Source organism: Streptomyces sp. NPDC096012 (genome assembly GCF_040426375.1).
Classification (GTDB): Bacteria; Actinomycetota; Actinomycetes; order Streptomycetales; family Streptomycetaceae; genus Streptomyces.
Genome location: NZ_JBEOTD010000011.1, coordinates 79,460 through 137,130, shown reverse-complemented (window position 1 = coordinate 137,130; position 57,671 = coordinate 79,460). Strand labels below are relative to the sequence as shown.

Annotated in this window: 40 protein-coding genes and 4 pseudogenes (2 of these 44 running past the window's edge); 18 read left to right on the top strand and 26 right to left on the bottom strand. The window is 71.0% G+C overall.

Annotated elements, in window-relative coordinates; genetic code table 11:
- The 5 genes from dxr to ABVB68_RS14265 all read right to left on the bottom strand — a co-directional run.
- Positions 1-557, bottom strand: the 5' end (the start) of a protein-coding gene (dxr, locus tag ABVB68_RS14285) for a 1-deoxy-D-xylulose-5-phosphate reductoisomerase (protein WP_353601346.1). Its footprint begins 715 nt before the window's first position; 557 of the gene's 1,272 nt are visible here — the first part of the coding sequence; the start codon lies at positions 555-557; its stop codon lies beyond the left edge, outside the window.
- A 508-nt stretch (positions 558-1,065) separates the two neighbouring features.
- Entirely contained in the window at positions 1,066-3,003 is a 1,938-nt protein-coding gene (locus tag ABVB68_RS14280) for an acyl-CoA dehydrogenase family protein (protein WP_353601345.1), read from the bottom strand.
- Positions 3,004-3,205: 202 nt separating this feature from the next.
- Complete coding sequence (locus tag ABVB68_RS14275; RefSeq protein WP_353601344.1) at positions 3,206-4,651, bottom strand: aldehyde dehydrogenase family protein; 1,446 nt, start codon at positions 4,649-4,651, stop codon at positions 3,206-3,208.
- 148 nt (positions 4,652-4,799) lie between these two features.
- Positions 4,800-6,644: a PucR family transcriptional regulator ligand-binding domain-containing protein gene (locus ABVB68_RS14270; protein ID WP_353601343.1), complete on the bottom strand. Its 1,845-nt coding sequence runs from the start codon at positions 6,642-6,644 to the stop codon at positions 4,800-4,802.
- Between the two features lie 465 nt (positions 6,645-7,109).
- Entirely contained in the window at positions 7,110-9,575 is a 2,466-nt protein-coding gene (locus ABVB68_RS14265) for an ATP/GTP-binding protein (RefSeq protein WP_353601342.1), read from the bottom strand.
- A 324-nt stretch (positions 9,576-9,899) separates the two neighbouring features.
- On the opposite strand from ABVB68_RS14265, the gene gabT reads away from it, so the two are divergent.
- Together gabT and ABVB68_RS14255 are read left to right on the top strand one after the other, a co-directional pair.
- Complete coding sequence (gene gabT, locus ABVB68_RS14260) at positions 9,900-11,234, top strand: 4-aminobutyrate--2-oxoglutarate transaminase (RefSeq protein WP_353601341.1); 1,335 nt, start codon at positions 9,900-9,902, stop codon at positions 11,232-11,234.
- Between the two features lie 654 nt (positions 11,235-11,888).
- Positions 11,889-12,140 (top strand): annotated as a pseudogene (locus tag ABVB68_RS14255) (phosphatase PAP2 family protein); the annotation flags it as partial.
- Positions 12,141-12,222: 82 nt separating this feature from the next.
- Here the strand turns inward: ABVB68_RS14255 and ABVB68_RS14250 are convergent.
- From ABVB68_RS14250 to ABVB68_RS14215, 8 genes are all read right to left on the bottom strand, one after another.
- A complete protein-coding gene (locus ABVB68_RS14250) occupies positions 12,223-14,049 on the bottom strand; it encodes a chitinase (RefSeq protein WP_353601340.1) in 1,827 nt (608 codons plus the stop codon).
- 86 nt (positions 14,050-14,135) lie between these two features.
- On the bottom strand, positions 14,136-14,594 hold the full coding sequence (locus ABVB68_RS14245; protein ID WP_353601339.1) for a bifunctional DNA primase/polymerase: 459 nt from the start codon (positions 14,592-14,594) through the stop codon (positions 14,136-14,138).
- Positions 14,595-15,034: 440 nt separating this feature from the next.
- Positions 15,035-16,465, bottom strand: coding sequence for an NAD(P)/FAD-dependent oxidoreductase (locus tag ABVB68_RS14240; RefSeq protein ID WP_353601338.1), 1,431 nt, complete (start codon positions 16,463-16,465; stop codon positions 15,035-15,037).
- A 22-nt stretch (positions 16,466-16,487) separates the two neighbouring features.
- Positions 16,488-17,288: an ABC transporter permease gene (locus tag ABVB68_RS14235; protein WP_353601337.1), complete on the bottom strand. Its 801-nt coding sequence runs from the start codon at positions 17,286-17,288 to the stop codon at positions 16,488-16,490.
- Positions 17,289-18,218 (bottom strand): ABC transporter permease, encoded by a 930-nt coding sequence (locus tag ABVB68_RS14230; RefSeq protein WP_353601336.1) that lies wholly within the window; start codon positions 18,216-18,218, stop codon positions 17,289-17,291.
- Entirely contained in the window at positions 18,218-19,390 is a 1,173-nt protein-coding gene (locus ABVB68_RS14225; protein ID WP_353601335.1) for an ABC transporter ATP-binding protein, read from the bottom strand. Before ABVB68_RS14225 ends, ABVB68_RS14230 begins: the two co-directional genes overlap by 1 nt.
- Positions 19,391-19,395: 5 nt before the next feature.
- On the bottom strand, positions 19,396-20,643 hold the full coding sequence (locus tag ABVB68_RS14220; protein ID WP_353601334.1) for an ABC transporter substrate-binding protein: 1,248 nt from the start codon (positions 20,641-20,643) through the stop codon (positions 19,396-19,398).
- Between the two features lie 52 nt (positions 20,644-20,695).
- Complete coding sequence (locus ABVB68_RS14215) at positions 20,696-22,231, bottom strand: gamma-aminobutyraldehyde dehydrogenase (RefSeq protein ID WP_353601333.1); 1,536 nt, start codon at positions 22,229-22,231, stop codon at positions 20,696-20,698.
- Positions 22,232-22,438: 207 nt separating this feature from the next.
- On the opposite strand from ABVB68_RS14215, the gene ybiA reads away from it, so the two are divergent.
- Positions 22,439-23,002, top strand: a complete 564-nt coding sequence (gene ybiA, locus ABVB68_RS14210; protein ID WP_353601332.1) for a riboflavin biosynthesis intermediates N-glycosidase — start codon at positions 22,439-22,441, stop codon at positions 23,000-23,002.
- Positions 23,003-23,347: 345 nt separating this feature from the next.
- Here ybiA and ABVB68_RS14205 read toward each other — a convergent pair whose 3' ends face one another.
- Together ABVB68_RS14205 and ABVB68_RS14200 are read right to left on the bottom strand one after the other, a co-directional pair.
- A complete protein-coding gene (locus ABVB68_RS14205) occupies positions 23,348-27,832 on the bottom strand; it encodes a peptidoglycan-binding domain-containing protein (RefSeq protein WP_353601331.1) in 4,485 nt (1,494 codons plus the stop codon).
- Between the two features lie 5 nt (positions 27,833-27,837).
- Positions 27,838-31,038, bottom strand: coding sequence for a hypothetical protein (locus tag ABVB68_RS14200; protein ID WP_353601330.1), 3,201 nt, complete (start codon positions 31,036-31,038; stop codon positions 27,838-27,840).
- 23 nt (positions 31,039-31,061) lie between these two features.
- Between ABVB68_RS14200 and ABVB68_RS14195 the strand changes: the two genes are divergently transcribed.
- Complete coding sequence (locus ABVB68_RS14195) at positions 31,062-31,253, top strand: hypothetical protein (RefSeq protein ID WP_353601329.1); 192 nt, start codon at positions 31,062-31,064, stop codon at positions 31,251-31,253.
- Between the two features lie 179 nt (positions 31,254-31,432).
- Here ABVB68_RS14195 and ABVB68_RS14190 read toward each other — a convergent pair whose 3' ends face one another.
- From ABVB68_RS14190 to ABVB68_RS14180, 3 genes and pseudogenes are all read right to left on the bottom strand, one after another.
- Entirely contained in the window at positions 31,433-32,185 is a 753-nt protein-coding gene (locus ABVB68_RS14190) for a hypothetical protein (RefSeq protein ID WP_353601328.1), read from the bottom strand.
- Positions 32,186-32,659: 474 nt separating this feature from the next.
- Positions 32,660-33,251: pseudogene (locus ABVB68_RS14185) on the bottom strand (sigma-70 family RNA polymerase sigma factor).
- 273 nt (positions 33,252-33,524) lie between these two features.
- Positions 33,525-33,938: a DUF4190 domain-containing protein gene (locus ABVB68_RS14180; RefSeq protein ID WP_353601327.1), complete on the bottom strand. Its 414-nt coding sequence runs from the start codon at positions 33,936-33,938 to the stop codon at positions 33,525-33,527.
- Between the two features lie 759 nt (positions 33,939-34,697).
- On the opposite strand from ABVB68_RS14180, the gene ABVB68_RS14175 reads away from it, so the two are divergent.
- From ABVB68_RS14175 to ABVB68_RS14165, 3 genes are all read left to right on the top strand, one after another.
- Positions 34,698-35,768, top strand: coding sequence for an adenosine deaminase (locus tag ABVB68_RS14175; protein ID WP_503006107.1), 1,071 nt, complete (start codon positions 34,698-34,700; stop codon positions 35,766-35,768).
- Positions 35,769-35,844: 76 nt separating this feature from the next.
- A complete protein-coding gene (locus tag ABVB68_RS14170; protein ID WP_353601326.1) occupies positions 35,845-36,573 on the top strand; it encodes a glycerophosphodiester phosphodiesterase in 729 nt (242 codons plus the stop codon).
- A 163-nt stretch (positions 36,574-36,736) separates the two neighbouring features.
- Positions 36,737-37,786 (top strand): PucR family transcriptional regulator, encoded by a 1,050-nt coding sequence (locus tag ABVB68_RS14165; RefSeq protein WP_353601325.1) that lies wholly within the window; start codon positions 36,737-36,739, stop codon positions 37,784-37,786.
- A gap of 62 nt (positions 37,787-37,848) precedes the next feature.
- Here the strand turns inward: ABVB68_RS14165 and ABVB68_RS14160 are convergent, their stop codons facing one another.
- Positions 37,849-39,042 (bottom strand): extracellular solute-binding protein, encoded by a 1,194-nt coding sequence (locus ABVB68_RS14160; protein ID WP_353601324.1) that lies wholly within the window; start codon positions 39,040-39,042, stop codon positions 37,849-37,851.
- A gap of 201 nt (positions 39,043-39,243) precedes the next feature.
- Positions 39,244-40,683: a gamma-aminobutyraldehyde dehydrogenase gene (locus tag ABVB68_RS14155; protein ID WP_353601323.1), complete on the bottom strand. Its 1,440-nt coding sequence runs from the start codon at positions 40,681-40,683 to the stop codon at positions 39,244-39,246.
- Positions 40,684-40,889: 206 nt separating this feature from the next.
- On the opposite strand from ABVB68_RS14155, the gene ABVB68_RS14150 reads away from it, so the two are divergent.
- The 7 genes and pseudogenes from ABVB68_RS14150 (at position 40,890) to ABVB68_RS14120 (ending at position 47,071) form a co-directional block, all read left to right on the top strand.
- Positions 40,890-41,408 (top strand): Lrp/AsnC family transcriptional regulator, encoded by a 519-nt coding sequence (locus ABVB68_RS14150; RefSeq protein ID WP_353601322.1) that lies wholly within the window; start codon positions 40,890-40,892, stop codon positions 41,406-41,408.
- A complete protein-coding gene (locus ABVB68_RS14145) occupies positions 41,393-42,775 on the top strand; it encodes an aspartate aminotransferase family protein (RefSeq protein WP_353601321.1) in 1,383 nt (460 codons plus the stop codon). The genes ABVB68_RS14150 and ABVB68_RS14145 overlap by 16 nt, the downstream gene beginning before the upstream one ends.
- A 190-nt stretch (positions 42,776-42,965) precedes the next feature.
- A complete protein-coding gene (locus tag ABVB68_RS14140; protein ID WP_353601320.1) occupies positions 42,966-43,706 on the top strand; it encodes an ABC transporter ATP-binding protein in 741 nt (246 codons plus the stop codon).
- Positions 43,688-45,307, top strand: coding sequence for a hypothetical protein (locus tag ABVB68_RS14135; protein ID WP_353601319.1), 1,620 nt, complete (start codon positions 43,688-43,690; stop codon positions 45,305-45,307). The genes ABVB68_RS14140 and ABVB68_RS14135 overlap by 19 nt, the downstream gene beginning before the upstream one ends.
- A gap of 110 nt (positions 45,308-45,417) precedes the next feature.
- Entirely contained in the window at positions 45,418-45,825 is a 408-nt protein-coding gene (locus tag ABVB68_RS14130; RefSeq protein ID WP_353601318.1) for a VOC family protein, read from the top strand.
- A 29-nt stretch (positions 45,826-45,854) separates the two neighbouring features.
- Positions 45,855-46,222: pseudogene (locus ABVB68_RS14125) on the top strand (hypothetical protein); the annotation flags it as partial.
- 159 nt (positions 46,223-46,381) lie between these two features.
- Positions 46,382-47,071: an LAETG motif-containing sortase-dependent surface protein gene (locus ABVB68_RS14120; protein WP_353601317.1), complete on the top strand. Its 690-nt coding sequence runs from the start codon at positions 46,382-46,384 to the stop codon at positions 47,069-47,071.
- A 236-nt stretch (positions 47,072-47,307) separates the two neighbouring features.
- Here the strand turns inward: ABVB68_RS14120 and ABVB68_RS14115 are convergent, their stop codons facing one another.
- The 5 genes from ABVB68_RS14115 to rlmN all read right to left on the bottom strand — a co-directional run bounded on the left by ABVB68_RS14115 (position 47,308) and on the right by rlmN (position 53,197).
- Complete coding sequence (locus tag ABVB68_RS14115) at positions 47,308-48,105, bottom strand: maleylpyruvate isomerase family mycothiol-dependent enzyme (protein ID WP_353601316.1); 798 nt, start codon at positions 48,103-48,105, stop codon at positions 47,308-47,310.
- 23 nt (positions 48,106-48,128) lie between these two features.
- A complete protein-coding gene (locus ABVB68_RS14110) occupies positions 48,129-49,148 on the bottom strand; it encodes an ABC transporter ATP-binding protein (protein WP_353601315.1) in 1,020 nt (339 codons plus the stop codon).
- Positions 49,148-50,749 (bottom strand): ABC transporter permease, encoded by a 1,602-nt coding sequence (locus ABVB68_RS14105; RefSeq protein WP_353601314.1) that lies wholly within the window; start codon positions 50,747-50,749, stop codon positions 49,148-49,150. Before ABVB68_RS14105 ends, ABVB68_RS14110 begins: the two co-directional genes overlap by 1 nt.
- Before the next feature lie 47 nt (positions 50,750-50,796).
- Complete coding sequence (locus ABVB68_RS14100) at positions 50,797-51,879, bottom strand: thiamine ABC transporter substrate-binding protein (RefSeq protein WP_353601313.1); 1,083 nt, start codon at positions 51,877-51,879, stop codon at positions 50,797-50,799.
- A 211-nt stretch (positions 51,880-52,090) separates the two neighbouring features.
- Positions 52,091-53,197: a dual-specificity RNA methyltransferase RlmN gene (gene rlmN, locus ABVB68_RS14095; RefSeq protein WP_353601312.1), complete on the bottom strand. Its 1,107-nt coding sequence runs from the start codon at positions 53,195-53,197 to the stop codon at positions 52,091-52,093.
- Between the two features lie 428 nt (positions 53,198-53,625).
- On the opposite strand from rlmN, the gene ABVB68_RS14090 reads away from it, so the two are divergent.
- Complete coding sequence (locus ABVB68_RS14090) at positions 53,626-54,372, top strand: hypothetical protein (RefSeq protein WP_353601311.1); 747 nt, start codon at positions 53,626-53,628, stop codon at positions 54,370-54,372.
- A gap of 606 nt (positions 54,373-54,978) precedes the next feature.
- Here ABVB68_RS14090 and ABVB68_RS14085 read toward each other — a convergent pair.
- Positions 54,979-55,587 (bottom strand): annotated as a pseudogene (locus ABVB68_RS14085) (leucine zipper domain-containing protein); the annotation flags it as partial.
- A 768-nt stretch (positions 55,588-56,355) separates the two neighbouring features.
- Here ABVB68_RS14085 and ABVB68_RS14080 point away from each other — a divergent pair.
- The 3 genes in view from ABVB68_RS14080 to ABVB68_RS14070 are tightly spaced (at most 14 nt apart) and all read left to right on the top strand, a layout consistent with a single transcriptional unit that may run on beyond the window.
- The gene (locus tag ABVB68_RS14080) at positions 56,356-56,856 is read left to right on the top strand and encodes a type II toxin-antitoxin system RelE/ParE family toxin (protein ID WP_353601387.1); all 501 of its coding nucleotides are present in this window, start codon (positions 56,356-56,358) and stop codon (positions 56,854-56,856) included.
- A gap of 14 nt (positions 56,857-56,870) precedes the next feature.
- Entirely contained in the window at positions 56,871-57,329 is a 459-nt protein-coding gene (locus tag ABVB68_RS14075; RefSeq protein WP_353601310.1) for a helix-turn-helix domain-containing protein, read from the top strand.
- Position 57,330: 1 nt separating this feature from the next.
- Positions 57,331-57,671, top strand: partial view of a protein-export chaperone SecB gene (locus ABVB68_RS14070; RefSeq protein WP_353601309.1) — the 5' portion only. Its footprint extends 148 nt past the window's final position; only the first 341 of its 489 coding nucleotides appear in the window; it begins with the start codon at positions 57,331-57,333; its stop codon lies off the right edge, out of view.

Sequence of the window (57,671 nt, the reverse complement as noted above, 5' to 3'; positions counted from 1 at the left end):
GCCTGGAAGAGGGCGGCGTGCTCGGAGTCGACCGGGATGATCTGCCCCGGCCGGGCGAGCGCCTTGACCAGCGGGCCGCCGACGATCAGCGACTCCTTGTTGGCCAGCGCGAGGGTGCGGCCGGCCCGCAGGGCGGCCAGGGTGGGCGCCAGGCCGATGGACCCGGTGATGCCGTTGAGCACGGTGTGGCAGTCCGAGGCGGCGACCTGGGCGGCCGCGTCGGGTCCGGCGAGGATCTCCGGCAGCGGCTCCCCCGCGCCGTACTCGCCGGCGAGCGCCTCGCGCAGGGCGGGTACGGCGTCCTCGCGGGCGACCGCGACGGTCCGCACCCGCAGCCGGCGCGCCTGCTCGGCGAGCAGGGCGATCCGGCCGCCGTTCGCGGACAGGGCGGTGACCCGGAAGCGGTCGGGGTTGCGCAGCACGAGGTCGATGGCCTGGGTGCCGATGGATCCGGTGGAACCGAGGATCACCACGTCCTTGGGTCCGGCCCCGGGCAGGGGGTCGTAGACGAGGTGCGGGTCGGCGAGGGGCGCCGGACGGGCGGGACTGTCGGTCATCCCCCCATTGTTGCCGCAAGCGACGGCCGCCAGGACAGCGCGTCCCCCGGGCGGGTGGATCGACCGCTCTCATCGGCGGACGCGACGGCCCGTCCGTGGTGGAAGACCGGTGGGGATCGTGAGGTTCCGGCGGATTCGTACCGGTGCCGCGCGGGGAGCCGCGGGGAGCCGCGCGTACGGGCGCCGTGGGCCCGGGAACAGCGGGGAGCCGCGCGTACGGGGGCCGCGGGTCCGGGGAGCCGCGGGGAGCCGCGCGTACGGGGGCCGCGGGTCCGGGGAGCCGCGGGGAGCCGCGCGTACGGGCACCGCGAGGAGCCGTACGTACTGACACGGCGAGGAACCACACATACGGGCACCGTGAGGAGCCGCACGTACGGAGCCGCACGTACGGGGAACAGCGGGGAGCCGCACGTACGGGCACCACGAGGAGCCGCACGTACGGGGAACAGCGCCGGCCGGGCCTCTTCGTGACCGGCCGGCCGGCGCGGGATGGGGGCGGGCCGCGTTGCTAGCCGCCGTAGGGGCGGCGGGCGTTCTCCCGGGCGGAGGGGCCGGGGGTGGCGTCGGCGATCCACACGCCGTCGCCGGACGGATCGATGACGCCCTCCTCCAGCCACTCGTACGCGCCGCCGAGGACCCCCTTGACCACCTTGCGGTCGAGGTCGTCGGTGTTGGTCCACAGGCGGCCGAAGAGTTCCTCGACGCGGATGCGGGCCTGGCGGCAGAAGGCGTCGGCGAGCTGGTAGGCCTCGCGGCCGTGCCGGCCCTCACCGCGCATCCGCTCGGCGCGGACGCAGGCCGCGCTCATGGCGAACAGTTCGGCGCCGATGTCCACGATCCGGCCGAGGAAGCCCTGCTTGGTCTCCATCCGGCCCTGCCAGCGCGACATCGCGTAGAAGGTGGACCGGGCGAGTTTGCGGGCGGTGCGCTCGACATAGCGCAGATGGCCGGAGAGGTCGACGTCGTGCTTGAACTCGCCGTACGCGGTGGGCAGCTGGCCGGGGCCCGCGACGAGTTTCGGCAGCCACTTGGCGTAGAAGACGCCCGCGCTCGCGCCGGCCCGCGCCTTGTCCGACAGGGACTTGTCGGGGTCGATGAGGTCGCCGGCGACCGACAGGTGGGCGTCGACCGCCTCGCGGGCGATGAGGAGGTGCATGATCTCCGTCGAGCCCTCGAAGATGCGGTTGATCCGCAGGTCGCGCAGGATCTGCTCGGCCGGGACCCCGCGCTCGCCCCTCGCCCGCAGCGACTCGGCGGTCTCGTAGCCGCGTCCGCCGCGGATCTGGACCAGTTCGTCGGCCATCAGCCAGGCCATCTCGGAGCCGTAGAGCTTGGCGAGGGCGGCCTCGATGCGGATGTCGTTGCGGTCCTCGTCGGCCATCTGCGAGGACAGGTCGAGGACGGCCTCCAGGGCGAAGGTGGTGGCCGCGATGAAGCTGATCTTGGAGCCGACGGCCTCGTGCAGCGCGACCGGCTTGCCCCACTGCTCCCGCTCGGCCGCCCACTCACGGGCGATCTTCAGGCACCACTTGCCGGCGCCGGCGCACATCGCGGGCAGCGAGAGCCGGCCGGTGTTGAGGGTGGTGAGCGCGATCTTCAGTCCGGCGCCCTCGGGTCCGATGCGGTTGGCGGCGGGCACCCGGACCCGGTGGAAGCGGGTGACGCCGTTCTCGATGCCGCGCAGGCCCATGAAGGCGTTGCGGTTCTCGACGGTGACGCCCTCGGCTGTGGCCTCCACCACGAACGCGGTGATGCCGCCCCTGCGGCCCTCGGACTTCGGCACCCGCGCCATGACCACGAGCAGGTCGGCGACCACGCCGTTGGTGGTCCACAGCTTCACCCCGTCGAGGATGTAGTCCTCGCCGTCGGGTACGGCCGTGGTGGCGAGGCGGGCCGGGTCGGAGCCGACGTCCGGCTCGGTGAGCAGGAAGGCGGAGATGTCGGTGCGGGCGCAGCGGGGCAGGAAGGCGTCCTTCTGCTCCTGGGTGCCGAACATCTTCAGCGGCTGCGGCACGCCGATCGACTGGTGGGCCGAGAGCAGCGCGCCGACGGCCGGGCTCACGGAGCCGACCAGGGCCAGCGCCTTGTTGTAGTAGAGCTGGGTGAGGCCGAGACCGCCGTACTTGGGGTCGATCTTCATGCCGAGGGCGCCGAGTTCCTTGAGGCCGGCGACGACCTCGTCGGGGATGCGGGCCTCGCGCTCGATGCGGGCGGAGTCGATGGCCGTCTCGCAGAAGACGCGCAGCCTGGCCAGGAACTCCTCGCCGCGCCGGACGGACTCCTCGTCGGGCAGCGGATGGGGGTGGATGAGGTCGAGCCGGAAGCGCCCGAGGAACAGCTCCTTGGCGAAGCTGGGCTTGTGCCAGTCCTGCTGCCGGGCGGCCTCCGCCACCTGACGGGCCTCGCGCTCGGTGACATTGGTGCGTGGGGTGGTGGTGGCGGACATTGAGGCTCACCTCGCCGCGAAGAGGGATGATTGCGGACCGTTCCTTACCGACCAGTGCTACTGGATCGTTGGTACCTGAAACGGGCCGACCCCACCACCCCTCGCGGTCCGATCGGGTCGAATACGGCTCCCGGAGAGCGCAACGGCCGCAGCCCCCGCACAGTGGGCTGCGGCCGTTCCGTTCCGACCTGTCGGTGGCAGGTCAGAGCGCGAGACCGGTGAGGACCAGCACGCGCTCGTAGGTGTAGTCCTCCATCGCGAACCGCACGCCCTCGCGGCCCACGCCGGACTGCTTGGCGCCGCCGTACGGCATCTGGTCGGCACGGTAGGACGGGACGTCGCCGATCACCACGCCACCGACCTCCAGGGCGCGGTGGGCACGGAAGGCGACCTGCAGGTCGTGGGTGAACACGCCTGCCTGGAGGCCGTACTTGGAGCTGTTGACCGCGGCGAACGCCTCGGCCTCGCCGTCCACCTTCTGCACGGTGAGGACGGGCCCGAAGACCTCCTCGCGGGCGAGGGTGGCGTCCGCCGGTACGCCGGTGAGGACGGTCGGCGCGTAGGAGGCGCCGTCGCGGTCACCACCGGTGAGGAGCGTCGCGCCGGCCTCGACGGCCTCCTTGACCCAGGACTCGACGCGCTTGGCGGCGTCCTCGCTGACCAGCGGGCCGACGTCGGTCTTGGCGTCGGACGGGTCACCGGTGACCTGGGCCTCGACGGCGGCGACGATGCGCGGCAGCAGGCGGTCGTGGACGGCGGCGTCGACGATCACGCGCTGCACGGAGATGCAGGACTGGCCGCCCTGGTAGTTGGAGAAGGTCGCGATGCGGGTCGCGGCCCAGTCCAGGTCCGCGTCGCTCGCGTAGTCGCCGAGCACGACGGCCGCGCCGTTGCCGCCCAGCTCCAGCGTGCAGTGCTTGCGCGGCACCGAGTCCATGATCGCGTAACCGACCGTCTCGGAACCGGTGAAGGAGATCACCGGCAGGCGCTCGTCCTGGACGAGGGCCGGCATGCGGTCGTTGGCGACCGGGAGGATCGACCAGGAGCCGGCCGGCAGCTCGGTCTCGGCGAGCAGGTCACCGATGATCAGCCCGGAGAGCGGGGTGGCCGGGGCCGGCTTCAGGATGATCGGCACACCGGCGGCTATCGCCGGGGCCACCTTGTGGGCGCACAGGTTCAGCGGGAAGTTGAACGGCGCGATGCCGAGGACGACGCCCTTCGGGAAGCGGCGGGTGAGCGCGAGCCGGCCCTGGCCGCCGCCGTCGGTGTCGAGGCGCTGCGCCTCGCCGCCGTTGAACCGGCGGGCCTCCTCGGCGGCGAACCGGAACACGGAGACGGCACGGCCGACCTCGCCCCGGGCCCACTTGATCGGCTTGCCGTTCTCGGCGGAGATCAGCTGGGCGATCTCCTCGGTGCGCTCCACCAGCCGCTTGCTGACGTGGTCGAGGGCGGCGGCGCGCACGTGCGCCGGGGTGGCGGCGAACTCGTCCAGCACGGCGTGGGCGGCGGCCACGGCCTCCTCGACCTGGGCGTCGGTCGGCACGCTGACCTTACCGACGACGCGGCCGTCCCACGGGGAGGTGACGTCGAAGGTGTCCTCGCCGGTGACCTGGCGGCCGGCGAGCCAGAAGGCGTGGGTGGAAGTCATGTCCCGGCCTTTCCGCGTTGGAGGGAGTTCTTGGCTTTCGGGGTCCACCGTAGGCCGCGGTCGACCGACGGTCGTTTGTCCGAGCCGTAGCAGTCGGGACGCGAGGTACGCCGGAATGGCGGAGTCTGCCGGTGGGTGCCGGTGGCGGTCAGTCGGGGGACGTCGCCTTGAGGGCGAGCCAGAGTTCCATCCGGACGTCCGGGTCGTCCAGCGAACGGCCCAGGATCTCCTCGACCCGCCGCATCCGGTACCGCAGCGTGTGCCGGTGCACACCGAGGTCCGCCGCGGCCGCGTCCCACTGCCCGTGCCGCGACAGCCACGCCCGCAGCGACGCGACCAGGTCCCCCCGGCCCGTCGCATCGTGCTCGTGCAGCGCCCGCAGCAGCCCGTCCGCGAACGCCTTCACCGCGTCGTCGGCCAGCAACGGCAGCACGGACCCGGCGGCCAGCTGCTCGTGCTCCACGAGCACCCGCCCCCGGCGCCGGGCCACCGACAGCGCCTGCTCGGCCTGCTTGTAGGCCGCCGCGGCGGCGATCGGGCCCGTCGGCGCGGAGAGGCCCACGACCAGCTCGTACTCGTCCCCCGGGGTCACCGCCGGCTGGTCGGAGACCGTCCGCGACGCCTCCAGCGCGCCCGCGTACCGCACGCAGGCGGCCGCCGCCGCGCCTCCGTCCGCGGCGAGCACCACCAGCCGCTCGCCCTCCGGCACGACCAGCACGGCCTCCCCGGAGCGGGCGGCGGCGGACTCGACGATCTCGGCGAGCCCGCCCAGCGGCTCACCACCGGTGCCGGCGGCGGCGGCACTCGGCCTGGAGACGGCCCCCGGCTTGGCGGCGGGGCCCGGCTTGGCGGCGTCCGCGGCCTTCTCGGGGGCGCCGGGCTTGGCGGGGGTGCCCGGCTTGGCGCCGTCCCCTGGCTTCGAGGAGGTCCCCGGCTTGGCGGCGTCCCCTGGCCTCGAGGAGGTCCCCGGCTTGGCGACAGCGCCCGGCTTGGCGGCGGCCGTGGGTACGCGCGCGTGGCCGTCGGCGTGCGCCCGGGCGGCCGGCCCGGACACCGACTCGGCGACGATCATCCGGAACGGCGCGTCCAGCAGGGCCCCGTACAGGTCCCCGGCGACGGCGCGGGCATGGTCGGGCTCCCCAGCGAGCAGCATGCGCAGCACCGCCGTACCGATCCGCTGCTCGGCGGCGTACAGGGAGCGGGAGCGTTCGGTGGTCAGGGTGAGCAGGGCGATGGCGGAGTGGACGGCGTAGCGCTCGGCGGTGCCGAGAGCGGCGGCCGTGCCCACGGCGAGCGCGGCCCGCGGCCGCCGTCCCGTGCCCAGGGAGTGCAGTTCGACCCGGTCCTCGTGCTCGGGTCCGCCGACCACCGAGGAGGCGGGAGCGGCACGATCGCGCAGGCGTTCGACGTCGGCGGTGAGCCGGGCGGCCCGCCGGCCGGCCCACTCCGGTGCGGCGGCGACGACGGCACCCGAGGCGTCGTAGAGGGCGGCCCAGCCGTCGACCTGGACGGCGAGTGCGGCGAGCAGGCCCTCGGGGCCGGAGTTCAGGGCCTGTTTGGTCAGCTCGCGCTGGGCGGCGAAGCCTGCCGTGACGGCACGGTACTGGTCGGCGGCGATCGCCGCGGAGACGGCCTTGCTGATGGCGAGGAAGGGGGTGCGGCGGGGGACCTCCAGCAGCGGCAGCCCCTCGTCCCGGGCGGCCTCGACGAGGGCCTCGGGGATCGCCTCGTAGTTGACGCCGACGGCGAAACCGAGTCCGACGACGCCCGCGCCGACCAGCCGCCGTACGTACCGGCGCATGGCTTCCGGATTCTCCGCGTCCAGCTTGAGCGCGGTGATCAGCAGCAGCTCGCCGCCCTCCATGTAGGGAACGGGGTCGGCCAGCTCGCTGACGTGCGCCCAGCGGACGGGCACGTCGAGACGGTCCTCGCCCGCGCGCACGGTCAGCTTGAGCGCGGAGTGGTGGACGAGCGAGGAGAGCGTCGGGGGCATGGGGCCTTCACGGTGAGGTGATGAGGGGGTGCGGGCGGGGCCCGGCGTGGGCGGGGCCGATCCGTGGCGAGGAGGGTTCAGGGTGGGAGGGGGTCCGGGCGGGGCCGGTCCGTGGCGGGTGGCGTCCAGGGCGGGGGGCCGGTCCGTGGCGAGGAGGGCTCAGGGTGGGAGGGGGGCCGGGCGGGGCCGGTCCATGGCGGGTGGCGTCCAGGGCGGGCGGGGGTCCGGGGCGGGGTCCGGGGCGCGCGGTGATCTTTTGGCCGTCGCGTATGAACGGCCTACGCCGATTCTGCCTCACCGTACGATCCCACGCTGGCCCCTCACCCCGGCGGCCCCGAGCAACTCCAGCAGCTCCGCCTCCGCCCAGGTCCCCCCACCCCCGCACGCCGGCCCTCACCCCGCGTCTCAGCCGTCCCTCACCCCGCGTCCCAGCCGGCCCTGGCCCTCACGGCTCCGCGCCGGCCCTCACCCCCGCAGATCCACCAGCAACGGCGGCGCGTGCTCCCCGCGCACGGTCGTCAGCGACAACACCGCATGCCCCGGCGGCACCCCATGAGCCAACTCGGAAGCCGACCACCGCTCCCGCTCCACCTGCCGCACGGTGACCGCCTCTGTCGTCACGGCTTTTCCGGTGACCAGCTTGCGCAGGGCATGGATCGCGCGTGTCATCGGCTGGTCCGCGAACACCGTGTGCCGGGCCACGTCCTGGGTCTCCACCCACTGTGTGCCCCAGGCCTCGGCGAACCGGCTGCCGTCCCACGTGGTGACCCCCGAGAACGCCATTCGGCAGCCGACAGCCGCGTACAGCGGCCCGTGCAGCGCGTCGGGGATGTCACCGACTGTGCGCAGCGCCAACATCACCCCCGCGTTGTGGGAGCGCAGACGTTGGATGCGCCGCACGGACTCGGTCGTCACCGCCCCCGTGGCGTCGTCGAGAACGAGGCATGCGAAGTGGGTCCGTCCGCTCGCCATCGCGACGGCGCCGAACTGCGCGAGGATCAGCCGGGTGACGAGTCGGGACGCCTCTTCGTGTCCGCGGTCGGGCAGATCGATGCGAACGCGAAGCGGGTGGTGGGCGACGGCCCGCAACGAGAACGGCTGGGCTCCCCGCTCCGCGCCGAAGAACTCGGCGAACGCCGGCCGGTCCAGCACGGCGAGTCGGTCGGCCAGAACCGGGCCGGGATCGCCCACGCTGCTCGCCTGCCTGGACCGCGCATCGAGTTCGCGACGCATCATGGTGTGCTCATCGGCCGCGAGCGCCACCCGAAGCGCGCCCAGGGCCGAGGGCTCCCCTTCCAGAAGCTCCCTCAGCACCGGGAGTGACGGGAAGCGTCCGTACGCCGCCCGGTAGGGACCGAGGAGCTGGGCGAGCGCCGTGACGGCCCGCTGCCCGCTCACCGTGTCCAGGTCGCCGACCAGCCCTTCCGCCAGGAAGGCGGCCGCCTCGTCCGGGTCGGCGGAGTCGGCGTACGGGTCGAGGTCGTACACGGAGGCCGGGTCCCCGAGGCGCACGACGACGTCGTAGGCGGAGTCGGAGCCGAGCGGGGTGCCGGCGGCGCAGACGGCGACTACGGCGCACTGTCCTGCGAGGGCCTGCAAGCCGAGCGACTCGGTGACGGGTCGAACCAGGTGGCGCGTCTTGCCAGAGCCCGAAGGGCCTACGGCCAGCAGCGAGGTGCCCAGGGTGTCGGGTCCGAGGGCCGCTCCCGCCCCGCCGTACGCGAGCGGGGTGCGCTCCCCCGCGGCCCACTGCCCGACGCGCACCTGCCCGGTCAGCAGATCGTGCCGGGAGGTCCGACCCGGGAGGTCGCGCATACCGGAAGGGTGGGTCCACGCAGCGGCACCCTCGCGCAGCACCGTCTCGGTGAAGGACGCCAGCCGCGCCCCCGCACGGGCCATGGTCCAGATGTGACCGACCCGGGCGCAGTCCACGTCGTTCATCCGGCCGGCGTTCACCTCGGCGACGAGCACGTCGGCGGCCTGGTGCTGACCTGCTTCCCGCAGTTCGGGCCACTGGGACGGCCGCCGGTCGACGGCCGGTTGACCGGTCTGATCGGCGTTCGCTCGTTCGCGCGCGGCGAGCGCCTCCTTCGCATACGGCCACCACCCGCCGATACGGGCGAACGGCCACAGCACGAGCACGGTGATGAGCGCGTACAACCCGTCCGTGAGCGGTTCCGACGCGAACACCGCGTAGTCGCCGGTGATCAGAACGATGAGGGAGAACAACGGATCCTGCACCGGCAGGGCGTTCCAGCCCAGGCCGAAGGCGCCCGGGAACACGAAAGCCAGCGAGATGAGCGCGCCCAGGGCGGCGATCAGGGCACGGGCGGGTTGCGTACGGCGGGTGACAACGTGCCGGATGATGTCGGACCAGCTGCCCAGACGGGCCATGGCATAGACGAGGAGAGCGAAGAACACACCGTCGGCGACCGTGATGGCCTCACCGCCCTGCGATCCCTTGGGACTCGTAGTGCCGGCCCACCACCAGTCGTCCGGAGTGAGCAGCTTCAGGACGGCCCACTGATAGGGGATGCTCCCGTGCCGCCACAGCGACCAGAGCAGGAGCCCCACCACCAGAGGGACGAAGAAGCCGATGACGGTGACCGGGGCCAGGCGCTGTCCCGGACGAGCGATCTTGGGCAGGCGATAGCCGTAACGCCAGATGCCGGGCTCGACGGCCGGGCGCGGCTCGTCGAGCCAGTCGGCGACCGGGGAGCGGGGATGTGGGGTCTGCGGGGCGTGTGAGGGGTGTGCGGGCGGGGTCACCATCACGTCGGGTGCCCGCGTCGGCCGGGGTGGCAGGGCGGAACCGTGGCGCGGCGCTGTCGGCCCGTCCGTGGAGGCCGCGGGCACGTCCGTCGGCTCCGTCGGTCGCGGTACCGGGTTCGTGTGCGTGGCTCGGGTGTCGCGTGTGCCGTCGCTGTCCATCCGCCTTGCCCCCTGACCAGCCGTTCCGTCCACCATCAGCGAGCAATCTAACGCCCCGGCAAGGGGAGTTCACCGCTTACGTGGCCGAGAGGGGCCGCCGACCCGGCGTATGGCGGTCACCCCGCCGTGTCCACGCCGGCGTACGGCGGTCACCCTGCTATGTCCACGGCGGACAATGGAAGCCGTCGACAACGCCCACATGGAGCATGCCCACCCCGGGCACCCGGACCTAGCCTGCGAAGAAAGATAGGTATGCGTCCGAAAACCCACCGCCCGGAACAGCCCCGGGACCGCCCGGTACGCAAGATCATCAGGGAGCCCCTCATGACCGCACTTCCGCAGGAGCGCCGCGTCGTCACCGCCATACCCGGCCCGAAGTCGCAGGAGCTGCAGGCCCGCCGTACCGCCGTGGTCGCCCAGGGCGTGGGCTCCGTACTGCCCGTGTTCACCACGCGCGCGGGCGGCGGCATCATCGAGGACGTCGACGGCAACCGGCTCATCGACTTCGGCTCCGGTATCGCCGTGACGAGCGTCGGCGCCTCCGCCGAGGCCGTCGTGCGCCGGGCCTCCGCCCAGCTCGCCGACTTCACCCACACCTGTTTCATGGTCACCCCGTACGAGGGCTACGTGGAGGTCGCGGAGGCGCTGGCCGAGCTGACCCCGGGCGACCACGCCAAGAAGTCCGCGCTGTTCAACTCCGGCGCCGAGGCCGTCGAGAACGCCGTCAAGATCGCGCGTGCGTACACCAAGCGGCAGGCCGTGGTCGTGTTCGACCACGGCTACCACGGGCGCACCAACCTCACCATGGCGCTGACGGCGAAGAACATGCCGTACAAGCACGGCTTCGGGCCGTTCGCCCCCGAGGTGTACCGCGTGCCGGTCGCCTACGGCTACCGCTGGCCGACCGGCGCCGAGAACGCCGGCCCCGAGGCCGCCGCGCAGGCCATCGACCAGATCACCAAGCAGGTCGGCGCGGACAACGTCGCCGCGATCATCATCGAGCCGGTCCTCGGCGAGGGCGGCTTCATCGAGCCGGCCAAGGGCTTCCTGCCGGCCATCGTGAAGTTCGCCAACGACAACGGCATCGTCTTCGTCGCCGACGAGATCCAGTCCGGGTTCTGCCGGACCGGTCAGTGGTTCGCCTGCGAGGACGAGGGCATCGTGCCCGACCTGATCACCACCGCCAAGGGCATCGCCGGCGGTCTGCCGCTGGCCGCCGTGACCGGCCGCGCCGAGATCATGGACGCCGCGCACGCCGGCGGCCTGGGCGGTACCTACGGCGGCAACCCCGTCGCCTGCGCGGGTGCGCTCGGCGCCATCGAGACGATGCGGGAGCTGGACCTCAACGCCAAGGCCAAGCGCATCGAGGAGGTCATGAAGGGCCGCCTCACCGCGATGGCCGAGAAGTTCGACGTCATCGGCGACGTCCGCGGCCGTGGCGCGATGATCGCCGTCGAGCTGGTCAAGGACCGCGCGACCAAGGAGCCGAACCCGGAGGCCACCGCCGCGGTCGCCAAGGCCTGCCACGCCGAGGGCCTGCTGGTCCTCACCTGTGGCACCTACGGCAACGTGCTGCGCTTCCTGCCCCCGCTGGTCATCGGCGAGGACCTGCTCAACGAGGGTCTGGACATCATCGAGCAGGCCTTCTCGCGCATCTGAGCGAGTGGTCCGCACCTCTGACGGGGGCCTGCGGCAGGCCGTGTGAAGAAGGTGTGCGGGGTGGATGACGGGACGCGTTTCCGTCTGCCCAAGCGCCTCGGGCTGCCGTAGGTTCTCTCCAGATGAGAGATACACCCCGCCCGCAGGGAACTGAGGGCGGTCTCAGGCCGAGGCCTCCCCAGCTTCGACCTGGTCGTGCCCTCGCGCACACAGCCGGCGCCTGACGCCGGGATCTCCTCACCGATCGGACGGTCGCCGCCCCAAACCCCCCGGGGCGCGCGACGTTCCGGTCCGGACGGCCGCCCCGGAACCACCCCCCCTGTTCCGGGGCGGCCGACCTCCTTCTCCCGGGTGTCTGCCAAGCTGGGCGTCGTGTCGCCCCCAGCCCGTCGCGCTTCGCTCATCGGCGTCCCGGCCGTCCTCTTCGCCCTGATCACCTGGCAGGTCGTCGCCCACGGTCCGCTGCTGCGCCTGGACGCCCGGCTCAGCCACTCCCTGGTCCACCCGGACCGGTTCTCCGAACTGCTCTCCGACCTGGGCAACATCACGGTCGCCGTCCCCGTGCTCGCCTCCGCCCTCGGGTACGCGGCCTGGCGGGGGCGGGGCACGGGTCTGGACCGGTGGTGGCTGCCGCCGCTCGCCGCTGCCGTGCCGATGGCGCTGGTCCCGGCGGTCGTCGTACCGCTGAAGGTGTGGACCGCGCGGCCGGGGACCCCCGTGGTGCCCCCGGCCGTCGGCTATTTTCCCTCAGGACATACGGCGACGGCGACCATCGCGTACGGTTCCGCGACCTTGCTCCTGCTGCCCTGGCTCCGCTCGCCCGTCACCCGCCGGATCCTGGTTACCGGCTGTGCGGCCCTGGTCCTCGGGGTGTCATACGGCCTGGTCCGCCGTGGCTGGCACTGGCCGCTGGACGTGGTGGCCGCCTGGTGCCTGGGCACGGTGCTGCTGACCGTCCTCGCCCTGGCGCTGGGCCGGATCGCCGCTCTCAGCCGAAGTAGGCGTCGAAGCTCTTCTGGAACTCCCAGTTCGAGTAGCGGTCCCAGTTCACCGACCAGGTCATCAGACCGCGCAGGGCGGGCCAGGTCCCGTGGGTCGCGTACGAGCCGCAGTTCGTCCTCTTCGTCAGGCAGTCCAGGGTCTTGGTGACCTCGGACGGGGAGACGTAGCCGTTGCCCGCGTTCGTCGACGCCGGCATGCCGATGGCCACCTGGTCGGGGCGCAGTGGCGGGAAGACGTTGTTCTGGTCGCCCGCGACCGGGAAGCCGGTGAGGAGCATGTCGGTCATGGCGATGTGGAAGTCGGCGCCGCCCATGGAGTGGTACTGGTTGTCCAGACCCATGACGGGGCCCGAGTTGTAGTCCTGGACGTGCAGCAGGGTGAGGTCGTCGCGCAGGGCGTGGATGACCGGGAGGTAGGCCCCGCAGCGCGGGTCCTGGCCGCCCCACTTCCCGGTGCCGTAGTACTGGTAGCCGTTCTGCACGAAGAAGGTCTCCGGCGCCATGGTGAGCACGAACGCGGAGCCGTACTTGGCCTTCAGGGTCTTCAGGGCCGAGATCAGGTTCACGACGACGGGTGTCGTGGGGTTCCTGAAGTCCGTGTCGTCGGCGTTCAGCGACAGCGAGTGGCCCTCGAAGTCGACGTCGAGGCCGTCGAGGCCGTAGGTGTCGATGATGCGCGAGACCGAGGAGACGAAGGTGTCGCGGGCCGCGGTCGTGGTGAGCTGGACCTGGCCGTTCTGGCCGCCGATGGAGATCAGCACCTTCTTGCCGGCCGCCTGCTTGGCCTTGACCGCGGCCTTGAAGTCGGCGTCGCTCTCGACGTTCGGGCACTCGGTGACGGGGCAGCGGTTGAAGCGGATGTCGCCTGAGGTGGTGGAGGTGGGTTCGCCGAAGGCGAGGTCGATGACGTCCCAGCTGTCGGGCACGTCGGCGAGACGGGTGTAGCCGGAGCCGTTGGCGAAGCTCGAGTGCAGGTAGCCGACGAGGGCGTGGGCGGGCAGGCCGGTGGAGCCGCCCCCGTTTCCGGCGCCGGTCGTCGCGGTCACGACCGCCGACCTCGCCGACTCGCCGGCGTCGTTGCTCGCGGAGACCTGGAAGCCGTACGCCGTCGAGGCCGCGAGGCCGGTGACGGTCGCCGAGGTGCCGGTCACGGTCTGGACCTTGGCCCCGTCGCGGTAGACGGCGTAACCCGTGGCGCCGGTGACCGCCGACCAGGACAGGGTCACCGAGGAGGAGGTCACGGCGGTGGTGCGCAGGCCGGCCGGCGCGGCGGGCGGCTGCCCGGCGCCGCCGTCGCCCGGGCCGACGAGGGAGATGTCGTCGGCCTGGTAGGGGCCGGTGCCGTACCAGCCGTGGGTGTGGATGGTGACCTTGGTGGTCGTGGCGCCGGTGCGGAAGGTGGTGCCGAGCTTCTGCCAGTCGGGGGCGGACTGGGTCCACGCGGAGACGTCCGTGGTGCCGGTGCCGCTCGCGCCGAGGTAGACGTAGGAGCCGCGGACGTAGCCGGACAGGGTGTACTGGGAGTCGGGCCGGACGGTCACCGTCTGGGTGCACTGGGCGTTGTCGCTGCCGGCCGGGGTCGCCTGCAGTGCGGAACCCCCGCTGTGGACAGGTGAGTTCACCGTGGTGCCGGCCGTGCAGGTCCAGCCGGAGAGGCCGGACTCGAAGCCGCCGTTGCGGATCATGTCCGCGTCGGCCGCACGGGCGGCCGACGAGAGTGCGGTGACGCCGGACACGGCCAGCAGCGCGGCCGTCAGCAGGGCGGATACGGATCTGGGGCGTCGTGCGCCGTGAGCGCGCGGGGCGCGTTCCACAAGGACCTCCGGGGACAGGGGAGTTGGAGGGGGCGGAGCGCACTCAACTTGGTCCAGACCAATCTCGTTGTCAAGGTGTCCCGGCGCTAGCCGTCCTCACCCCGGTCCACCGCCAGGCCCGCCGCCGCCTCGTGCATCGCCAGCTCCAGCAGGGCGGGATCGGTCAGGGTGCCCGAGCCGTCCGGCGGGACCAGCCAGTGCACCCCCTGGGTCGCCCGGCCCGGGTAGGGCACGACGATCCAGGTGCCGGGGCCCGCGGTACGGATGCCGGTGCCGAGCCAGCGGGCCGCGGTGCCGGGCGGCACGAAGAACCCGACCCGTTTGTCCCCGAAGTCGGCGAGCACCGGGCCGGGTCGACCGAGGACGCGGGTGAGGACGTCCAGGGTCGGGTAGCCGAGTTCTCCCGGCAGGATCAGGACGTCCCAGGCCTTGCCGGCGGGCAGCAGGGCGACCCCGAGGGGGTTGCGCTCCCATTCCCGGCGGCAGGCCTCGGGATCCGGTGTGCCGGATGCCAGCCAGTCGGCCGCCGCCTTCGCCCCAGTCATCACAGAGCCTCCCTCTCTCGCGCGACGCGCTCGCGTCGGGAGGAGAGAGGGAGGCTCCGCGGGGAGCATTACGCGGGTTCCGCGTCCCCTTTCCGGTGACCTGGATCACATACCACTGCCGGCCACTCCGCTGCCGGCGGGCGGCTCCGGTGCCGTCCGGCGGTTGCCGTGCGGGCCGGCGGTGCCGGTGCCGGTGTAATCCGGCGGTTGCCCTGCGGGCCGGCGGTCCCGGTGCCGGTGTAATCCGGCGGTTGCCCTGCGGGCCGGCGGTCCCGGTGCCGGCGCAGTCCGGCCGTTGCCGTGCCGTCCGGCGGTCCCGGTGCCGGTGTAATCCGGCGGTTGCCCTGCGGGCCGGCGGTCCCGGTTCCGGCGCAGTCCGGCCGTTGCCGTGCCGTCCGGCGGTCCCGGTGCCGCCGACCGCTCCGGTGCCGGACGGCGGCTCAGCTGTCGAAGCCCAGTCCCAGCCGGTCCATCGTCCGCAGCCACAGGTTGCGCCGGCCGCCGTGCGCGTCCGCACGGGCCAGGGACCACTTGGTGAGGGCGATGCCCGTCCAGGCGAAGGGCTCGGGCGGGAACGGCAGCGGCTTCTTGCGGACCATCTCCAACTCGGTCCGCTCGGTGCGCTCTCCGTCCAGCAGGTCCAGCATCACGTCGGCGCCGAAGCGGGTCGCCCCGACGCCGAGACCGGTGTATCCGGCCGCGTACGCCACCTTGCCCTGGTGGGCGGTGCCGAAGAACGCCGAGAAGCGGGAGCAGGTGTCGATCGCGCCGCCCCAGGCGTGGGTGAAGCGGACGCCCTCCAGCTGCGGGAAGCAGGTGAAGAAGTGGCCCGCGAGCTTGGCGTACGTCTCCGGCCGGTCGTCGTACTCGGCGCGCACCCGGCCGCCGTACGGGTAGATCGCGTCGTAGCCGCCCCACAGGATGCGGTTGTCGGCGGACAGCCGGAAGTAGTGGAACTGGTTGGCGCTGTCGCCGAGCCCCTGCCGGTTCTTCCAGCCGATCTCGGCCAGCTGCCCGGCGCTCAGCGGTTCCGTCATGAGCGCGTAGTCGTAGACCGGCACGGTGTACGAGCGCACGCGGCGCAGCAGGCTCGGGAAGACGTTGGTGCCGAGCGCGACCCTGCGGGCGCGGACGGCGCCGTACGGGGTGCGTACGGCCATGCCGGCGCCGTAGCTCTTCAGGGTCAGCGCGGGTGTGTGCTCGTACACCCGCACGCCCAGGGCGAGGCACGCCTGCTTCAGGCCCCAGGCCAGCTTCGCCGGGTGCAGCATGGCCACGCCCCGGCGGTCCCACAGGCCCGCTTCGAAGGTGGGCGAATCGACCTGCTCGCGCACGGCGTCGGTGTCCAGGAACTCGACGCCGTCGGCCAGGCCCTGCTCCGTCAGCTCCCGGTGCCAGTCGCGCAGTTCCCGGGCCTGGTAGGTCTCGGTGGCGACGTCGATCTCACCGGTGCGCTCGAAGTCGCAGTCGATGCCGTGCCGGGCGACGGCGGCCTCGATCTCGTCGAGGTTGCGCCGGCCCAGCTCCTCCAGCCTGTGGATCTCGCCGGGCCAGCGGGTCAGCCCGTTGGGCAGGCCGTGCGTGAGGGAGGCGGCGCAGAACCCGCCGTTGCGGCCCGAGGCGGCCCAGCCCACCTCACGGCCTTCCAGCAGGACCACGTCGCGCCCCGGGTCGCGCTCCTTGGCGTTGAGCGCGGTCCACAGTCCGCTGTAGCCGCCGCCGACGACCAGCAGGTCGCAGGTCTCGGTGCCGGTGAGGGCGGGCTCGGCGGGCGGCTTGCCGGGGTCTTCCAGCCAGTACGGGACCGGCCGGGCTTCGGAAAGAGCGGCGATCCAGTTGTCTTTGCCACGACTCATGGCGCTTGGGGCCATGATTTCAACTCCCTACAGAGCTTTACGCCTTTTGCTTGTTGCGGCGATTGCTGATGACCATGGAGGTCAGGACGAACAGTACGGCGACGAGGAACATGGCCGTACCGATCACGTTGATCTGCACGGGCGTGCCGCGCTGCGCCGAACCCCACACGAACATGGGGAAGGTGACGGTCGAGCCGGCGTTGAAATTGGTGATGATGAAGTCGTCGAAGGAGAGCGCGAAGGAGAGCAGCGCGCCCGCGGCGATTCCGGGTGCCGCGATCGGCAGGGTGACCCGCAGGAAGGTCTGCACGGGTCCGGCGTAGAGGTCCCGGGCGGCCTCTTCCAGGCGCGGGTCCATCGACATCACGCGCGCTTTGACGGCGGTGACGACGAAACTGAGGCAGAACATGATGTGGGCGATCAGGATCGTCCAGAAGCCCAGCTGGGCGCCCATGTTGAGGAACAGGGTGAGCAGCGAGGCGGCCATGACGACCTCGGGCATCGCCATCGGCAGGAAGATCAGCGAGTTGACGGCGCCGCGCGCGCGGAAGCGGTAGCGGACCAGCGCGAAGGAGATCATCGTGCCGAGGACGGTGGCGCCGACCGTCGCCCAGACGGCGATCTGGAGGCTGATGGACAGCGAGCCGCACATGTCGGCGACGCCGCACGGGTCCTTCCAGGCGTCCGTCGAGAAGTGCTGCCATTCGTAGTTGAAGCGCCCCTTCGGTTTGTTGAAGGAGAACACCGTGACGATGATGTTCGGCAGCAGGAGATAGGCGAGTGTGATGAGGCCCGCGATGACGACCAGACGGCGCTTGAGCCAGGTGACGAAGGGCATTTAGACGAGATCCTCCGTCCCGGACCGGCGGATGTAGATCGTGACCATGGCCAGGATGGCGGCCATGAGGATGAAGGAGAGAGCCGCCGCCGTCGGATAGTCCAGGATGCGCAGGAACTGCGTCTGGATGACGTTGCCGATCATGCGGGTGTCGGTCGAGCCGAGGAGTTCGGCGTTGACATAGTCACCGGCCGCCGGGATGAAGGTCAGCAGCGTGCCGGAGACGACGCCCGGCATCGACAGCGGGAAGGTCACCCTGCGGAAGGTGGTCCACGGCTTGGCGTACAGGTCGCCCGCCGCCTCGTGCAGCCGGCCGTCGATGCGCTCCAGCGAGGTGTAGAGCGGCAGGATCATGAACGGCAGGAAGTTGTAGGTGAGGCCGCAGACGACCGCCATGGGCGTGGCCAGCACCCGGTCGCCGGCCGTCCAGCCCATCCAGTTGGTCAGGTCCAGGACGTGCAGCGAGCTCAGGGTGTGCACGACCGGGCCGTTGTCGGCGAGGATCGTCTTCCAGGCCAGGGTGCGGATCAGGAAGCTGGTGAAGAACGGGGCGATCACCAGGATCATGATCAGGTTCTTCCAGCGGCCGGCGCGGAAGGCGATCAGGTAGGCCAACGGGTAGCCCAGCACCAGGCACAGGACGGTCGCGGCGGCGGCGTACAGGACCGAGCGCAGGAACTGCGGCCAGTACTCGGCGAGCGCGTCCCAGTAGGTGGCGAAGTGCCAGGTGACCCGGTAGCCGTCCTCCAGCGAGCCCTGCTGCACCGAGGTGGAGGCCTGGTAGAGCATCGGCAGCGCGAAGAAGACGACCAGCCACAGCAGGCCGGGCAGCAGCAGCCAGTACGGGGTGAACCGGCCGCGTTTGCGCGCGGGCTTCCTCGCGGCTTCGACGGGGGCGAGAGGCGGGGGCGCCTCGGTGAGCGTCGACATCAGGCGGCGACCTCTTCCTCGGTGCCCGCGGAGCCCACCGTTCCGGCGAGCAGCGACTGGGCCGCGTCCAGACCGAAGGTGTGGGCCGGGCTCCAGTGCAGGACGACCTCGGCGCCGGGGACGAGCCGGCCGTCCCGCTCGACGTTCTGCGCGTACACCGCGAACTCGTCGCAGACCGGGGTGTCGATCACGTACTGCGTGGAGACGCCGATGAAGCTCGCGTCGGCGATCCTGCCGGTGAGCCGGTTGCGGCCCTCGGGGACGGAGCCCGCGTCGTCGGCGTGCGTGAGGGCGATCTTCTCCGGGCGGACGCCGACCAGCACCTTGCCGCCGGCCGCCGTCGGGGCCGAACATCGCGCCTCGGGCAGCACCAGCTTGCCGCCGCCCGCCGTGAGCACGAGGTCGTCACCGTTCCTGGTGTCGACCTCGGCCTCGATGAGGTTGGAGGTGCCGAGGAAGTTCGCGACGAAGGTGGTCCGCGGGTTCTCGTACAGGTCGGTGGGCGCGCCGAGTTGTTCGACGCGGCCCGCGTTCATCACGGCGACCGTGTCGGCCATGGTCATGGCCTCCTCCTGGTCGTGCGTGACGTGGACGAAGGTGATGCCGACCTCGGTCTGGATGCGCTTGAGCTCCAGCTGCATCTGGCGGCGCAGCTTCAGGTCGAGGGCGCCGAGGGGCTCGTCGAGGAGGAGCACCTTCGGGTGGTTGATCAGGGCCCGGGCCACGGCGACCCGCTGCTGCTGGCCGCCGGAGAGCTGGTGCGGTTTCTTACGCGCCTGCTCACCGAGCTGGACGAGCTCCAGCATGTCCTCCACCTGCTTCTTCACGCTCTTGATGCCGCGCCGGCGCAGGCCGAAGGCGACGTTCTCGAAGATGTCGAGGTGCGGGAAGAGGGCGTAGGACTGGAAGACCGTGTTGACCGGCCGCCGGTACGGCGGCAGTTGGGTGACGTCCTGGTCGCCGAGGTGCACGGTGCCCGAGGAGGGGTCCTCCAGACCGGCGATCATGCGCAGGGTGGTGGTCTTGCCGCAGCCGGAGGCGCCGAGCAGGGCGAAGAAGGATCCCTGGGGCACGGTCAGGTCGAGTGGCTGTACGGCGGTGAAGCCGTTGCCGTAGGTCTTGGAGATTCCGGAGAGGCGGACGTCGCCGCTGTTGTCCGGTGTCGTCTTCATCGTCGTCACGCCCCTGTGAGCTTCGCGAACTTCTCTTCGTAGGCCGTCTCTTCCTTCTGGCTCAGGGAGCGGAAGGCATGGGACCTCGCCTGCATGGCCTTGTCGGGAACGATCAGCGGGTTGTCCGCCGCTTCCTTGTCGATCTTCGCAAGGTAGGGCTTCACGCCGTCTACCGGAGTCACGTAGTTGATGTAGGCGGCGAGCGCGGCGGCCTGTTCGGGCTCGTAGTAGAAGTCGATCAGCCGCTCGGCGTTCGTCTTGTGCCGTGCCCGGTTGGGGACGCACAGGTTGTCGGTCGACGTCATGTAGCCGCTGTCGGGGATGACGAAGTCCACGTCGGGGCTGTCCGCCTTGAGCTGGACCACGTCACCGGCCCAGGCCAAGCAGGCCGCGAAGTCGCCCTTGGTGAGGTCGGAGGTGTAGTCGTTGCCGGTGAAGCGGCGGATCTGGCCCTTGTCCACGGCCTTCTGCAGGCGGGCGATCGCCGCGTCGAAGTCGTCGCCGGTGAACTTCGCCGGGTCCTTGCCCATGTCGAGCAGCGTCATGCCCACGCTGTCGCGCATCTCCGACAGGAAACCGACGCGCCCCTTGAGCCTGGGGTTGTCGAGCAGGTCCGAGACGGACTTGACCTCGATGCCGTCCAGCGCCTTCTTGTTGTAGGCGATGACCGTCGAGATGCCCTGCCAGGGGTACGAGTAGGCGCGGCCGGGGTCCCAGTCGGGGTTGCGGAACTGGGGCGACAGATTGCTGTAGGCGTGCGGCAGGTTGGACGGGTCCAGTTTCTGGACCCACCCGAGGCGGATCAGCCGGGCGGCCAGCCAGTCGGTGAGGACGAGGATGTCGCGGCCGGTGTCCTGGCCCGCGGCGAGCTGCGGCTTGATCTTGCCGAAGAACTCGTTGTTGTCGTTGATGTCCTCGGTGTAGTCGACCCTGATGCCGGTCCGCCTGCGGAAGGTGTCGAGCGTCGGGTGGCGTTTGCCGCTGTCGTCGACGTCGATGTACTCGGTCCAGTTGGAGAAGGCCACAACCTTCTCCTGGGCCGAGTGGTCCTCGGCGGACGTGCCGCCCTGCGTCTTGCCGGCCGCGGGGATCCCGCAGGCGCTCAGCGCCCCCAGGGCGCCGACGGTGAGCGCGCCGCCCGCGGAGGCGCGCAGCAGTGACCGGCGGGTCATCGCCGCCCGGCCGTTGTGCAGGCTGCGCCGCATGGCGGCCGCCTGGGCCGGGGTCGGGCGGTCGGGCTCGTACTGCTCCATGCGCGTGGTGCCCTTTCGGGAGGGGTCGGCCTGGTCCTTGGCCCGGTCTTCTCTACCGGTCCCCGAAGACGGTGCGGTGCCAGTCCTTCCTGGCCACCGCGGTGTTGTCGAACATGACATGCTTGACCTGCGTGTACTCCTCGAACGAGTACGCCGACATGTCCTTGCCGAAGCCGGAGGCCTTGTATCCGCCGTGCGGCATCTCGCTGATGATCGGGATGTGGTCGTTGATCCAGACACAGCCCGCCTTGATCTCGCGGGTGGCCCGGTTCGCGCGGAAGACGTTGCCGCTCCACGCGGAGGCGGCGAGGCCGTAGGGGGTGTCGTTGGCCAGCCGGATGCCCTCGTCGTCACTGTCGAAGGGCAGTACGACGAGTACCGGACCGAAGATCTCGGACTGGACGACCTCGCTGTCCTGCGCCGCGTCCGCGATCAGCGTGGGCCGGTAGAAGGCGCCGTCCTCCAGGTCGCCCTTCGGGGCCTCGCCGCCGGTCACCACGCGCGCGTAGCCGCGCGCCCGGTCCACGAAGCCGGCGACGCGGTCGCGCTGGAGGTGCGAGACGAGCGGCCCGAGATCGGTGCCCGCGGCGAACGGGTCTCCCAGTCGCACGGTCTCCATCAGGGCCGCCGTCCGCTCCACGAAGGCGTCGTACAGCGGTCGCTGCACATACGCGCGCGTGGCGGCCGTGCAGTCCTGTCCGGTGTTGATGAGCGCGCCGGCGACCGCGCCGTTGGCGGCCGCCTCCAGGTCGGCGTCGTCGAAGACCACGAAGGGGGCCTTGCCGCCCAGCTCCAGGTGGAGCCGCTTGACGGTGGCGGTGGCGACCTCGGCGACGCGCTTGCCGACACCGGTGGACCCGGTGAAGGAGGTCATGGCCACGTCCGGGTGGCCGACCAGGCGCTCGCCGGCCTCCTTGCCGGTGCCGGTGACGATGTTGACGACACCGTCCGGGATGCCCGCGTCCGTGGCGGCCTGGGCGAACAGCAGCGAGGTGAGCGGCGTCAGCTCGGCGGGCTTCAGGACGATGGTGTTGCCGGCGGCGATCGCCGGGAGGATCTTCCAGGCGGCCATCTGGAGGGGGTAGTTCCAGGGGGCGATGGAGCCGACCACACCGATCGGCTCGCGCCGGACGTACGAGGTGTGGTCGCCGGAGTACTCACCGGCGGACTGCCCCTGCAGATGCCGGGCGGCACCGGCGAAGAAGGCGATGTTGTCGATGGTCCCCGGCACGTCGAACTCACGCGTGAGCTTCAGCGGCTTCCCGCACTGCAGGGACTCCGCGCGGGCGAACTCCTCCGCCCGTTCGGCCACCACGGCGGCGAACCGGTGCAGGGCGTCCGAACGCTCGCCCGGGGTGGCCGACGCCCAGCCCGGGAAGGCCTCCCGCGCGGCGGCGACGGCCGCGTCGACGTCGTCGGTACCGGCCAGCTCGTACGTGTACACCCCCGCACCGGTGGCGGGGTCCACCACCGAGTGGGTACGGCCCGACGTGCCCCTGGTGAGGCGGCCGGCGATGAATTGCGCTCCCTCCGAGAACCGTTCCTGCGCGGGGAATCGTTCCGGGGTGGCGGTGCCCGGGTTGTGCATGTCGCTCTCCTCCGCCGTTCGCCCGTCCCGGGGGCGGGTGGCGTAGCTCCAGCTCGATTTGAGTGCCGATCCTGACAGAGCAGCAGGCCTCCAACAAGTGATTCCGTTGTTGCCTTTTGGTTACGCGACGGAATCTGTCGACCAGGTGTCGAGTCGGGGCGGAAAAGGACGGACGGAGTGTCCGTGGTGCGTGCCAGACTCGCGTGCATGGGAAAGATCGACGGGGTGGAAGCCCTGATCAGGGAGGTCCGGGCGGGGACCCGCGTCGAGTACCTGCACTTCTGGGGGCACCGGCCGCTGCCGGACGGCAGGATCGGCCCGAGCTGTCTCAGCCAGTGGTGGCCGTCACCGTTCGTGGCCGACGGTGTGGAGTACGCGACGGCCGAGCACTGGATGATGGCGGGCAAGGCGCGGCTGTTCGGGGACGCGGAGGCGGAGCGGCGGGTGCTGGCCGCGGCGCACCCCTCCGAGGCCAAGAAGGCGGGACGGCTGGTGCGGGGCTTCGACGAGGCGATATGGGAGCGGGAGCGCTTCGGGATCGTGGTCGAGGGCGGCGTGCACAAGTTCGCGGCCGACGACGATCTTCGGATGTTCCTGCTCGGCACCGGGGACCGGGTCCTGGTGGAGGCCAGCCCCGTGGACCGCGTCTGGGGCATCGGCCTCGCCGCGACCGACGAGGCGGCCTCGGACCCGGAACGCTGGCGCGGCCCGAACCTGCTGGGCTTCGCCCTGATGCGGACCCGGGAGAGACTGGCGGGCGCCGGGGCTTGAGCGGGGTGGCGTGAGCTTGCTTCGGGGCTTGAGGGAAGACCAGGGGGCGGGGAGCGGGCGGCACAGCGAACACCGGTCGTGGTCCTCACCGACGGCTCGGGCGCACCGCCCTCCTACGCCCGCGACTGGACCTCGGTCCGGCGGGAAGGCTGACGGATCTACCTCTCCCCCGCGGCGACGAGGACGTCGGCGCACGGGTCCTGAGGACGTGCGACTCGGCCTAGTGGTAGCCGTAGCCGTCGACGGAGGACTCGACCCGATTCGTCATGGCCAGACCTTCGTCATGGCCGGACCTTCACGTGATGGCGGACGCTGATGCCCACCGCGGGTTCCATCGACCCTGTGTCAGTGATGGTGGAACCCGCCCCGCCGGTCGCCGTCCTCGTGGTCACGGTCCTCGTGGTCGCCGTCCTCGTGATCGCGGTCGTGATGACCGTCCTGTCCGGGCGGAAGATCGACGGTGTCGCAGTAGATCACCGGCCCCGGGAGCGGGGCGGGGGCGGGGCCGTCGGCCGGAAGGCCCTCCGTCTCCATGACCAGCAGGCGCAGCGGTACCCCGTGCCGCACGGGCGGTACCGCGATCTGGCCCGTGTAGAACGGCGTGTTGGAGGACTCCGCGTCGACCGAGGTGAGTCGGGTGGCGGTGTCCTGGAGGGTCACCCAGCCGAGGTCCTGGTCGTCGACGACGTCGTGCCGGCGCTGCAGCGTGGCGGTGATCCGCGGCGGCAGGGAGTCGGTGGGGTCCCAGGAGGGACCGGTGAGACTGACCGAGAGCGGCTGGCCGGCCCTGACCGTGAGTTCCCGGTCGGGCAGGGTGCGGACCAGGTCGGCGAGGACGACCGCCGAGATCTCGGCTCCGGGGATCGAATCGGGCTGGTACCGGACCAGAGCGAGCCGGACGAAGGGCAGACAGGTCTGGCCGGTGTCCAGCTCCAGGTCGCAGAACCAGCGGCCGCCCTTCTCGTCCGCGTCGAACCGCGGGGCGAAGCCCACGACCGTCACGGGGAGCGGTCCGGAGGACGTGGACAGCGACAGCTTCCTGGGCGGCACGGCCGCGTTGGTGAACACGTCCGCGGTCGGTGCCACGACGGCCGCGGAACGGTGGACGGGGTCGCGGCCCATGAGGGTGACCGAGGCGTCGCGTACGGACGCCGGATCGCCGCCTGGCGGCTCGCCGAGGACGACGCCGAGCAGTTCACCGTCTCCCGACGAGAACCACGGGCGGTCCAGGTACACCCGGATGCCTCCGCCGCGCCTGCGCTGGACGATGGCGCCGGACGCCCCGTCGTCCCGCTCCAGGGCGAGAGTCGGTACGCAGTACAGGACCCGCGGTGCCGTGGGCGCCGCGCTGCTGAGGACCGAGTGTTCCTGCGGGGCGCCCTGTACGGTCAACGCCCCCGCACCGGGCTCGGCGAAACTCGGGGGGAAGTAGTCGCCGAACCGGCTGCCCGCCAGTGGGCTGTAGCGCACCACGCGGTGTCTGGTGTCACCGAACTCGTGCTTTTCCAGGAGAGGCTGGCCCTGCTTGGTCGTGGCCTTCTCCTCGGCCGCCTTGGTGCTGAAGGTCAGGACGCCGTTCTGGAGGACGGCGGGTTCGGTGCCGGGGACGCCCGTCCGGTCGGCCCTCGCCGTCAGCAGTCCGAACACCGGCGCGGTGACCGTCCGGACGTCACGCCCGTCGGGCCCGGAGTCCGTCACCTCGGTCCACTCCGCGACCAGGTCGATCCGGCCCGTGCTGTTCTCGTCCAGCGCGATGGTGCCGGCGAGGTGCTCGGCCGTCGCGTGCGCGGCGCGCGGGGTCGCCGAGGGGGACAGGTTCAGTACGGGCGTCTTCAGCGGTTGTTGCACAGCGTGGACGAGAGTCAGCTCGTGCCAGGGAGTGAACATCCAGTGCCGGCTGGCCGCGGCCAGTTCCAGCACCCGGTCCGCATTCTGCAGCTCTGCCGTTCTCCTCGCCTCGACGACCTCCTCCGGCTCCGGCGCGAGTCCGGGCGTCGGCTCCGGGTCCTCCCGGCACCAGGAGGCCATGCCCATGAGGTTCGCGTCGAAGTCGATGCCGGAGCACACGCGGACGATGGCCACGGCGCCCTTGGGCAGCGACACGGTCAGCACCCGGGACGCCTCGTCGAAGTGGGGCGGCGCGGTTCCTTCGACCAGCCTCACCCGGAACGACCTGGGGCGGTGCCAGACATCGCCGTCCCAGGGGACGAGGAAGGGCTGATCGGGGGGCATTCCCGGCAGGTCCAGCAGGGCGGCTCCGCGGGCCAGCGGATCGGGGAGGCCGCGCATGTCGACCTGTTCGCCCGTGTGCAGGGCGATCACCGCCCGATCGGCGGGGTCCGCCGCCGGTGAGTCGATGGGTTCCAGGCGCACGTCCGGACCGGGGTCGTCCAGGGAGGCGCTCTCGCGTACCGCCAGCTCGTAGACCGCGTCCTGGACGGCGTGGTCGGTGGAGCCGATGGCTTCGTCCAGCAGTCCGTGCCACTCCACGCACTGCAACGACGCCTTCGGCGCCACCACATGGCGTTCGTCGGCACCCTGGTAGGGGACGTGTCCTTCCTCGGTGACCAGCGGTGACCGGTTGAACTCAGCGGCGTACTGCTCGGCGGTGCCGCCGGTTCGGGGGGCCGTCGCCGGGCCGGGGCCGCAGTCGACGGTGAAGCCGTTCTTGCGGCCCAGCTCGGTCAGGGACTGGCAGCCGGGGGTGCCGTCGGCGTCCCGCCCGGAGAAGCCCTGGTCTCGTTGTTCCTCGGCATAGGCGGCCCTCGTCCGGTCGCCGAAGTTGCCGTCCGCGCCGCCCGGGAGGTGATGGCCCTCGGCCATCAGGGCCCGCTGGACGACTTGGATGTCCGCGTTGGTCAGGTCGGGCCGGACATTGGCCAGGATGACCCTCGTCCCCTCCTCGGTGGGGCCGGACGGAGCTGCCGGCGGCGGTCCGGCGCCCGGGCTGCTCCGGATCACCATGCGGAAGGTCGAGGCGCCTTCGGCGAACGGCGCTCTGGGCACCACGGACGGCGCCGGGACGGCGCCGAACCGCTGGAAGACGAGCGGCGGTTCGGGGACCGCCACACCGGGCAGGTGCAGGGCGTCGGCCTGCGTGAGGTCGAGGCCGTTGCCGGCCAGGTCGACGGTGCGCAGCCGTACCCGGTACTCGTGGCCGTACCGCAGGGTGGGCAGTGAACCGTGTGCCGGCTTGACCGTGATCTCCATCGGCAGTCCCGGCGGTGCCTCGTTCCCGGGCGGAACCGGGGTGTCGTCGGCGTCCAGCACCAGGCCGGGGAGGGGCGCGGACAGGGAGAAACCGCGCCAGACGGCCAGCGGCTCCGGTACGTAGAGCGCCGGATCGCTCGGTGGTGAGACCAGGTGAGCCTGGAAGAAGCCCTCGTCGGAGGCTGTCAGCAGCAGCGGCCCGCCATGGGCCTGCCGGTACTCCACCTCGCGGGCGTGCAGCGAGAACCATCCCTTGCGATGCTCGTCCCAGATGTCCATCCGGTGGCCGCGGACCAGGTCCTCGGCGGTGAGTACGGGGGCGGGCGGCTCGTCCTGGGTGGCCGGTGTGGCCGCGCTGGCCGGTGTGGCCGGTGTGGCCGCCGTGGCCGCCGTGGCCGGCGGTTGCGCCTGCTCCCGCCGCCGCGCCACCACCTCGCTGAACGCCTTGTCGAGCTCGGCCGCCCGGTCGAGCTCGGCACGCAGTTTGGTCTCGCGGTCGTTCCGGATCAGCGAGATCCCGTGGGTGCGGACCGGGGACAGGCCCTTGGCGTCCGGGGGGACCGAGAGCATCTTGAGGGCGGCTCCGTCGATGTCCGCCTGCTCGACGCGGAAGTGCGCCGCCAGTTCCACGAGGCCGCGGGACGGCGACGCCAGCGGGTCGCCGTCGGACGGCGGCTGCTCCGCTGGGAGAAAGATGCGGCGGCCGGGCGCGGGCGGGTTCGAGGGGAGGGGATCCACACCGAGGAAGTAGCGGGTGAGACAGGGCACGTCGTGCGAGTCACCGCCCAGTGCGGAGTTCCAATGGGGAACGACGGTCAGCAACCGATGGCCGTCGGAATCGGGGAGCCCGGCCGGCAGGACGAAGTCCAGGACCAGTCCGAGGCGGCGGAGCAGCAGGGGGTGGTCGCCGAACGAGGTGAGCATCGTGTGGAAGTCGGTGCGGGGCGGCCGGGTGGGACGCTCCTCGCCGTCCGGCAGTTGTCCACCGGGCGCCGGCTGTTCGCCGGCGAGCGGCTGCACCCCGGCCGACGGGCCGTGGGCCGCGGACGGGGCCGAAGCGGAGGGGCTGTGGAATTCGGCCAGCTGCGCCAGCTCCGGCGGATCCACGCGGCCACCGGAACCCTGCGCCACGTGCTTCTCGGCGTGTGCGTTGCCCGCGTCCGGGGACGTCAGCAGGCCCTGCGTCACAGGCGGTGCTTCGGCATGCTGCTTCGCCGCCCTGACGTAGACGTCCTTGGTGAACCTCCTGACCTCCTGCGTCGAGTAGCTGCGCGTCTTCCGCGTGGGTGCGTCGCAGGAGTAGGGCTCCAGCTCGGTGCCTTCGTGGAACAGACTCGTCCACAGGCCGGTGTCGGGTGCCGGGCCCTGCGGCACCAGCGGACCGGTGAAGGGTACGGGCACGGGCGGCGTCACGGTGCCGTCCGCGGTGGCGAACTCGAAGGTGGCCGCCGTGACCTTCTCCGGCCATCTGAGGAAGTCGGGAAAGTCCGCCAGTGTTCCGCTGGTCCCGTCGGGGGTGTACAGCCGGGGTGCGACGAACACCGACACCTGCGCAAGGGTGCCGTCGTCCGAGAGTCCGGCCGGGAGGACCGTCCAGTTGATGTGCTGTTCGAAGCGCATGGACATCACCCGAGGGGCTGGGGGGCGTACGACTCGCAGAACTCGCGCCAGTACGGGTCCAGCGGGACGCATTCGCGGAAGGACGGGTCGCCCGGGGCACCGGAGAAGCTCCGTTCGAGCTCGAGCGTCAGGGACTTGCTGAAGAAGGCGATCCGTACGCTGACCGTGAGGGTGCCCTTGCCGTGGACGAACGACTGGTGTCCGTGCTTTTCGTAGGTGAGTTCAAGCGAGAATTCGACGGAGATCGTGACGATGCCCAGCACACACAGGAAACCGCTGCAGCGCAGATATCCGCTGAGGGCCTGCTCCTTCCCGCTCGTGAAGCGGATACCCGCCATCACCGAGACGCCGCCGCTCGCGACCCCGAGGTTCAGGGCCGCGGCACCGCCGAACTCTATGGCGCCTTCGATCTGCGGGGGGCCGCTCGTGTTCACCAGCATGGAGAAGTAGCCGCCACCGCCGAACAGGGACACCGTCACGTGGAAGGGGTGTTCTCGCTCGGCGACGGAGAAGCGGAAGGTGACGGGCTCGTCCTCGAAGGGGATCACCAGCTCGGCCGCGAGTGAGAGGTTCGACAGGGTGAAGACACCGATCCCGAGGGTCGGGACGGCGAACTTGTAGCCCGCCCGGACTCCTGTGCCGTCGACGTCCACGTACGCGCCGGAGCCGAAGACGTCGGCGGGCAGGGCATCGCGCAGGGTGTTGATGAACTCCAGGTCCTTCTTGAAGCTCAGCGCCAGACCGCCGGCGGTGACGTCGGGCTTCTTCCCCGGGCCGGACCTGAACGACAGCTCGGCGAAGTGCACTTCGACGAAATCGGCGAAGACCAGCTTGAAGTCGGTCAGTTTGCCCTGCACGGTGGCCTGGTCGACGGCGTCCTTCGAGCGCACGGTCCGGGCGTCCAGGGTCAGCACGGCATTCTCCAGGTCGACGGGGAACGAGTCCTGCTCGCCCGGTTTGCCCGGCCCCGCCTTGCCCAGCCTCGTCTTCCAGACATAACGCAGTTCCTTGCCCTGTCCGTCCGCCAGGTCGCGGATGCGCAGCACGGGCGTGGGCAACAGGCCGTCGGGGGCCCGCAGGATGTCCTCGATCTGCTTCTCGCCCAGTTTCTGGGGCGTGCCGAGCTGGTCCTTGATGTCCTGCAGATACCGGTCCAGGCAGATCTTGCCGAGGAGCTTGGCTCCGCCGAACGCGTTCCTCACGGTGTCCAGGTCACTGCCGCCGAGGACCGCCCCGGAAGCGGCTTCCGTCTTGAAGAGGTCCGGGACGACACCGGCCTGTGCGGTGATCAGCTTGAGCTCGGACCTGGGGCTGGCGATCCCACCGGCCTTCTCCGCGGCGAGTGCGATCGAGATCGGATTCTGGAGCTGGAGGTAAGCGCCGGCCGGGTGCTTGTCCATGGTCTGCTTGAGATAGGTCTCGTTGAACACGACCGCCGCCCCGCCGGCGTTTCCGGTGAACTGCTCGACGGCGGGGACACGCACGTCGGCCGCTCGCACGTGGGGCAGGCCGACCACGAAGCGGTCCTCTTCCTGCGGGGTTCGCGCGATGGTTCCGAGCCCGAAGGTCAGGGTGCCGACCGCGTGGCTGGTGCTGCCGGGAGCATCGGCGGGTGGTTGCGCCATGGCCATCACCTGGCCCCCCAGCCGGCAGTCCATGCGGCCGGGGTTCTCCGCGAGGAGCGTCTTCAACCGCGGCCCGGGATCGGGGAGTCCGTCGGGTACGAAGATCAGCGGCATCGTGAAGCTGACCTTTCTGTCCTCGTAGTCCGTGCCGATCAGGGTGAACTGGTGGTCGGTTCCGGATCCCCGGAGTTTCACCCAGAACGCGTCGCGGTCCCTGAGGGGCTTCCTCGGATCGGCCTGCGGCTCCGACGATGGGTCTGGTGGCTGGATGAGCGGAGTGGCCCGGTCGGTGATGCGCAGACTGCGGAACGGCATTTCCCGTCCGGCGTACGTGTAGCGGGACTCCTGGTCGTACTGCACCACCGGCTGCTTGACGATGACGTGGTCCTCGTGTTGCAGGTAGGCGACTATCCCGTCGTTCGGATGAGCGACGAACACTCGCCGGAACTCCTCCACATGGGACGCCAGGTGGCCGGTGCTCAAGCGGCCCCGTGTGACCACGCGTATGTACTGGTCGCGCCCCAGGCCCGTGATGTGGTCGTACGCCTCCAGATCCGGGAAGGGCCGGCCGGCCGGCGGGTACCGGGGCTTATCGCTCTCGGGTGCCGCCTCCCAGGCGCCGTGCAGGTGGGCCGAGGCGCCCAACGGCGTGAGGATGAACTGCTCGGAGTGCAACGGCGCGCTCGGGACGTCGATGGGGCCGCCTCCCGGTACGACGAGTTCGGCCCGGCTGGTGAGGGTGACGAGGTCCTCCAGGTTCGCCACGGTGAGCGGGCCCTCCGCGAGGAGTGCGCCGCGGTCCCGCACCGCCGCGAAGGCCCGCAGCCGTACGTCCCCGTCGTCCTGCGTGCCGTGCAGCCGTGCGTGCCACAAAGCGACCCGGCCGTCGGCCTGATGGGGCTCCGGACGGCTCAGCCAGCCCACCGGCTCGTCGTAGGTGATCAGCAGCCGGGTGGGGAATTCGATGACACTTCTGGGGACGCCCTGGAAGACGGACGACCCGGGGGTGTCCGGGGTCTGCGGTCCGACCGGAACCGTCAACGGCACGAGTCGCTCCCAGTCGAGCAGCGCGTCCAGCGACAGGTCCAGGCCGGCCAGGTCGGCCGGCACGGAGAAGGCCAGCGTCGTCGGGCCGGCGGTGAAGGCCTTGACGGGGCCGGGCGGGGGCGTGCTCCCGCCCAGGATGGCCTGCTCCAGGACATGCTGCGGCGGCAGTCCGGCCAGGACGAACGAGGGTGTGCCCGGATCCCGCGGCACCAGGCGGTGGCCGTCGAAGCGCAGGTTGACCAGGCTGATGTCGACGACCAGCATGTCCGTCGGCCGTACCACCCGGAACGGTCCCTCGGCGACGTCCTCGGCGTCCCCCGGACCGGGCTCCGCGGGCGTCTGCGGACCGGGATCGTGCGGGTGCCCGGGCCGTTCTCCGTCGAAGGGTCCGCCCCCACCGGGCCGGCGCCCGTCGAAGTGTCCGTGGAAGCCGTCACCGTCGTCGCCGTGGCCACCTTGGTGGCCGTCACCGGAACGGTTGTGCAACGCGTCGAGGAGTCCCGGGGCGACAGGACGGATGGTGTGGAAAGCCATGCGGAAACGCCTCATCCGAGGTCGTGGAGATCGAGGAGAACGTGGAACAACGCGCCATGACGCTGCTCGCCTCACCGCCATTTTCCCCCGGGCGTCGCATTCCCGCCATCGGAGCACGGCACGGGATCATGCGTTCACGACCCCAAACCGTGAACCCTTCAACATTCTTTGACGGAACGCCAGCTGCGCTGTGCGCCGTGCATGACCTGGCCTGACCACCATCGCATGGTGTACGGCCTTGGGAACGGCGTGGCGAAAGCACTTCCGGCCGCGGGGAGGGCCCCGCGCCGACCTACGGCCCGACCGGGCGTGTCGTGAACGTCGATCCGGCACGGGAGTGTTGAGGTACGGCGAGCCGAGGGCGGGGGCCTCGGCCTGGCCGGGTGTGCCGTCCTCAGTTGTGCCGGGCTCCGGCCAAGGCGGTGAGGACGCGTCGGGTCTTGCTCTCGGGGTGCTCGGAGGGTGTCACCCCGCGGTCGCGCACCGCGTCCTCCAGCTTCCGCTGCCTGCGCTCGGCGCGGGCGGCGAACTCCCCCGCTTTCTCATGGTCCTTGGGTTTCACGCGCATCGAGGCCTCCAGGAACTTCAGGCCGGCGACCGACCACACCTCCAGATCCACATCCAGGTCGCCCAGCGGAACGTCGTCGGCCTTGGTCGAGAGGATCGGCCCCAGCGCGACGAGCCGGTCCAGCCGGACGGGACGGGCGCAGGCGTGCAGGAACTGGTCCTGCACGGAGTCGATCGACGCGGCGGGGTCCGCGCCGGCCTCCACCGCGCCCGCCAGCGTCCCCGCCGGGTGTACGTGCACCAGGGAGGCGGCCAGCACACGGTTCTCCCCGGACCAGTCCTGCTCGATCCGGTAGGTGAACGGCACCAGCTCGAAGGCCTCGAGGAACTGTCCGACCAGCTGATCCCGTGTACACGGACGCAACTTGACGGTCAGGTCGTCCGTCCCGTCACCGCTTCTGAAGCGCACGATCACCCCGCCGTCGAGGAGCGGTGCCCGTCCCTCCACGACGCCGTCCCGGTCCTCCGCGAACCAGATGCGGCGCATCGTCGGCGCACCACGAGTCCCGCCCAGGGCCGACAGCGCCATCGCCACGTCGTCCTCGATGTCGACCTTGATCTCCACCGGCAACAGGCCCATCACGTCGCTCCCGCCTACCAAGGGGTTGGAGCAGGAAGGTGGTGTCGAGCAGCATCGTCGTCCGACGAGGGCGCGACGAGCGCGTTCGACACCGCGTGAGACCGGCGACGTCTCCAATACGCCCGCTTCCAGGCTATCCGCCCCGACCTCCAGCCGCACTCCCGAGGCGACCGGGTCCACGCGGCCGGGGACCCGGTACGGGACCCCGGCACGACTCCGCCCTGCCAGGGACTGATGCCGAGTCACCCACGTACCGCGGGTTCAGCTGCCGCCGGGCCGGTATCGCAGCAGTAGCAGCCGGGGCGGAAGCCGGGGGCCCCGAGATACTGTCAACTCCGCTTAGTGGCCTACGACTTGCTCTGGCCTCGGAAGGTTCGGCGTCATGCGCACGCCACGGGTTCCCGGCGGCACCGCCCGGTCCGAGGACCGTGCCGCCGGGAAGGCGCTCGGTGACGCTCAGGGCGCCGGACGGCGTCAGGCGGCGAGGGTGCTCGCCGTGTCGGCCTGCCGCAGCAGCCGTTCGAGGGCCTCGTGCGCCCGGGACACCCGGGAGCGGACCGTGCCTACAGGACAGCCGAGGAGCCCGGCCGTCTCCTCGTACGACAGCCCGGCCACCCGGGTCAGCAGGAACGCCTCCCGGCGTTCGCCGGGCAGGGCCTCCAGGAGGTCGAGCAGGGCGATGCCGCCGTCGAAGCCCGGCAGGCCGCAGGGCTGGGCGCCCTCCACCGCCGTCTGCCAGTCGACGTCGTCCGCGATCCTGTGGCGGACCGCGGCGCTCCGCAGGCTGCCGGCGACCGCGCGGCGCTCGATCGACAGCAGCCAGGTACGGGCCCAGGCCCGTCCTTCGTAACGGTGCAGGCTGCCGAACGCCCGCGCGAAGGTGTCCTGGGTCAGGTCGTGGGCGGTGCGGGGATCGCCGCTGAGGTGGGTGACGTAGCGCAGCACATCGGCGTGCAGGGCGCGGGACGAAGTGGTCGGCCGCCTCGGGGTCATCGCCGCGGGCGGCCAGCGCCCAGGCGGTCGCCGACGCGTCCACGGCGGCACGGTCCGCCCGTGCGACGGGCATGACAGAGACCCTTAGCCCTCGGGGAGTCTTCGGCGGACGGCCTGAGGGGCCTTCGAAGCTTGAGGGGGGCGGCCTGACCAGGGGTCGGGCTTGAGCGGGGCGGCCTGAGCAGGCGCCGGGAACTCAGGGGGGTCCCGGCCGCGGCGGGCGTCGATTTTGCCGGCCCGGGGCTGTCTCCTTGGGGGATGGCGGGGCCGGGCCACTGTTGCTCACCCCGCGAGCCTGCGACGGCGGGCGCGTCTGTGCGGGCGCCGGACGCGCCGCGGGTTCGTCTCAGGTGGCGAAGGCGATCGCGAAGGCGAACAGGCCGAGCACCAGGACGATGCCGGCGACTCCGCAGATGAGCCCGGCCAGGGCCACGCCCGGGTTGGTGGCCTCGCCCCGGCGGGCCCTTCCTCTGCCGATCGCGCCGAAGATGATCGCCAGGATGCCGAGGATCAGCGCTACCGGCCACAGCAGGAAGCCGATCGACGCCAGGATGCCGAGCACCAGGGAAGCCGTTCCCAGGCCGTCGCTCGGGGCCGGTTGCACACCGGGCCAGCCGTAGCCCGCGTAGCCGTTCGGCGCCGGGTACGGGGCGCCGTACACCGGCTGTGGCTGCCCCGGGTAGCCGTAGGCCGGCGACCCGCCCGGGTATCCGTACGGCACCTGTCCCGGGCCGTCGGGCGCGATGGGCGGCGGCGGCACGGGCTCCGCTCCCCCGTGCGGCCCCGGCACCGGCGGGGCGAACGGATTGCCGGAGGCTGCCGGGGCAGGCGGGGCGTAGGGGTTCGCGGACGCGACCTGCGGGACGTAGGGGTTCGCGGACGGGGCCGGCGGGGCGAAGGGGTTCGCCGGGGACGAGGAAACCGGGGACGGGGGAACCGGGGGTGCGAAGGGGCCGGCCGGAGGCGGAGGCGTCGGGGGCGTGGCGGAGGCGGCGGGGCCGGCCCACGGCGCGGACGGGGTCCCGGCGGGCGCGGGCGGCATCCCGTCCGGCGCGGGTGCGGGCGGGGCCGTCGGCAGTGAGATCAGCGTCCGCTGGTCGTGGAAGGAGTCGTAGCCCCCGGCCGGGACCGGTCCCCGACCCGAGGCCGCGTCGGCAGCGGGGGTCGCCGCACCCTTGTCCAGGGACACCGGGGACGACGCCTGCCCGTCGGCCTCCCGAGGCGACGTCTGCCCCTCGGCCTCCCCAGGCGACGTCTGCCCCTCGGCCTCCCCAGGCGACGTCTGCCCGCCGGTGGTCCGGGGTGGCATCGGCCCGTCACCGGCGGTCTGCTCCGGTGATATGGACTGCGGCGCCTCGTCGGACATGCTGGAAGACCCCTCTGCTGGACGTTCCGTCATGCTACGGGCAGCCCATGGCCGTGCGGGCCCGGGCCTACGATGATCCCGCGTCACCGATCAGCCGATCACCGCGCCCGGACCGGACCCCGTTCCGCGGGCGCCCGTCCAGGGGAGGACCCCATGTCCGACAGCAGCTCCGTCCCGGCCACCGGTACGGCCGACCGCGATCTGCGGACCTTCATCGCCGGGCTGCCGAAGGCCGAACTGCACGTCCACCACGTCGGCTCCGCCTCCCCCCGCATCGTCTCGGAACTGGCCGCCCGGCACCCCGACTCCAAGGTGCCCACCGACCCCGAGGCCCTGGCCGACTACTTCACCTTCACCGACTTCGCGCACTTCATCGACGTGTACCTGTCGGTCGTGGACCTCATCCGCACCCCGGAGGACGTCCGGCTGCTGACCTACGAGGTGGCCCGCGACCTGGCCCGCCAGCAGGTGCGCTACGCCGAGCTGACCATCACCCCCTTCTCCTCCACCCGGCGCGGCATCGAGGAGACGGAGTTCATGGCCGCGATCGAGGACGCCCGCAAGGCGGCCGAGGCCGAGTTCGGGACCGTACTGCGCTGGTGCTTCGACATTCCGGGCGAGGCGGGGCTGGAGTCCGCGCAGGAGACCGCGCGGCTGGCCACCGACGACCGGATCCGCCCGGAGGGCCTGGTGTCGTTCGGGCTCGGCGGACCCGAGATCGGTGTGCCCCGGCCGCAGTTCAAGCCGTACTTCGACCGGGCCATCGCCGCCGGCCTGCACTCCGTTCCGCACGCCGGTGAGACGACCGGGCCGGAGACGGTGTGGGACGCGCTGAAGGAACTGCGGGCCGAGCGCATCGGCCACGGCACCAGCTCCGCGCGCGACCCCGAGCTGCTCGCCCACCTCGCCGAGCACCGCATCCCGCTGGAGGTCTGCCCGACCTCCAACATCGCCACCCGCGCGGTCCGCACGCTGGACGAGCACCCCATCAAGGAGTTCACGCGCGCGGGCGTGCTGGTCACGATCAACTCGGACGACCCGCCGATGTTCGGCACCGACCTGAACAACGAGTACGCGGTGGCCGCCCGCCTGCTCGATCTCGACGAGCGCGGGCTCGCCGACCTCGCCAGGAACGCCGTCGAGGCGTCGTTCCTGGACGCGCTGGGCAAGGCGCGGATCATGGCCGAGATCGACACCTACACCGCGGACTGGCTCGCCGGCTGAGGCCCGCTCGTCGCCCGGCCGCCCCTTCGGACGCCTCGCGGCACCGCGGTGCCCGCGCCACGGCCACAATGGGGCCATGCAGACCGTGACCGCCGTGGCCCACCGCGGCGACCCCTACCGCTTCCGCGAGAACACGATCGACTCGCTGCGTTCCGCGCTCGACCAGGGCGCGGACGCGGTCGAGGTCGACGTACGGCTCACCCGTGACGGCGTCCCCGTGCTGCTGCACGACGAGACGCTGGCGCGGTTGTGGGAGGTCGACCGGCCACTGCGCGCGCTGTCCGCCGAGGAGGTGCGCCGGCTCACGGCGGGCGGTGTGCCGACGCTCGCGGAGGCGATGGCGGCGACCGGGGACAGCAGGGTGATGGTGGACCTCTGCGGGCGGGTCGACCGCCGGCTCGTGGAACGGGTCATGGACGCGGTCCGGCACAGCGGGGCCCGGGAGCGCGTCTACTACTGCGCGGGAGCCGAGGCCATGCTCGCCGTCCGGGCCGCCGATCCGGCCGCCGAGATCGCCCTGACCTGGACGACCCTGGCACCGCCCCGGCCCGCGCTGCTGGCCGCGGTCCGCCCGCGCTGGCTCAACTACCGCTTCTCCCTGGTCACCCGGGACCTGGCGGCCCACGTCCGGCGCGCCGGCCACCTGCTGTCGGTGTGGACCCCGGACACCCGCCGCTCCATGCGCCGCCTGCTGGACCTGGGCGTCGACTCGATCACGACGAACCGCGTCGACGTCCTCCACGCCCTGCGCCCCCAAGGCACCCCCCGGCTTCTGCCGGACTCCGGCGGACGCGCGACCACCTGAGCGCCCGCCCCGTCCCTCAAGCCGCGGGAACCGGGACGGCCGGGAGCCGCCGAACGCCTCCCCCGCCGACCCGCGTTGCCGGTTTCCGGCAACGCTGACTACCCTCCGTTCACCAAAGGCCGTCAAGGACACGTCAACGGCAGGGCGGAAAGAGGGGGACTCGATGACGGAGTCGGAGACGGCCGAACACCTGCGCGGGTACACACGGATACTGGCCGACGTCTCCGCCACCGGGCGCCGGCTCACCCGCGGGGAACTGGACGAGCGCCGCGCGCTCGGGAAGCGGGCCGCCGAGGCCGGGCACAGCCTGCGCGAACTCGTGCGGCTGCATCTGTCCGCCACCCGGACGTGCTGGCCGGAGGGCACCAGGGCCGCCGCCGTCGGCGGCATGCTGGCCGCGGTGGAGCAGGCGATCGACGCCTTCGCCGAGGGGTACGAGCGGGCGCAGTACCTGGCGGTACGTCAGGAGGAGGCCGCACGGCGGGAGTTCGTCGACGATCTGCTGTACGGCCGCAGCGACCTGGGCCGGCTCGCCGAGCGGGCCGAGCGGTTCGGTCTCGTCCTGTCCCGCGCGCACGCGGTCGCGGTGGCCGAGGGGCCGGAGGCGTACGACGACACCGCCCCGGTCACCCGCCGGGTGGAGACCGCCCTGATCACACGGTTCGGCGACCGGCGCGTTCTGCTCGCGACGAAGAACGGGCGGCTGATCTGCATCGCGCCCGGCGACCAGGAGGAGGTCCTGGCCTACTTCGCCGGGCAGGCGAACGGCAGCCGTGTGGCCATCGGGCGCCCGCAGCCCGGTGCGGGCGGCGTGGTCCACTCGTACGAGGAGGCACTGAGCACCCTGGAGCTGGCCGATCGGCTGAATCTGCGGGAACCGGTGGTGCGGGCGGCCGACCTGCTCGTGTATCCGGTCCTCATGCGTGACCGGCAGGCCATGGCCGACCTCGTCGTCGACGCGCTGGGGCCGCTGCGAGCCGCGCGGGGCGGTGCCGAGCCGCTGCTGTGGACGCTGGAGGCGTACTTCGCGTCGGGGTGCACCGCGGCCGAGGCGGCACGCCGGCTCGCGCTCAGCGTCCGCGCGCTCACCTACCGGCTGGAGCGCATCCACCAGTTGACCGGAAGCAACCCGGCGGACCCCGTGCACCGCTACACGCTCCAGACCGCCGTCATCGGGGCGAGGCTCCTGGGGTGGCCGACCGAGGAGATCTGACGCCACGGTGCCGAACGCACGGAGTACCGAGGGTGGTTCGGCCGACGTCGGCCGGCCGCCCCTCACAGCCCCGCGATGCCGTTCCAGCGCTTTGCGAACTCCAGCCGTTCCGTGGTCGTGATGTCCCGGGCGATCGCGAGGCGGCCGCGCATGACGGCGTCCGGGAAGATCAGGGGGTTGTCGGCGAGGGCCGCGGTGTCCTTGTCGTGGTCGGCGGCCAGGATCTCGCGTGCCGCGGGGACCGGGCAGACGTAGTTGACCCAGGCGGCGAGCTTCGCCGCGACCTCGGGCTCGTAGTAGTAGTCGATCAGGCGCTCGGCGTTGGCCTTGTGGCGCGCCCGGTCGGGGATCATCAGGGAGTCCGACCACAGCTCGGCGCCCTCCTCGGGGACGACGAAGTGGATGTCGGGGTTGTCCGCCTGGAGCTGGATGACGTCGCCGGAGTAGGCCTGGCAGGCGAGAACATCGCCGCTGACCAGGTCCTTGGTGTAGTCGTTGCCGGTGAACCGGCGGATCTGGCCGCGGTGGACCTCGCGTTCCACCTGGTCGCAGACCCGGTGGAAGTCGTCGGCGGTCCACCGGGTGATGTCCACCCCGTTGCCCTGCATCAGCAACGCGAAGGACTCGTCCAGGCCGGACAGGAGCGTCACCCGGCCCTTCAGGTCGCTCGCCCAGAGGTCCCTCACGTGCCGGATCTCGCGGCCGAGCTTCCTGCGGTTGTAGGCGATGCCCGTGATGCCCGACTGGTAGGGCACGGTGTACCGGCGGCCCTCGTCGAAGGCGGGTGAACGCAGCAGCGGGTCGAGGTACTTCGCCACGTTCGGCTGGCCGGCCCGGTCCATCCGCTGCACCCAGCCCAGCCGCACGAACCGGGCGCACATCCAGTCGCTGATGACGATCAGGTCGCGGCCGGTCGACTGGTGGTTCATGAGCGCCGGGCTGATCTTGCCGAAGAACTCGTCGTTGTCGTTGATCTCCTCGACGTAGTCGACCGATATCCCGGTGCGCTTCCCGAACGCCCCCAGCGTGGGCCGCTTGTCGGGGTCGTCGTCGGCGGTGTCGATGTACAGCGGCCAGTTCGCCCAGGTCAGCTTCTTGTCGGCCGCGGAGGCGTCGGTCACGGCCCGGTCGGCCGGCGCGACGTAGGCGGCGGGGACCCCGCAGCCGGCCAGCGCACCGAGCGCGGCGGTGCCGCCGAGTGCGCGCAGGAGGGAACGGCGGGACGGCACGGGGGTACGAGAGGAAGTCCGGGGCACCCCGGCAGCATGCCGCCCCGGCGCTCGAACGGGCAATCGACGCTGCGTCGAGCAAGCCCGGGCCTCCCGGACACCCTGTCGATCAGCGCCCCGCCGACCGGCCGGGCCCGGGAACGGCGAGGGCCCCGGGCGGGGAGGTGATCCCGTCCGGGGCCGATCGTGTCCCGCCGCGTGCGCCGACTCCCCGAAGGGCGCCGGGTGTTACTCGCCGAGCGAGGTCATCACGTGCTTGATGCGCGTGTAGTCCTCGAAGCCGTACGCCGACAGGTCCTTGCCGTAGCCGGACTTCTTGAAGCCGCCGTGCGGCATCTCGGCGACCAGCGGGATGTGGGTGTTGATCCACACGCAGCCGAAGTCGAGCTTCTTGGACATGCGCATCGCGCGGGCGTGGTCCTTGGTCCACACCGAGGAGGCGAGGGCGTACTCGACGCCGTTGGCCCACTCGACGGCCTGGTTCTCGTCCGAGAAGGACTGCACGGTGATGACCGGGCCGAAGACCTCGTTCTGGATGATCTCGTCGTCCTGCTTGAGGCCGGAGACGACGGTCGGGGCGTAGAAGTAGCCCTTGTCGCCGACCCGCTCGCCGCCGGTCTCGACCTTGGCGTGCGCCGGCAGGCGGTCGATGAAGCCGGAGACCTGCTTGAGCTGGTTCGGGTTGTTCAGCGGGCCGAAGAGGACGTCCTCGTCGTCCGGCTGACCCGTCTTCGTCTCGGAGGCGGCCTTGGCGAGCGCGGCCACGAACTCGTCGTGGATGGACTCCTGGACGAGGACGCGGGTCGCGGCCGTACAGTCCTGGCCGGCGTTGAAGAAGCCGGCGACGGAGATGTCCTCGACGGCCTTGGCGATGTCGGTGTCCTCGAAGACGACGACCGGGGCCTTGCCGCCCAGCTCCAGGTGGACCCGCTTGACGTCCTTGGAGGCGGACTCGGCGACCGAGATGCCCGCGCGGACGGACCCGGTGATGGAGGCCATCGCCGGGGTCGGGTGCTCGACCATGGCGCGGCCGGTGTCACGGTCGCCGCAGATGACGTTGAAGACGCCCTTGGGCAGGACCGAGCCGATGATGTCGGCGATCAGGACCGTGGAGGCCGGGGTGGTGTCGGACGGCTTCAGCACGACCGTGTTGCCGGCCGCGATGGCGGGGGCGAACTTCCACACGGCCATCATCATCGGGTAGTTCCAGGGCGCGACCTGGGCACAGACGCCGACCGGCTCGCGGCGGATGATCGAGGTCAGCCCCTCCATGTACTCGCCGGCCGAGCGGCCCTCGAGCAGCCGGGCCGCGCCCGCGAAGAAGCGGATCTGGTCGACCATCGGCGGGATCTCCTCGGTGCGGGTGAGCCCGACCGGCTTGCCCGTGTTCTCCACCTCGGCCGCGATCAGTTCCTCGGCGCGCTCCTCGAAGGCGTCCGCGATCTTCAGCAGGGCCTTCTGCCGCTCGGCGGGCGTCGTGTCGCGCCAGGCCGGGAAGGCGCGCGCGGCGGCCTCCATGGCGGCGTCGACGTCCGCCTGTCCGGACAGCGGCGCGGTCGCGTACGCCTCGCCGGTCGCGGGGTTGACCACCTCGGTGGTCCGTCCGTCGGCGGCGTCCCGGAACTCACCGTCGATGTAGTTGCGCAGACGACGCAGCTCGGTGCTCACTGCCGGCCTCCTGATCTGGTTCGAGGGTTCGAGCGGCTCAGCCGGTGCAGCCCGCTCCGGCTGTCCAGTCGCTGAGACACCCCACCATAATCGCCGTACCGACGTTTTCAACACCCCCACCCCCCGCGCTTCTGCGAAATCCGCACAGTGGGGGGTGCTAGACAACGAATTTCATCGCTCAGGCCTTGCGAAACTATCGAGACGTCGTGCAGAGTGAGGTCGTGGCCAGTCGAAGCGCAGACCAGAGGGACTTGTCCCGCGAGTCCAGGAGCGGCACCCCTACCTTGGATGCCGTCTCCCTCGCCATCATTCAGCAGCTCCAGGAGGACGGCCGCCGGCCGTACGCCGCGATCGGCAAGGCCGTCGGCCTGTCCGAGGCGGCCGTGCGGCAGCGCGTCCAGAAGCTGCTGGACCAGGGCGTGATGCAGATCGTCGCCGTCACGGACCCACTCACCGTGGGCTTCCGCCGGCAGGCGATGGTCGGGATCAACGTCGAGGGCGACGTCGAGTCCATCGCGGACGCGCTGACCGGCATGTCGGAAGTCGAGTACGTGGTGATGGCCGCGGGCTCGTTCGACATCCTCGCCGAGATCGTCTGCGAGGACGACGACCACCTGCTGGACGTCATCAACAAACGCATCCGGGCGCTGCCCGGCGTGCGCTCCACCGAGAGCTTCGTCTACCTCAAGCTCAAGAAGCAGACCTACATGTGGGGAACCCGATAACCGTGACCTCAAAGGACCTCAGCAAGACCGCGTACGACCACCTGTGGATGCACTTCACCCGCATGTCCTCGTACGAGAACTCCCCCGTCCCGACCATCGTCCGGGGCGAGGGCACCTACATCTACGACGACAAGGGCAAGCGCTACCTCGACGGTCTCGCCGGTCTGTTCGTGGTCCAGGCCGGTCACGGCCGCACGGAGCTCGCCGAGACCGCCTTCAAGCAGGCCCAGGAGCTGGCCTTCTTCCCGGTGTGGTCCTACGCCCACCCCAAGGCCGTCGAGCTGGCCGAGCGCCTCGCGGACTACGCGCCGGGCGACCTGAACAAGGTGTTCTTCACCACCGGTGGCGGCGAGGCCGTGGAGACCGCCTGGAAGCTCGCCAAGCAGTACTTCAAGCTGCAGGGCAAGCCGACCAAGTACAAGGTCATCTCCCGCGCGGTGGCCTACCACGGCACCCCGCAGGGCGCCCTGTCCATCACCGGCCTGCCGGCCCTGAAGGCCCCCTTCGAGCCGCTCGTCCCGGGCGCGCACAAGGTGCCGAACACCAACATCTACCGCGCCCCGCTCTTCGGCGACGACCCGGAGGCCTTCGGCCGCTGGGCCGCCGACCAGATCGAGCAGCAGATCCTCTTCGAGGGCCCCGAGACGGTCGCGGCCGTGTTCCTGGAGCCGGTGCAGAACGCCGGTGGCTGCTTCCCGCCGCCGCCCGGCTACTTCCAGCGGGTCCGCGAGATCTGCGACCAGTACGACGTGCTGCTCGTCTCGGACGAGGTCATCTGCGCCTTCGGCCGCCTGGGCACGATGTTCGCCTGCGACAAGTTCGGCTACGTCCCGGACATGATCACCTGCGCCAAGGGCATGACCTCGGGCTACTCCCCGATCGGCGCCTGCATCATCTCCGACCGGCTCGCCGAGCCGTTCTACAAGGGCGACAACACCTTCCTGCACGGCTACACCTTCGGCGGCCACCCGGTCTCCGCCGCGGTGGGAGTGGCCAACCTCGACCTGTTCGAGCGCGAGGGCATCAACCAGCACGTGCTGGACAACGAGGGCGCCTTCCTGAAGACCCTGCAGAAGCTGCACGACCTGCCGATCGTCGGTGACGTCCGCGGCAACGGCTTCTTCTACGGCATCGAACTGGTGAAGGACAAGGCCACCAAGGAGTCGTTCAACGAGGAGGAGACCGAGCGCGTCCTGTACGGCTTCCTCTCCAAGGCGCTGTTCGACAACGGCCTGTACTGCCGTGCCGACGACCGCGGCGACCCGGTCATCCAGCTCGCCCCGCCGCTGATCTCCAACCAGGAGACCTTCGACGAGATCGAGCAGATCCTGCGCGCCACCCTCACGGAGGCGTGGACGAAACTCTGATCATCTGACTGGATGATCGATCCCGGCCCCGGTGCCCTCCGTTCGAGTGAGAACGGCGGCCCGGGGCCGTGTGCTGTCCGGCCGCACCGCCCCGGCTGCCTAGCGTTCCAGTGACCGATCGGCCCAGCCTTCGTTCCCCCAGACGGGGGAACGAGCACGGGAAAACGGATCAGAACCGAGGTGTACGCCCATGGAGGCTCCGCCGGACAACGACGTGCTCTGGGCACGCTCCCTGCACTTCACGCACCCCGACGGCTCCCCCGGACTCACCGGGGTCTCGCTCGGCGTGCGGGAAAGCGAGATCCTCGCCGTCGGCGGCCCGCGCGGCAGCGGCAAGACCACGCTGCTGCGCTGCCTGTCGGGGCAGGTACCGGTGCGGCACGGCGAGGTCTGGTTCAACAGCGCGCCCATGCACACCCTGGGACCGGCGGGCCGGGAGCGGCTGCGCCGGGACCGCTTCGGGTGGATCGACCCCGAGCCGGTCCTGATCCCTGAGCTGAACGTCTGGGAGAACACCGCGCTCCCGCTGATGCTGCGCGGCACCGGCCGCCGCCGGGCCAAGGTGGCCGCGCTGGAGTGGCTGGAGCGCCTGGACGTCGGCGACAAGTCGCGCAGGCGCCCGCACGAACTGCAGCACGCCGAGCGCCAGCGCGTCGCGATCGCCCGCGCGCTCGCCCCCGCGCCCACGGTCCTCTTCGCCGACGAGCCGACGGCCCCGCTGCACCGCGCCGACCGCGCGCACGTCCTGCGCACGCTCACCGCGGCGGCCCGCTCGCACGGCATCACCGTGGTCCTCGCCACGCACGACTCCGACACCGCCGCCCTCGCCGACCGCACGGTGAGCCTGCTGGACGGTCGGCGCGTGAACACCGTGCACCTGCCGGAGGCCCTCGAAGCGGAAGGCCGGGCCGCGTGCTCGCTCTCCGTCTGACCCGCGCCGCCCGGCCCGCCGTCCAGCTGCGCCGCCTGCTGGTGGCGGCGGCCTCGGCGGGCACCGGGTTCCTCCTGCTGTCCTGCCTCGGCTACGCCCTGAACCACCCCAAGGCCGCGGACGCCGCCGCGCTGCGACTGGCCTGGTGCGCGGTGCCGCTGGCCGCCACCGTGTACTTCGCGCTCGCGGTCGCCCGCACCGACCCCGGCACCCGGCCGCGCACCGGGCTGTCCGCCGTCGGCCTCGGCCCGGCCCGTCTGATGGTGATCTCGGCCCTGACCACGGCGCTGTCCTGCCTCCTCGGCTCGATGCTGGCCCTGCTGGTCTTCCTGCACCTGCGTGGCGACCTGACGGGCATGCCGTTCGACGGGGCGGCGGCGGACTTCCTGGCCGCGGACCAGCCCCTCCCCGTCCCGGCCACCCTCACCCTGCTCGCCCTGCCCCCGGCGATCACCTCGGCGGCGGTGGCCCTCGCCCTGCGCCCCACCGACCCCCGCCCGGCCGTGCCGGGCTCGCGCAGGTTCGGCCGCTTCGGGGCGTACGGCCACGCGGCCGCGCGCGAGACGTTCGGGGCGTACGCGAGGTTCGGCGCACGACGCGGCGACCGGCCGGCCGGCAAGGCCGTCACCGGTGCCCCGGGCACGGAAGCCGGGGACGGCACGGACCCCGGGCGGCGCGACCGCCGGGCCGCGGCCGGCCGCGCCGCCGCGGCCACCGCCCCGGAGACGCCCGGCTCGACGGCGGCCGCCGTGCCGGGGACGGACCGCTCGGCGGCGGCCGTCCCAGAGGTGACCGTCCCAGAGGCGTCCGTTCCGGCGGCGTCCGTTCCGGCGGCGTCCGTTCCGGCGGCGGCTCCGGCTCCGGAGGCGGACGGCACTCAGCCTGCGCCGGCCGCCGCGACCGTTCCCGGGCCGTCGGCCCCGCACACCGACGCCACCGCCCCGGCGCCCGTTCCCGCCTCCGCACCGGCACCGGCACCGGCACCGGCACCGGCACCGGCGGATCGCGCTCCCGGTGGTCTTCCCTGGGGCATCGCCCTCCTCGCCGCGGGGCTCGCCGTGCCGGCGTACGCGAACCGCTCCGGCTCCACCCCCTCCCTGACCAGCCTCCCCGGCGGGGCCGTCGCCGTACTGATCGGCTGGGTGCTCACCGCCGCCGGGCTCGTCCTCGCCGCTCCCGGCCTCACCGAGCTGTGCGGGCGGCTGCTGCAGTCGGCGCGTCCGGGCGCGCTCCGGCTGCTCGCGGGCCGGGTCCTCATGACGGAGGCCGGCCGGATCGGCCGCCCCCTCGGCGTGGTCTGCGCGGTGGCGTCCGCCGGCTACGCCCTGGCCACCCTGTACGACCACTCCGCGCGTGCCGCCGGTCCGCTGACCGCCCTCGGCGCCCTCGTCGTCGCCGGCTGCACGGTCGCGACCCTGCTCACCGCGGCCGTCGAGGCCCGGCAGTCCCGCGCCGACACCATCGCGGCACTGCTCCGCCTCGGCGCGCCGGCCGCGATGCTGCGCGGTGCCGCCGCCCTGCGCGCGGCCGCCCTGCTGACCGTGTTCGGCCCGCTCACCCTGGTGATCGCCACGCTCGCGGCGCTGCCGCTGGCGCGCTGAGCGATCCGACACGAAAAGACCTTCGACCGCCGATGAGTTCGGCGGGGGCCGCCGGTCTACCCACCGACCGCGAAACAGCGCGGGAGAAACACCCGACGGAAGAGGCCCCCATGTACCAGCAGATGATCTTCGTGAACCTGCCCGTGAACGACCTCGACGCCTCGAAGAGGTTCTTCACGGAACTCGGCTTCACGATCAACCCGCAGTTCAGCGACGAGAAGGCGGCGTCGGTGGTGATCAGCGACACCATCTTCGCGATGCTGCTCACCAAGCCGTTCTACGCCACCTTCACCAAGAAGGAGATCGCCGACGCGACGACGACGAGCGAGGTGCTCGTGTGTCTGAGCGCCGAGAGCCGGGAGAAGGTCGACGAGCTGGTCGGCAGGGCACTCGCGGCCGGCGGCACGGAGAGCGGCGAGCCCCAGGACCACGGCTTCATGTACGGTCGCGCCTTCGACGACCTGGACGGCCACACCTGGGAGATCATGTGGATGGATCCGGCCGCGGTCCAGGGCTGACCTTCCGCGTCGGACCTCCGTGCCGGTGCTTCCCGCGGACCGAGGCCGACGGTGGCGTGTTCGCCTCGATGCCCAGGGCGATCCACGACGACGCCGTCTCCGACCCGCTGGACGAACTCCTCGCCGGCGCCCGGGTGCTGGGCGCCATGGGCGGCCACGCGACGGCGCGCGGGACGGCCGCCAACGCGGGTGCCGCCCGGCCGGGCGGCGAACTTACTACGGGTCAGGCGGCGAGCCGACGCCGATGGGGCGCGTGGAGGAGGCGTACCGGACGCGGGAGTTGCCGGCCTGGCCGCTGTCGCGGTCGCCGGCGCGGGGCCGGTCGACGGAGTCCCGTATCGCCCTCGTTGACCGGATCGAGCAGGCCCAGGACGCCATCAAACGTCTCGGCGGTTAATAAGACGGCAAAGCCAACGGGTGTGGACGGCATATTCATTGACACTGCTGACGGAGCGCTTATAAACCTGTGAGCCTCTTGGGGGTGCTGGGACCTCACCTCGCCACGCGTCCCAAATCCCCCGCAGCCCCCCGCAGTTATGCTCTGTAAAGGACAAACGTGTCCATAACTCGTCTTAGCGCACGCCGTTCCGTGCGTATCCTGGGTGTCGCCTCCGCTTCGGCCGCGGTGGTGCTGGGCCTCTCCAGCTCCGCCCTCGCGTGCGACATCCGCGACTTCAAGGCCGAGGCGAAGTGCGACGGTGACAAGGGCGTCATCGTCGTGACCGACGTCGACGCCACCCGCGTCCCCGCCACCGTCAGCGTCTTCCTCGAAGGCAGCGGTGGCGTCGAGACGAAGGTGGGCGACCAGCGGGTCAAGGGTTCCAAGGGGGGTACGGCGGTCACCTTCCCGGAGGACTGGAAGCCGAACGCCACCTACCGCGTCCACGTCACGGCGGGCAAGTTCGTCGACGAGGACGTCAAGCCCGACCTGTTGACCCCTTCCACCGCCTGCAAGACGGAGGACAGCCAGTCCCCGACGCCGCCGCCCTCCACGAAGCCCGCGCCGTCCGCGTCGGCCCCGGCCGACTCGGCGAGCCCGACGCCGTCGGCCTCCGAGTCCAGCTCCGCCCCGGCGAGCGCGCCGAGCAACGCGCCGTCCCCGGCCGTCGGTGACTCCAACCTCGCCGAGACCGGCGCCAACTCCAACACCGGCCTCATCGTCGGCGTCGCGGCCGCCCTGGTCGTCGTCGGCGGCGGCGCGGTCTTCCTCGGCATGCGCCGCCGTGGCGCCCGCAACGACGGCTGACCGCTCCCTTCCGGTACCGCCCCGCGGCCCGTCCCCCCGTCCCCGGGGGACGGGCCGCAGTCGTTGTCCAGGAGCTTCCGGGGGGCCGGAGGGGCCCGCCCGCGCGCTCCTTCGGGGTCTGCCCGCGCGTTCCTGCGGGGCCCGCCCGGGCGCGAGGGGGCCGGAGGGGCCCGCCTTGGCGCTCCTTCGCCCTGGCGCTCCTTCGGGGCCCGCCCGGGCGCGGTCGCGGGGTGCCGTCAGCCGAAACTGGTGCGCTGCAGCCAGAACTCCAGCAGCTCGCGCTCGCCCAGGATCTCCAGGCCGGGAGTGTCCAGCGGCAGCCGGCGGTAGATGGCGAGCAGGACGGAGGTGAGCGGCCCGCGCAGGGCCACGGTCGCCTTCTCGTGCCCCCGCCGCCAGCTGACCCCCTCCTCGCCCAGCTCGACGAGCCACTCGGCGTTCAGGGCCGGCTCGGCGTCGGTGGCGTGCAGGTGGATGCTGCGCCCCGGGCCGCGCAGCTCCTTCGCCGCCTCGTGCGGTGCGTTGCGCTGCACCCACTCGACGAGCTCGAGCCACTCGTCCAGCGCGTCGGCGGCGATGTCGGGCGCCACCTCGTAGGGCAGCCCCACGGTGAGCGCGGCGTCCGCGCGGTGAACCGTGATCTCGTGGGCCATCCGGCGGGCCCAGAAACCGGAGCTGGCCATGCCGGTCCACGACCACACCTTGGTGTCCGGGCCGGCCTCGCGCAGGGCGCCGACCACCAGGTCGCCGGCTTCTGCCAGCCAGGCGTCCAGCGCCGCCGCGTCGCCCTCGACTTCCGGCCCCCCGCGGAACGGCACCTGTTCGCGCGCCATCGCCTCCTGCGCCCGGGCGCGCACCAGGGCGGCCGCCCAGCGCAGGGCGCCGCCCATGTGGCGCACCAGCCGTTCGAGCGACCAGTCCGGGCAGGTCGGCACGGTGGCGGACAGATCGGCGCCGGAGGTCACCAGAGCGCGAAACTGCCCGACCTGGTAGGCGATTTCATCGCAGTACCGGTCATGTGCGAGCGAAGTCATGGCCTCAGCCTAGGGGCGGGTGATCAATCGAGCACGACGATTTCCGCCACGTCGAACTCCACGCCGACCGTCTCTCCGGCCTCCGGTGCGTCGCGGAGCGCGCAGGCCGCCTCCAGCGGTGGACCGTCCTGCGGCCGGAGGCGGACGGCCACGTGGGTGCCCCGGAACGTCCGGGCGGTCACCGTGCAGGACAGGCCCGCGTCGTCCGGCACGAGCCGCACCCCGGCGGGCCGCACGAGCAGGGTGCGGCTGCCCTGCGCCGAGCCGTCGGGCACCGGCAGCTTGCCCCAGGGGGTGTCGGCGACCGTACCGGCGACGGTCGCCGGGACCACGTTGTCGAAGCCGAGGAAGCGGGCCACGAAGGCGTCGGCGGGCCGCTGCCAGACCTCCAGGGGCGTCCCGGACTGCGCGATCCGCCCGTCCCGCATCACCACCACCCGGTCGGCCAGCGCGAACGCCTCACCCTGGTCGTGGGTCACGGCGAGCACGGTCGTACCCAGCCGGCCGAACAGCTCACGCAGCTCGACCACCAGCCGTTCGCGCAGTGAGCGGTCGAGCTGGCCGAGCGGCTCGTCCAGCATGAGCAGCCGGGGCCGGGGGGCGAGCGCCCGGGCGAGGGCGACGCGCTGCTGCTCACCACCGGACAGGCCGGCCACGGCCCGCCGGGCGGCCCCGGGCAGCCCGACCAGCTCCAGCAACTGGCCCACCCGGGTGTCCCGTTCACCCTTGGCGACTTTGTGCATGCGCAGCCCGAAGGCCACGTTGGCGCCGACGTCGTGCTGCGGGAAGAGCTGGTGGTCCTGGAACATCAGCCCGACACCGCGCCTGTGCGCGGGCGTGCCCGCCTGGTCGCGGCCGTCGAGCAGCAGCCGCCCGGAGTCCAGCCGCTGCAGCCCGGCGACGGCCCGCAGGAGGGTCGACTTGCCGCTGCCGCTCGGCCCGAGCACACACACCACCTCGTGCTCGGCGACGTCGAGGCCGACCGCGTCGAGCACCGCCCGCCCGCCGAAGCGCACGGTCGCGGCATCGAGGCTCAGCAGCATCAGAACTCCCCTGTCCGGTCGGTGCGCAGCCGCTCCAGGACGAGCAGCGCGACCGCGCACACCAGCATCAGAATCGTCGAAAGGGCCATCGCCTGGCCGTAGTTGAGGTCCCCGGGGCGGCTCAGCAGGCGGGCCACGGCGACCGGCAGCGTCGGGTTGTCGGGCCGGGCGATGAACACGGTCGCCCCGAACTCACCGAGCGAGACGGCGAACGCGAACCCGGCCGCGACGAGCAACGCCCGCCGCACCAGCGGCAGATCCACCTCCCGCCACACCCGCCACGGTGAGGCGCCGAGCACGGCCGCCGCCTCCCGGAGCCGGCCGTCCACCGCGCGCAGCACGGGCAGCATGGTCCGTACGACGAAGGGCGCGCCCACCAGTGCCTGGGCGAGCGGCACCAGGATCCAGGACTGGCGCAGGTCCAGCGGTGGCCTGTCGAGTGCGATCAGGAAGCCGAAGCCGACGGTGACCGCGGACACGCCGAGCGGCAGCATCAGCAGCGCGTCGAAGCCCCGCACCAGCCGCCCGGCGTCCCGTCGGGCCAGCGCGGCGGCGGCGAGACCTCCGATCAGCACGGCGATGGCGGTGGCGGCGACGGCGTACTCCAGCGAGGTCCACACCGCGTGCACGGGCGCCACCAGGAAGGTGCCGCCGTCGGTCTCGGTCAGCGCCCGGTAGTAGCCGAGGCCGGGTGCGTCGAGGGAGCGCCGGACGAGGACGGCGAGCGGCAGCACCAGGAGCAGCGCGACGGTGGCGAGGACCCCGGCGAGCAGCGCCCACTGGCCGGGCCCGCGCGGGCGGCGGGCGGTCAGCTTCGGGTCGACCAGCCTGAGGGCGCTCTCCCGCCGCCGTACGGTCCAGGCGTGCACGGCGAGGATCGCGCCGACGGCGGCGAACTGGACGAGGGTGAGGACGGCGGCCGTGGGCAGGTCGAGGACCTCGGAGGTCTGCCGGTAGATCTCCACTTCGAGGGTGGAGAAGGTGGGGCCGCCGAGGATCTGCACGACGCCGAAGGAGGTGAAGGTGAAGAGGAAGACCATCAGCGCGGCGGCGGCCACCGCGGGCGCGAGTGCGGGCAGGGTGACCTTCCGCCAGGCGGCGAGCGGCGAGGCGCCCAGCATCCGGGCGGCCTCCCCCTGCCGGGGATCGAGCTGGGCCCAGAGCCCGCCGACCGTGCGGACGACGACGGCGAAGTTGAAGAAGACGTGGGCCAGCAGGATCGCCCACACCGTGGTGTCCAGCCGTACCCCGCACAGCTCGTCCAGCAGCCCGCCCCGCCCGACCAGTGCCAGGAAGGCGCTGCCGGCGACGACGGTCGGCAGCACGAACGGGACGGTGACGACAGCCCGCAGCAACTGCTTGCCGGGGAAGTCGAAGCGGGCGAAGACGTGGGCGGCGGGCAGGGCGAGCAGCAGGGTGAGCGCGGTGGAGGCGAGCGCCTGCCAGGTGGTGAACCACAGCACGTGCCGGATGTCCGGCTGCGCGACCACGTCCGCGATCCGCCCGAACCGCCAGGTGCCGTCCGTCCTCAGGCCGCGCGCGACGATCGCGGCCACCGGCCAGGCGAAGAACAGCGCGAAGAACGCGACGGGCAGGGCCATGAGCCCGAGCCGCGCCGCGCTCGCGCGCCTGCTCCGCCCGCGGGCGGTCACTTCAGTACGAGTGACGTCCACGTCTTGACCCACTGGTCGCGGTCGGCGGCGATCTTGCCGGGGGCCAGGGTCTCGGGGTGCTCGGCGGCCGGCCCGTACTCGGTGAACTCGGGGGGCACCGCGGCGCCCCGCACCACCGGGTAGACGTACATGTTGAGCGGCATGTCCTCCTGGAACTCCTTGGAGATCAGGAAGTCGACGAACGCCTTGGCGCCCTTGGGGTTCCGGGCGTTGCTGAGCACGCCGGCGAACTCGGTCTGCCGGAAGCAGGTGCCCGTCGCCACACCGGTCGGGGCGGTGCCGGGCCGCTTCTTGGCGTAGACCACCTCGGCGGGCGGAGAGGAGGCGTACGACACCACGAGCGGCCGGTCGCCGCCCGCCTTCCGGCCCTGGGAGGAGCCGGAGAACTCCTGGTAGTAGGCCTGGTCCCAGCCGTCGACGACCTTGACGCCGTTGGCCTTCAGCTTCTTCCAGTAGTCCGGCCAGCCCTTGTCGCCGTAGCTCGCGGCGCTGCCGAGCAGGAAGCCGAGCCCGGGCGAGGAGGTGGCCGCGTTCTCGGTGACGAGGAGGTTCTTGTACCGCGGTTCGGCGAGGTCGGCGAAGGTCTGCGGCGGGGTCACCTTGTGCTCGGCGAACCAGGCCTTGTCGTAGTTGACGCAGATGTCGCCGTAGTCGACGGGCGTGACCCGGTGCCTGTCCTTGTCGAGCTGGTAGGCGGCGCCGACCCGGTCGAGCCCCTTGGCCGTGTACGGCTGGAAGAGGCCGTTGTCCAGGGCGCGCGAGAGCAGGGTGTTGTCGACGCCGAAGAAGGCGTCGCCCTGCGGGTTGTCCTTGGTCAGGATGGCCTTGTTGACCGCCTGCCCGGCGTCGCCGTCCTCGAGGAACCTGACGTGGTAGCCGGACCGCTTCTCGAAGTCCGCGAGCACGTTCTTGGAGGCGGACCACGAGTTGTGGCTGACCACGGTCACGGTCCTGGAGTCGGTGGCCGGCTTCCCGCCGGTGGAACCGCACCCGGTCAGAGCGGGCAGGGCGAACAGGCCGAGGCCGGCCGCCACGGCCGTGAGGGTCTTGTGGTGCACTGGATGTCCTCCTGGGGTTGGCCAGGAAGAGACGCGGCCCCGCCCGGCCGCCACGAGGGCTCCCGGGCAGGGCGCAACAGCTTGAGTGATGACCGAACTCCCTACCCAGAATGACCTGGGCGAGGTTCAGAGGGTCTGCGGCCCGGTCGCCGCACTCTCAGCGCTGTGGCGCTCCCCTGTCGGAATATGAAGATGTGTGGACGCGGTCAGATTACCGCTCGGTGGCCGCGAGCTGACCACACGCCCCGTCGATCTCCTGACCGCGGGTGTCCCGGACCGTGACGGGCACACCGTGCGCGGCGATGGCCTCGACGAAGGCCTTCTCGTCCTCGGGCCGCGACGCGGTCCACTTGGACCCCGGCGTCGGGTTGAGCGGGATGAGGTTGACGTGCACGGGCCTGCCCTTGAGCATCCGGCCGAGCCGGTCACCGCGCCATGCCTGGTCGTTGATGTCCCGGATCAGCGCGTACTCGATGGACAGCCGGCGGCCCGAGCGCTCCGCGTACTCGAACCCGGCGTCCAGCACCTCACGCACCTTCCAGCGCGTGTTGACGGGGACGAGGGTGTCGCGCAGTTCGTCGTCGGGGGCGTGCAGGGAGATGGCGAGGCGGCACTTGAAGCCCTCGTCGGAGAACCGGTGGATGGCCGGCACCAGCCCGACGGTGGAGACGGTGATCCCGCGCTGCGAGAGGCCGAGTCCGTCCGGGGCGGGGTCGGTGAGCGCCCGGATGGCGGTGACCACCCGCTTGTAGTTGGCGAGCGGCTCGCCCATCCCCATGAAGACGATGTTGGACAGGCGCGCCGGACCCCCGGGCACCTCGCCGTCGCGCAGCGCCCGCATCCCGTCGACGATCTGGTGGACGATCTCGGCGGTGGACAGGTTCCGGTCCAGTCCGGCCTGGCCGGTCGCGCAGAACGGGCAGTTCATGCCGCATCCGGCCTGCGAGCTGATGCACATGGTGACCCGGTCCGGGTACCGCATCAGGACGGACTCCACGAGGGTGCCGTCGAACAGCCGCCACAGCGTCTTGCGCGTGGTGCCCTGGTCGGTCGACAGATGCCGGACGACGGTCATCAGCTCCGGCAGCAGCGCATCGCGCAGCTTGCCGCGCGCCCCGGCGGGGATGTCGGTCCACTGCTCGGGGTCGTGCGCGTAGCGCGCGAAGTAGTGCTGCGAGAGCTGCTTGGCACGGAACGGCTTCTCACCGATCTCGGCCACCGCGTCCTTGCGCTCGGCGGGCGTGAGGTCGGCGAGGTGCCGCGGCGGCTTCTTGGCTCCGCGCGGGGCGACGAAAGTGAGTTCTCCGGGCTTAGGCATGGCGTTACCAGTGTCGCAGATCCAATCGGGTGACCTGGGGCCGTCGCTCGCTACGACTGTGGTTAGCAGGCGTCACCGGTCGCCGTTGGGTGGCCTCGGACGGCCCAGGGACGGCCCAGCGGGGATCACTCGTCGGCTGCCAGCCACTCATCGAGCTGAACTGTGACCTGACGGTTGGAGGCGACCTCCCGGAGGACTTCCCCGCTGACGAAGGTTCCGAGAGCTGGGAGGCCCATCCCCACCGACATGGCCGTGAGCTGCGACGGTTGCCGCCCAGCTCCCGCGCAAACTCCGTCACCGGAATTTCAGAGGCCAGCGGGCCACGCGCACTGTTCCATGCATGGTTCGCGGCATGCCACGTGGGAGAGAACCCCTGTGGAGAAGGTCCGCTAACTGGGGGGAACATGCCTGGTCCTAGGTTTTCGATCATGGCGCGTACCGCTATACGCAGCTTGGATCTCTATGTAACCGTAGTAGCGGCGGCTACATTCGGCGTTCTGGGCCTAGTGGGGAACGTCTCGCAGGGGGTGGTAACCTCAGGGATTCTCGCAATCCTGGCTCTTGTGGCCATATCTCTTTTGCGGTTGCGTTCGCAGGGCGAAAAGATCAATCTGTCTCTGGGTGAAATCAAAGCCCGGCCGAGTGCAGATCGCTTCTTCTCAGAGGTTGACGACAGGGATGAGATCAGGGAGATGATCTCATCATCGCGAGAAGTATGGCTTCACGGCTGGACACTCGGAATACATCTTGTCTCATACACGGATGAGATCAGGAGAGCTGTCACCAAAGGTCTACATATCAAAATTCTCGTGATTGAACCGCATAGCAGTGCCATGGCTATCGCGGCAAGCGAGGCAGAGAATCATAGTGCAGACGAACTTAGCTCCAACTTGGAGGCCAACCTGAGAAGTCTGGCTGCACCGATTCAAGAAACTATAGCTGGAAAATTGGAGATCAAGACCCTCAGTTACGTTCCCCACAACACGGTAATTACTTCCGACCCGTCGGCCAAACTTGGAAAAATCGTCATGCGAATATCGACTTTCCGGGCGGATCATTGGCAGCGGCCAACCTTTACAGTCACTCGGCAGAACGATCCCGGGTGGTACGACTTCTTCAAGACACAGCTTGATAGGAAGTGGGAATCAGGGCGCCTGTATGCGTCACTTCCGTAGAGTGGAGTCACAAGCCGGTCCACTGATCAAGAGTCCCGCGCCCCAGCGAGGCTGACGAAGCCCGCGGCTCCGACCAGTTCAGATGCTGTGGGCTTCTGTCGTTGTTGGTCCACGTCGTGCGACCACGCACGGCCCGGAGACGGCCCAGACTGCGCGCGAGTCCCGCTTTACCAGCCCTTGCCGAACAGGGGTCGCAGGGGGTCTGCTACGCCTGATGTGACGGCGAGTATGCCACCCAGGCTGGCCAGTGGCGGTCGCGTTCTGAAACAGCTCCTGTCGGAGTCGTGCCCATCGGGCACTCCAGAACAGCATCTTCAAGCTTCTGCCACTTGTGCTGGCGGAGGTGGCGGCCCATGAGGGCGCCAGAACTGTTGTTTCGGCACGAACCACCACGTCCCTCGGCTCCGCACCAGACGGGCACGTTGAAGAAGAAGTAGGAGGCGCCGACCCCAGACAGGACAAGGAGCACGACCGACCCGAAGTCGAAGGTCAGCCAGCCCGCAAGGAGCACAGCAAAGACAACCCAGCCCCAGTACTTCCCGAATCCCCTCATGCGCGCCGATGATCCACTCGCACTTTGGGCCGGGGGACGGCGCGGCAGGGCGCACGTTCGATGCGGGTGATGCCCTGTCGGGCGAAGAACGCGGCAGCGCGGATGAGGACGGCAGCGCAGGTGACACCCTTCTCAGCCGGGAGGATTTCGGCGTAAGCCAGGCGAGAGTGGTCGTCCACCACGGCGTGCACATATTCGTTGCCGATGCCGCGTTCGCGGACGTTCTCGCTGCGGTCGTGGGCCCGCCAGCCACCGCCGTCGCGGATCCTGCCGAGCTTCTTGACGTCCACGTGCACCAGCCCGCCGGGGCGGGCGTACTCATAGCGCTCGATGCTGGTGCACACCGCGCGGATCACCTGTCCGGTCAGCGGGTCACACGCCGCCAGGCCGGGACGTGGTGGCGGCGCAGGATCCAGGTCACTGTGCGGGCCGGGACACCGGTGGTCTCGCTGATCTGCTCGGGTCCCCGTCACAGGCGACGGCGGGCGTCAAAGACGCGCTCTTCGACCTCGGCGGCCGTGCGGCGGGAGGCAGGTGTGCGGGCGGCTGGAGCGGTCGTGCAGCCCTGGCTGGCCAGACCTCGCTGCGGTAGCAGTTGACCCAGCGGTGAGCGCATTGCCGGGAGACGCCGAGTTCCTGGCAACATGTGCGACCGGACGCCGGCTCCCGGCCAAGTACAGCCACCTGGTGCGACGGTTCGCAGGCGTCCGCGCCTGATCGACGTTGTGCGTCGACGATGTCACGCAATGAAACACTCGCTCGGGGCCCGACGCGAGGACCCCGCGACGGCTATCTCCACTACGCCCGGAGGTCCACCCATGATCAACAACCGACAGGCGTGTCACCAACCGCTCTCGGAGGAAGAGCGCAGGAGCAGGCTCGAACGCGAAGTGCCCAGCGAGAGCACGATAGGGGACTTCTGCGCATCTGTGAGCGCATCGAACTCGTAGGCCTCGAGCAAGCGGCAGAGGTCACAGCTCCCGCCGTTCTTGCTTCCACCGGCCTGATATGCGCAACCGTCGCCGGACTGCTGTCGACCTGGTTCGACTGCCCCAGTCGCTGCACAACCACAACTGATCACCGAGGGCGCTCGTGCGCGACCACCGTATTAGGAGCGTTCCCCAACCGGTCGGGCTAGGGCCCCCTCGTGCACCGGTGCCGCGCGCGACTGCTGGATGTCGCCGCCCTCCGCTGGCGTTGATGCACTCGTGGATGTCAGAACGCTGCGACCACATGCCAGGCAGCAGGTGCGCCGTTGCCTGCGACGCCGACCCGGAATGAGCCATTCCGAGGATGTTGACGTAAACACCTGAGGCAAGGGTCCTCGGAAGCACAGTACTGGGGCCTGACGGACGCCTGATCTAACCGTCACCCATCCGGAGCATTTTCACCGTACGTACAGGAAAAACAACCGTACGTAGCTTGCGGCCATCGGTCCTAGCCGATACTCTCGAAACAGTCAACCAAGACCCTTCCGTGGAGGTAACTCACAGCTACACTTCCCTTACGCAACCAAGGGGCGGGGAGTCGCGCGCAGTGCGCAGCGCCTCCGTGGCTGGAGTGCGTCTGCGGGAGGGGGCAGTCTGACCAGTCGACGATGGCGGTTCTATAAGACCCGTAACGACAAAGATGTTGTTCGAGAGGATCTTAAGAGCCTTGGGGTGGGGGCCCGTGCGGCTATCCTTGAAGCGATGAAGCGTGTCGTGAGGCAAGAGCACATGCCTTACGAACAGGAATCGGTGGGCAACGGCATCTTCGCCGTCCGCGTTTTCTTTGCTGACTGCACTTACCGACTTCTCTACTCGCCGGTCGGGAGTCGTGATCAAGTGCTTCTTGCCCTTCATGTCATCAATAAGAAGGACAGGAAGCTTCCCAAGGTAGCGAAAGATCTGGCGATCGAGAGACTGAAGGACTGGACAGCACGCGACTAGACTCAAGGGGTGTCATGAACCGAGACGAGCTGGATGACCTCGATGAGCTGATCGGGGAGGAACTGGCGCATCCCGAGTTCGAGGCTGCCTTCGAAGATGCGCGTAGCCGCAGTTCACTACTTCGCCGAATGGTCGCCCGGCGTAAGGCGCGGAAAATCAGTCAGGCCGCCGTGGCTGAGCGCATGGAGACCACTCAGTCTGCGGTTTCCGAGCTTGAATCAGGTGGTACGGACCCGCGCCTGTCGACCATGCAGCGCTACGCCAGGGCGATAGGTTGCCGGCTGGACGTTCGACTCAAAGATGACGGAGGCGATTGGCGTTTCAGCAATGCGTACGCAGTGGGAGCCGTCCGGCGCGAGCGGAGCAGTGTCCATGCTGCTTGGTCTACGGATGGTGCGGATGCCGCTTTCAGCGGAAGTTCTTCCTGGTCTTCTGCTGTGTATGCACTGCGCCGCGAGGGTGTGAATCGCTGAAATGCAGACGCCTGCCGAATACACAGAATCGCTGCGCCTTGCTTCGGTGTTGCACGAATCTGCCTATCTGCAGGGAATCCGATTGAACTCCCTTGAGGCGAAGGTACTCGATCGGAAACCTGACCCACCTTACAGCGTGGTTACGGAACTGCGTCCAAGCGTTTCGGTTGGGGCCAAATCCATCACTTTTGCAGTGCAATATGAAGTGAAGGCTCTAGCGGACGAGGACGAGGTTTTCCGCATCGCATGTGAGTTCCAAGCTGGATACGAACACGACTTGGACAACGTAACGGAAGACATGGCGTCTACTTACGGGGATGTGATTGTTCTCGCGACGCTGCA

Coding starts and splice junctions, on each gene's coding strand:
- ABVB68_RS14090 (WP_353601311.1), top strand. CDS start 53,626: ATGGCGCGTACCGCTATACGCAGCTTGGATCTCTATGTAACCGTAGTA.
- ABVB68_RS14215 (WP_353601333.1), bottom strand. CDS start 22,231: ATGCACAACCCGGGCACCGCCACCCCGGAACGATTCCCCGCGCAGGAA.
- ABVB68_RS14270 (WP_353601343.1), bottom strand. CDS start 6,644: ATGCCCCCGACGCTCTCCTCGCTCGTCCACCACTCCGCGCTCAAGCTG.
- ABVB68_RS14240 (WP_353601338.1), bottom strand. CDS start 16,465: ATGGCCCCAAGCGCCATGAGTCGTGGCAAAGACAACTGGATCGCCGCT.
- ABVB68_RS14175 (WP_503006107.1), top strand. CDS start 34,698: ATGTCCGACAGCAGCTCCGTCCCGGCCACCGGTACGGCCGACCGCGAT.
- ABVB68_RS14105 (WP_353601314.1), bottom strand. CDS start 50,749: ATGGCCCTGCCCGTCGCGTTCTTCGCGCTGTTCTTCGCCTGGCCGGTG.
- ABVB68_RS14075 (WP_353601310.1), top strand. CDS start 56,871: ATGAACCGAGACGAGCTGGATGACCTCGATGAGCTGATCGGGGAGGAA.
- ABVB68_RS14280 (WP_353601345.1), bottom strand. CDS start 3,003: ATGTCCGCCACCACCACCCCACGCACCAATGTCACCGAGCGCGAGGCC.
- gabT (WP_353601341.1), top strand. CDS start 9,900: ATGACCGCACTTCCGCAGGAGCGCCGCGTCGTCACCGCCATACCCGGC.
- ABVB68_RS14245 (WP_353601339.1), bottom strand. CDS start 14,594: ATGACTGGGGCGAAGGCGGCGGCCGACTGGCTGGCATCCGGCACACCG.
- ABVB68_RS14200 (WP_353601330.1), bottom strand. CDS start 31,038: ATGGCTTTCCACACCATCCGTCCTGTCGCCCCGGGACTCCTCGACGCG.
- ABVB68_RS14235 (WP_353601337.1), bottom strand. CDS start 17,288: ATGCCCTTCGTCACCTGGCTCAAGCGCCGTCTGGTCGTCATCGCGGGC.
- ABVB68_RS14170 (WP_353601326.1), top strand. CDS start 35,845: ATGCAGACCGTGACCGCCGTGGCCCACCGCGGCGACCCCTACCGCTTC.
- ABVB68_RS14230 (WP_353601336.1), bottom strand. CDS start 18,218: ATGTCGACGCTCACCGAGGCGCCCCCGCCTCTCGCCCCCGTCGAAGCC.
- ABVB68_RS14115 (WP_353601316.1), bottom strand. CDS start 48,105: ATGACTTCGCTCGCACATGACCGGTACTGCGATGAAATCGCCTACCAG.
- ABVB68_RS14110 (WP_353601315.1), bottom strand. CDS start 49,148: ATGCTGCTGAGCCTCGATGCCGCGACCGTGCGCTTCGGCGGGCGGGCG.
- rlmN (WP_353601312.1), bottom strand. CDS start 53,197: ATGCCTAAGCCCGGAGAACTCACTTTCGTCGCCCCGCGCGGAGCCAAG.
- ABVB68_RS14205 (WP_353601331.1), bottom strand. CDS start 27,832: ATGCGCTTCGAACAGCACATCAACTGGACGGTCCTCCCGGCCGGACTC.
- ABVB68_RS14140 (WP_353601320.1), top strand. CDS start 42,966: ATGGAGGCTCCGCCGGACAACGACGTGCTCTGGGCACGCTCCCTGCAC.
- ABVB68_RS14220 (WP_353601334.1), bottom strand. CDS start 20,643: ATGGAGCAGTACGAGCCCGACCGCCCGACCCCGGCCCAGGCGGCCGCC.
- ABVB68_RS14225 (WP_353601335.1), bottom strand. CDS start 19,390: ATGAAGACGACACCGGACAACAGCGGCGACGTCCGCCTCTCCGGAATC.
- ABVB68_RS14265 (WP_353601342.1), bottom strand. CDS start 9,575: ATGGACAGCGACGGCACACGCGACACCCGAGCCACGCACACGAACCCG.
- ABVB68_RS14275 (WP_353601344.1), bottom strand. CDS start 4,651: ATGACTTCCACCCACGCCTTCTGGCTCGCCGGCCGCCAGGTCACCGGC.
- ybiA (WP_353601332.1), top strand. CDS start 22,439: ATGGGAAAGATCGACGGGGTGGAAGCCCTGATCAGGGAGGTCCGGGCG.
- ABVB68_RS14130 (WP_353601318.1), top strand. CDS start 45,418: ATGTACCAGCAGATGATCTTCGTGAACCTGCCCGTGAACGACCTCGAC.
- ABVB68_RS14190 (WP_353601328.1), bottom strand. CDS start 32,185: ATGGGCCTGTTGCCGGTGGAGATCAAGGTCGACATCGAGGACGACGTG.
- ABVB68_RS14165 (WP_353601325.1), top strand. CDS start 36,737: ATGACGGAGTCGGAGACGGCCGAACACCTGCGCGGGTACACACGGATA.